51 protein-coding genes and 3 pseudogenes (2 of these 54 only partly in view) are annotated in these 57,671 nt (G+C 39.2%); 12 read left to right on the plus strand and 42 right to left on the minus strand.

The features are described from left to right. Both pgsA and IGL48_RS13070 read right to left on the minus strand, forming a co-directional pair. Nucleotides 1-254, minus strand: the 5' end (the start) of a protein-coding gene (pgsA, locus tag IGL48_RS13065; protein ID WP_002365382.1) for a CDP-diacylglycerol--glycerol-3-phosphate 3-phosphatidyltransferase. 325 nt of this gene lie to the left of the window's left edge; the window shows 254 of its 579 coding nt (coding positions 1-254); the start codon lies at nucleotides 252-254; the stop codon falls past the left edge of the window. Nucleotides 255-352: 98 nt separating this feature from the next. Continuing rightward, the gene (locus IGL48_RS13070) at nucleotides 353-565 is read right to left on the minus strand and encodes a hypothetical protein (RefSeq protein ID WP_002359021.1); all 213 of its coding nucleotides are present in this window, start codon (nucleotides 563-565) and stop codon (nucleotides 353-355) included. A 418-nt stretch (nucleotides 566-983) separates the two neighbouring features. Here IGL48_RS13070 and IGL48_RS13075 point away from each other — a divergent pair. The 4 genes and pseudogenes from IGL48_RS13075 to IGL48_RS13090 all read left to right on the plus strand — a co-directional run. Further along, nucleotides 984-1,696: pseudogene (locus IGL48_RS13075) on the plus strand (transposase); the annotation flags it as partial. A 508-nt stretch (nucleotides 1,697-2,204) separates the two neighbouring features. Further along, nucleotides 2,205-2,870, plus strand: a complete 666-nt coding sequence (locus IGL48_RS13080) for a hypothetical protein (RefSeq protein WP_010825560.1) — start codon at nucleotides 2,205-2,207, stop codon at nucleotides 2,868-2,870. A 211-nt stretch (nucleotides 2,871-3,081) separates the two neighbouring features. Continuing rightward, nucleotides 3,082-5,283, plus strand: coding sequence for a glycoside hydrolase domain-containing protein (locus IGL48_RS13085; protein WP_048949513.1), 2,202 nt, complete (start codon nucleotides 3,082-3,084; stop codon nucleotides 5,281-5,283). A gap of 147 nt (nucleotides 5,284-5,430) precedes the next feature. Then, entirely contained in the window at nucleotides 5,431-6,006 is a 576-nt protein-coding gene (locus IGL48_RS13090) for a YcxB family protein (RefSeq protein WP_016618603.1), read from the plus strand. A 712-nt stretch (nucleotides 6,007-6,718) separates the two neighbouring features. On the opposite strand, the gene IGL48_RS13095 is transcribed toward IGL48_RS13090, so the two are convergent. The 3 genes from IGL48_RS13095 to yfmF all read right to left on the minus strand — a co-directional run bounded on the left by IGL48_RS13095 (nucleotide 6,719) and on the right by yfmF (nucleotide 10,318). Beyond that, nucleotides 6,719-7,585 carry a RodZ domain-containing protein gene (locus IGL48_RS13095; RefSeq protein WP_002360992.1) on the minus strand — a complete coding sequence of 289 codons (867 nt, stop codon included), beginning with the start codon at nucleotides 7,583-7,585 and terminating at the stop codon, nucleotides 6,719-6,721. 167 nt (nucleotides 7,586-7,752) lie between these two features. Beyond that, a complete protein-coding gene (yfmH, locus tag IGL48_RS13100) occupies nucleotides 7,753-9,057 on the minus strand; it encodes an EF-P 5-aminopentanol modification-associated protein YfmH (protein WP_048949511.1) in 1,305 nt (434 codons plus the stop codon). Continuing rightward, entirely contained in the window at nucleotides 9,050-10,318 is a 1,269-nt protein-coding gene (gene yfmF, locus IGL48_RS13105; protein ID WP_048949510.1) for an EF-P 5-aminopentanol modification-associated protein YfmF, read from the minus strand. Before yfmF ends, yfmH begins: the two co-directional genes overlap by 8 nt. Before the next feature lie 208 nt (nucleotides 10,319-10,526). Between yfmF and mscL the strand changes: the two genes are divergently transcribed. Further along, entirely contained in the window at nucleotides 10,527-10,973 is a 447-nt protein-coding gene (mscL, locus tag IGL48_RS13110; protein ID WP_048949509.1) for a large conductance mechanosensitive channel protein MscL, read from the plus strand. Between the two features lie 40 nt (nucleotides 10,974-11,013). On the opposite strand, the gene IGL48_RS13115 is transcribed toward mscL, so the two are convergent. From IGL48_RS13115 to treR, 4 genes are all read right to left on the minus strand, one after another. Beyond that, nucleotides 11,014-11,730: a WxL domain-containing protein gene (locus tag IGL48_RS13115; RefSeq protein ID WP_048949508.1), complete on the minus strand. Its 717-nt coding sequence runs from the start codon at nucleotides 11,728-11,730 to the stop codon at nucleotides 11,014-11,016. A 97-nt stretch (nucleotides 11,731-11,827) separates the two neighbouring features. After that, nucleotides 11,828-12,544 (minus strand): WxL domain-containing protein, encoded by a 717-nt coding sequence (locus IGL48_RS13120; RefSeq protein ID WP_048949384.1) that lies wholly within the window; start codon nucleotides 12,542-12,544, stop codon nucleotides 11,828-11,830. 97 nt (nucleotides 12,545-12,641) lie between these two features. Continuing rightward, on the minus strand, nucleotides 12,642-13,337 hold the full coding sequence (locus tag IGL48_RS13125; RefSeq protein ID WP_048949559.1) for a WxL domain-containing protein: 696 nt from the start codon (nucleotides 13,335-13,337) through the stop codon (nucleotides 12,642-12,644). Nucleotides 13,338-13,738: 401 nt separating this feature from the next. Next, on the minus strand, nucleotides 13,739-14,452 hold the full coding sequence (treR, locus tag IGL48_RS13130; protein ID WP_002354877.1) for a trehalose operon repressor: 714 nt from the start codon (nucleotides 14,450-14,452) through the stop codon (nucleotides 13,739-13,741). A 261-nt stretch (nucleotides 14,453-14,713) separates the two neighbouring features. Between treR and IGL48_RS13135 the strand changes: the two genes are divergently transcribed. The 3 genes from IGL48_RS13135 (at nucleotide 14,714) to IGL48_RS13145 (ending at nucleotide 19,177) form a co-directional block, all read left to right on the plus strand. Beyond that, a complete protein-coding gene (locus tag IGL48_RS13135; protein ID WP_048949538.1) occupies nucleotides 14,714-17,458 on the plus strand; it encodes a glycoside hydrolase family 65 protein in 2,745 nt (914 codons plus the stop codon). A 14-nt stretch (nucleotides 17,459-17,472) separates the two neighbouring features. Continuing rightward, nucleotides 17,473-18,123, plus strand: a complete 651-nt coding sequence (pgmB, locus tag IGL48_RS13140; protein WP_002419627.1) for a beta-phosphoglucomutase — start codon at nucleotides 17,473-17,475, stop codon at nucleotides 18,121-18,123. A gap of 460 nt (nucleotides 18,124-18,583) precedes the next feature. After that, entirely contained in the window at nucleotides 18,584-19,177 is a 594-nt protein-coding gene (locus tag IGL48_RS13145) for a PBECR4 domain-containing protein (protein WP_048949539.1), read from the plus strand. A 240-nt stretch (nucleotides 19,178-19,417) separates the two neighbouring features. Here IGL48_RS13145 and pepG1 read toward each other — a convergent pair whose 3' ends face one another. Next, nucleotides 19,418-19,561 (minus strand): type I toxin-antitoxin system toxin PepG1, encoded by a 144-nt coding sequence (pepG1, locus tag IGL48_RS13150; RefSeq protein ID WP_002392696.1) that lies wholly within the window; start codon nucleotides 19,559-19,561, stop codon nucleotides 19,418-19,420. A 343-nt stretch (nucleotides 19,562-19,904) separates the two neighbouring features. Further along, entirely contained in the window at nucleotides 19,905-20,030 is a 126-nt protein-coding gene (locus IGL48_RS13155; protein WP_002383214.1) for a hypothetical protein, read from the minus strand. A 283-nt stretch (nucleotides 20,031-20,313) separates the two neighbouring features. Between IGL48_RS13155 and IGL48_RS13160 the strand changes: the two genes are divergently transcribed. Continuing rightward, nucleotides 20,314-20,847 carry a CPBP family intramembrane glutamic endopeptidase gene (locus tag IGL48_RS13160; protein WP_002385180.1) on the plus strand — a complete coding sequence of 178 codons (534 nt, stop codon included), beginning with the start codon at nucleotides 20,314-20,316 and terminating at the stop codon, nucleotides 20,845-20,847. A gap of 53 nt (nucleotides 20,848-20,900) precedes the next feature. Here IGL48_RS13160 and IGL48_RS13165 read toward each other — a convergent pair whose 3' ends face one another. From IGL48_RS13165 to IGL48_RS13210, 10 genes are all read right to left on the minus strand, one after another. Next, nucleotides 20,901-21,872 carry a ribose-phosphate diphosphokinase gene (locus IGL48_RS13165; RefSeq protein WP_002381060.1) on the minus strand — a complete coding sequence of 324 codons (972 nt, stop codon included), beginning with the start codon at nucleotides 21,870-21,872 and terminating at the stop codon, nucleotides 20,901-20,903. Between the two features lie 174 nt (nucleotides 21,873-22,046). Beyond that, on the minus strand, nucleotides 22,047-22,484 hold the full coding sequence (gene msrB, locus IGL48_RS13170; RefSeq protein ID WP_002354871.1) for a peptide-methionine (R)-S-oxide reductase MsrB: 438 nt from the start codon (nucleotides 22,482-22,484) through the stop codon (nucleotides 22,047-22,049). A 132-nt stretch (nucleotides 22,485-22,616) separates the two neighbouring features. After that, nucleotides 22,617-23,171 carry a Maf family protein gene (locus IGL48_RS13175; protein WP_002354869.1) on the minus strand — a complete coding sequence of 185 codons (555 nt, stop codon included), beginning with the start codon at nucleotides 23,169-23,171 and terminating at the stop codon, nucleotides 22,617-22,619. Between the two features lie 24 nt (nucleotides 23,172-23,195). Continuing rightward, nucleotides 23,196-25,328 carry a DNA mismatch repair endonuclease MutL gene (mutL, locus tag IGL48_RS13180; RefSeq protein ID WP_002368469.1) on the minus strand — a complete coding sequence of 711 codons (2,133 nt, stop codon included), beginning with the start codon at nucleotides 25,326-25,328 and terminating at the stop codon, nucleotides 23,196-23,198. A gap of 31 nt (nucleotides 25,329-25,359) precedes the next feature. After that, nucleotides 25,360-27,936, minus strand: coding sequence for a DNA mismatch repair protein MutS (mutS, locus tag IGL48_RS13185; RefSeq protein ID WP_002359009.1), 2,577 nt, complete (start codon nucleotides 27,934-27,936; stop codon nucleotides 25,360-25,362). Then, nucleotides 27,937-28,323: a RicAFT regulatory complex protein RicA family protein gene (locus IGL48_RS13190; RefSeq protein ID WP_002359008.1), complete on the minus strand. Its 387-nt coding sequence runs from the start codon at nucleotides 28,321-28,323 to the stop codon at nucleotides 27,937-27,939. A gap of 73 nt (nucleotides 28,324-28,396) precedes the next feature. Next, nucleotides 28,397-29,194 carry a TIGR00282 family metallophosphoesterase gene (locus tag IGL48_RS13195; protein ID WP_002354864.1) on the minus strand — a complete coding sequence of 266 codons (798 nt, stop codon included), beginning with the start codon at nucleotides 29,192-29,194 and terminating at the stop codon, nucleotides 28,397-28,399. A gap of 159 nt (nucleotides 29,195-29,353) precedes the next feature. Next, the gene (rny, locus tag IGL48_RS13200; protein WP_002354863.1) at nucleotides 29,354-30,910 is read right to left on the minus strand and encodes a ribonuclease Y; all 1,557 of its coding nucleotides are present in this window, start codon (nucleotides 30,908-30,910) and stop codon (nucleotides 29,354-29,356) included. 396 nt (nucleotides 30,911-31,306) lie between these two features. Further along, a complete protein-coding gene (gene recA / locus IGL48_RS13205) occupies nucleotides 31,307-32,353 on the minus strand; it encodes a recombinase RecA (protein ID WP_002354860.1) in 1,047 nt (348 codons plus the stop codon). Between the two features lie 113 nt (nucleotides 32,354-32,466). Then, on the minus strand, nucleotides 32,467-33,711 hold the full coding sequence (locus IGL48_RS13210) for a competence/damage-inducible protein A (RefSeq protein ID WP_010820333.1): 1,245 nt from the start codon (nucleotides 33,709-33,711) through the stop codon (nucleotides 32,467-32,469). A 191-nt stretch (nucleotides 33,712-33,902) separates the two neighbouring features. Between IGL48_RS13210 and IGL48_RS13215 the strand changes: the two genes are divergently transcribed. Further along, nucleotides 33,903-35,108 carry a hypothetical protein gene (locus tag IGL48_RS13215; protein ID WP_048949540.1) on the plus strand — a complete coding sequence of 402 codons (1,206 nt, stop codon included), beginning with the start codon at nucleotides 33,903-33,905 and terminating at the stop codon, nucleotides 35,106-35,108. 75 nt (nucleotides 35,109-35,183) lie between these two features. Here IGL48_RS13215 and IGL48_RS13220 read toward each other — a convergent pair whose 3' ends face one another. From IGL48_RS13220 to IGL48_RS13230, 3 genes are all read right to left on the minus strand, one after another. Beyond that, nucleotides 35,184-35,813: an NAD(P)-dependent oxidoreductase gene (locus IGL48_RS13220; RefSeq protein WP_161797706.1), complete on the minus strand. Its 630-nt coding sequence runs from the start codon at nucleotides 35,811-35,813 to the stop codon at nucleotides 35,184-35,186. A 58-nt stretch (nucleotides 35,814-35,871) separates the two neighbouring features. After that, nucleotides 35,872-36,297: an Rrf2 family transcriptional regulator gene (locus IGL48_RS13225; RefSeq protein ID WP_002383201.1), complete on the minus strand. Its 426-nt coding sequence runs from the start codon at nucleotides 36,295-36,297 to the stop codon at nucleotides 35,872-35,874. 88 nt (nucleotides 36,298-36,385) lie between these two features. After that, a complete protein-coding gene (locus IGL48_RS13230) occupies nucleotides 36,386-36,769 on the minus strand; it encodes a YccF domain-containing protein (RefSeq protein WP_002358999.1) in 384 nt (127 codons plus the stop codon). 163 nt (nucleotides 36,770-36,932) lie between these two features. On the opposite strand from IGL48_RS13230, the gene IGL48_RS13235 reads away from it, so the two are divergent. Beyond that, nucleotides 36,933-37,724 carry a hypothetical protein gene (locus IGL48_RS13235; RefSeq protein ID WP_048949542.1) on the plus strand — a complete coding sequence of 264 codons (792 nt, stop codon included), beginning with the start codon at nucleotides 36,933-36,935 and terminating at the stop codon, nucleotides 37,722-37,724. A gap of 52 nt (nucleotides 37,725-37,776) precedes the next feature. Here the strand turns inward: IGL48_RS13235 and IGL48_RS13240 are convergent, their stop codons facing one another. From IGL48_RS13240 to IGL48_RS13300, 13 genes and pseudogenes are all read right to left on the minus strand, one after another. Next, nucleotides 37,777-38,913, minus strand: coding sequence for an ArgE/DapE family deacylase (locus tag IGL48_RS13240; RefSeq protein ID WP_048949560.1), 1,137 nt, complete (start codon nucleotides 38,911-38,913; stop codon nucleotides 37,777-37,779). A gap of 129 nt (nucleotides 38,914-39,042) precedes the next feature. Further along, a complete protein-coding gene (locus IGL48_RS13245) occupies nucleotides 39,043-39,927 on the minus strand; it encodes an RsiV family protein (protein WP_002365402.1) in 885 nt (294 codons plus the stop codon). Nucleotides 39,928-39,951: 24 nt separating this feature from the next. After that, nucleotides 39,952-40,449 (minus strand): RNA polymerase sigma factor, encoded by a 498-nt coding sequence (locus tag IGL48_RS13250; protein ID WP_002360979.1) that lies wholly within the window; start codon nucleotides 40,447-40,449, stop codon nucleotides 39,952-39,954. Between the two features lie 236 nt (nucleotides 40,450-40,685). Further along, nucleotides 40,686-42,167 (minus strand): helix-turn-helix domain-containing protein, encoded by a 1,482-nt coding sequence (locus tag IGL48_RS13255; protein ID WP_002378832.1) that lies wholly within the window; start codon nucleotides 42,165-42,167, stop codon nucleotides 40,686-40,688. Continuing rightward, entirely contained in the window at nucleotides 42,142-42,627 is a 486-nt protein-coding gene (locus IGL48_RS13260) for a hypothetical protein (RefSeq protein WP_002354843.1), read from the minus strand. Before IGL48_RS13260 ends, IGL48_RS13255 begins: the two co-directional genes overlap by 26 nt. A 104-nt stretch (nucleotides 42,628-42,731) precedes the next feature. After that, nucleotides 42,732-43,811 (minus strand): DUF916 and DUF3324 domain-containing protein, encoded by a 1,080-nt coding sequence (locus IGL48_RS13265; RefSeq protein WP_002354842.1) that lies wholly within the window; start codon nucleotides 43,809-43,811, stop codon nucleotides 42,732-42,734. Between the two features lie 106 nt (nucleotides 43,812-43,917). After that, nucleotides 43,918-44,676 (minus strand): WxL domain-containing protein, encoded by a 759-nt coding sequence (locus IGL48_RS13270; protein ID WP_002385163.1) that lies wholly within the window; start codon nucleotides 44,674-44,676, stop codon nucleotides 43,918-43,920. Continuing rightward, the gene (locus IGL48_RS13275; protein WP_002385162.1) at nucleotides 44,677-45,477 is read right to left on the minus strand and encodes a WxL domain-containing protein; all 801 of its coding nucleotides are present in this window, start codon (nucleotides 45,475-45,477) and stop codon (nucleotides 44,677-44,679) included. A gap of 4 nt (nucleotides 45,478-45,481) precedes the next feature. Next, complete coding sequence (locus IGL48_RS13280) at nucleotides 45,482-46,216, minus strand: WxL domain-containing protein (RefSeq protein WP_002365407.1); 735 nt, start codon at nucleotides 46,214-46,216, stop codon at nucleotides 45,482-45,484. Next, nucleotides 46,173-46,562, minus strand: coding sequence for an LPXTG cell wall anchor domain-containing protein (locus IGL48_RS13285; protein WP_002354835.1), 390 nt, complete (start codon nucleotides 46,560-46,562; stop codon nucleotides 46,173-46,175). The genes IGL48_RS13280 and IGL48_RS13285 overlap by 44 nt, the downstream gene beginning before the upstream one ends. Nucleotides 46,563-46,581: 19 nt before the next feature. Beyond that, nucleotides 46,582-49,407 (minus strand): annotated as a pseudogene (locus IGL48_RS13290) (hypothetical protein); the annotation flags it as partial. 68 nt (nucleotides 49,408-49,475) lie between these two features. Continuing rightward, nucleotides 49,476-51,438 (minus strand): annotated as a pseudogene (locus tag IGL48_RS13295) (hypothetical protein); the annotation flags it as partial. Nucleotides 51,439-51,804: 366 nt separating this feature from the next. After that, the gene (locus IGL48_RS13300) at nucleotides 51,805-52,818 is read right to left on the minus strand and encodes an alpha/beta hydrolase (protein WP_002370135.1); all 1,014 of its coding nucleotides are present in this window, start codon (nucleotides 52,816-52,818) and stop codon (nucleotides 51,805-51,807) included. A gap of 165 nt (nucleotides 52,819-52,983) precedes the next feature. Here IGL48_RS13300 and IGL48_RS13305 point away from each other — a divergent pair, with 165 nt between their 5' ends. Continuing rightward, the gene (locus IGL48_RS13305) at nucleotides 52,984-53,529 is read left to right on the plus strand and encodes a cysteine hydrolase family protein (protein WP_010713695.1); all 546 of its coding nucleotides are present in this window, start codon (nucleotides 52,984-52,986) and stop codon (nucleotides 53,527-53,529) included. 185 nt (nucleotides 53,530-53,714) lie between these two features. Here IGL48_RS13305 and lrgB read toward each other — a convergent pair whose 3' ends face one another. From lrgB to IGL48_RS13330, 5 genes are all read right to left on the minus strand, one after another. Then, nucleotides 53,715-54,398 (minus strand): antiholin-like protein LrgB, encoded by a 684-nt coding sequence (lrgB, locus tag IGL48_RS13310; protein ID WP_002354830.1) that lies wholly within the window; start codon nucleotides 54,396-54,398, stop codon nucleotides 53,715-53,717. Then, a complete protein-coding gene (gene lrgA, locus IGL48_RS13315; protein WP_002354829.1) occupies nucleotides 54,395-54,814 on the minus strand; it encodes an antiholin-like murein hydrolase modulator LrgA in 420 nt (139 codons plus the stop codon). The genes lrgB and lrgA overlap by 4 nt, the downstream gene beginning before the upstream one ends. A 151-nt stretch (nucleotides 54,815-54,965) precedes the next feature. Next, complete coding sequence (locus IGL48_RS13320; protein ID WP_002367483.1) at nucleotides 54,966-55,694, minus strand: LytR/AlgR family response regulator transcription factor; 729 nt, start codon at nucleotides 55,692-55,694, stop codon at nucleotides 54,966-54,968. Beyond that, nucleotides 55,675-57,444 (minus strand): sensor histidine kinase, encoded by a 1,770-nt coding sequence (locus IGL48_RS13325; protein WP_002360969.1) that lies wholly within the window; start codon nucleotides 57,442-57,444, stop codon nucleotides 55,675-55,677. Before IGL48_RS13325 ends, IGL48_RS13320 begins: the two co-directional genes overlap by 20 nt. 91 nt (nucleotides 57,445-57,535) lie before the next feature. Beyond that, a protein-coding gene (locus tag IGL48_RS13330) for a MetQ/NlpA family ABC transporter substrate-binding protein (protein ID WP_430601653.1) crosses the window boundary here: on the minus strand, nucleotides 57,536-57,671 show its end. Its footprint extends 683 nt past the window's final position; the window shows 136 of its 819 coding nt (coding positions 684-819); the start codon falls outside the window, past its right edge; it ends in the stop codon at nucleotides 57,536-57,538.

Genomic DNA, 57,671 nt, shown 5'->3' on the forward strand with positions numbered 1-57,671 from the left:
ACTAGCATTTTGTCCGCTAATGGGTCCGCAAATTTTCCGAAGTTCGTCACCAAGCCTTGCGCACGGGCAATTTTGCCATCCAACCAGTCTGTAAAACTAGCAACTGCAAAAATAATCGCGCCCACTAATTGGGTAACGGCTAACGTTGTGTCGCCAAAACTAATCGTTCCCCAGTCCATCGGCACCGACACAATAATAATAAAAATCGGAATCATAAATATTCTTAAAACTGTTAATTTATTTGGTAAATTCACTTCAATTGCCCCTTCCTTCTCCTGTTCTATTTTACGTTATCTTGCTGGCAGTGTCACGAAAAAAAGAAAAGAATCTGGAATAATTGCCGTTTGACAGTTTATTCAGAAATATTCTTGCCTTTTTTTAGAAAGAGCTGGTAATAGCCTAAACCTAAATTAATCATTCCAATCAATGTGATACTGTCTAAAAATTTAGAACCATAGATAAAGTAGAAATACAGTTGTAAGCCAACAATCAAGAAGCCCATGACCAACAGAGCGATTGAAAATATGGTGATAAGATTAAATTTTTTATTAACTATTTTAAGCATTGATAACCCCTTCTCTCTTGAATTATTATTGTCGGCTTTTTCTAGCATGTAATCTTAACTTTTTCATAGCAAATAGAGAAACGATACCAGCCATTTTTAGCTCTAGAATGCATTGAACTAATGAATCAGAGTGGATCTTTCAATGCAATCTTCATTTTAACATATCATTCACTAGCATAATTAAATCACGACAAAATAAACTACTCAGAGGACGATATGCTATATGAATAACTCTATCAATAAAGGGTAAGATTAATAGACAAAAATTTAATGATTATGGAAGATCTGGGTAGAAATGTTCAGCTCCTAGAAACAAGAAGGAATTTCTGGAAAAGTTGCTTCTGTTCCCGACATTTATCAGGTTTTAAGCTCGGGAACGTTAATCATTGATACCGTACTCTCATCTACGCCATGCCCCTGTAAAAATTGTGGAAGTTATTGGACTATTCAAAATTATTTTATTCGTCCAAAACATTCGATTGCGAAAAGTTTCCAGGCAGCTTTGACAACCATTATTCGTACATTAAAAGATTTGAAAAGCTATTTTCTAAGCTCTAAAAATTCTGAAGAAGCAGAATTATTGACTACAGAAATGAGTGTCTCCTATTTTCATCTTACCAAACATGTTCTCCCAATGTGAAATTAATCATTAATCGCTGTCATATTGTCAAACATATGAATCATGCATTCATTGATTTACGTATCCGTGAAATGAACAAACTACATAAGGTGGGGTAAAACAAGGAACCTGAAAAACTTAAAAAGAACTGGCGTGTTCTGTAAAAAACGAGCAAACATTAATCATTATGAATACAAAAAATGACAAAATTTTTGAGCAGCCAAATACCCGTTTTTGACTGAAGCGTTTTGATACAAAGATCTCGACTTGCTTTTTACCTTATTGAAAGAACTTCCAGAAACGTTAGATGATGGTTTTAGGGAGAAGCTTCAAGACCTTCTAATCTATGAAGAAGTCATCACCAATGCGATACTCTATCCTTACTCTAATGGAAAAATAGATGCGAAGATTCCCCATATAAAGACAATGAAACGTATATCCTACGAATTTAAAACATTTGAGAACATGAGAATAGACTCTTTTTGATTAATAAATTCATCAAAGTAAAATAACAAAAAATTCGAGACAAAATAAAGTTTATTCTGTCCCAGATTTGATTTTTATAAGTCATCAGTCCTTACTGACAAAGATCCGTTTATTCATAGTAAGATTGACTGTTAGTGCTACTAATTTATTTGTTTATGAATAACTTAAAATAAATAGCAAAACTATTGTCAACATTACAATAATCAATAAGGTATACATTATATTTGGAAACTAGATATTTTTTCTTTAATAGATTCCCTTCTTCTGTTATTCGTAGTAACAATAACGAGTTATTTGGTGTTGAAAGTAATTTCTTGAAAAAATTGTATTATAGCATTAATTCGAAATACAATATTCCAAAAATATATTATTCCCCTCAAAAAAATAAATACATTAATATAAATATAAATATTACTTTATAGTTAATCGAAAAAATAATTTAAATCGTTTTTATTTATATAAAAACGATTGATATACAAATCAATATATGATTAAATATAACTTGTAATAACACTACTTTAAGGAGGGAATTTAATGAAAAAAGTGAATATTTTTTTGATTGGGGTATCTATTTTAGGTGGTTTAATGTTTTCTTTCAGTATGAAAAGCGAAGCAGCTACTTTAGAAGAAATGAAGGAAAACATCGAAGGTGGAGATGGGTTAGTCTATAATCCAATTTCAGAAGGGATTATGGACCATGAAGGGTCTGTTGAATTTGTTAAGTCTGTTGAATCTTTAATGGTAGAAGAAAATTCTACTGAAATTACTGATGCAATTACAGACCAAGCGTTTGAGGAAACAAGTTTAGAAACTACAATAAAAGCAGAAGTACCTTTAATAAAAGGAGTAACGCCATACGTAGCAACACCACCAGGACCTAATTCATATTATAATTTGACAGGAAAACAATATCGTTCAAACCCATTTACGGGATCTGGATGGCAGTACAGCGGCTATCGCTTTAAATTTGCTGACGGTTATTGGAACGCGAATCCATTTTATGGAGTAAGAGCCGAGGGAGATTCTTTCTATTTCGCCACTTCTCAAATTTATGGTACCTATGATATAGAGACAGTAATTGTTCCAGCTAACGGTTCATGGATATACGTTAAGTCTGGGAGTTCTATGGGATATGGTGGATACTACGGTGTCTTTTCTACGCTTAACCCTGCAAGAAACTCTCGCTATGCTATTCATTGATTTTTAAAATAAGACATTAACTAAGCGTGTAATAATAATCTCCTGGCAACCGGAGATTATTATTTTTTTTATATAAATATATTTTTAATTTAATATCGGCGATCCTAGGTGTTATCAATTATTATATTATTCAGTTGACAAAAGAATATATATAATATATATTTTAACTACAAAAACGAACGTTTGTTCGTATAAGAAAGTAGGTAATTTTATGGATGAAATGGTGTTAGGTACTCAAAAATGGTTAAATAAAACGTACAATGCTGTCCCTGGCTTTAACAAAGTTCCAGAGGACGGAAGAACGGGATGGCCGACAATTTTTGGATTAAGACGTGCATTACAAAAAGAAATGGGAATCCAAGAATTATCAGATAATTTTGGTCCTACCACGGAACGTTATTTTAAAGAAAAAGTAGAAAAACAGTTAAATGAACGTTTTGGGGCTGGAATTGGAAACATTGTGAAAATAATGCAAGGTGGTTTTTGGTGTAAAGGGATTAATCCTTATGTTTCTGGAACTGAAGCAGTCGACGGATTAATGACAGGGCTTACAACATTAGCGATTAAAAATTTTCAAGAAATGGCAGGATTAGCACCTAGTGGATACATGAATGCAATGCTAATGAAAGCCTTACTTGATATGAGTGCATTCGCGTTGGTACCAGGAGGAGACAAAAATATTCGGTCAATGCAACAATCTTTAAATGCTCAGTATAATCGTTATTTTGGTTTGTTACCATGTGATGGTGTGTATCAAAGAGACACGAATAGTGCTTTAATATATGCACTTCAAGCAGAGATGGGAATGGATGAAAATACAGCAAACGGATTTTATGGACCAGGAACAACAGCCAAGACACCCACATTATCGGTGGGAGCAACTGGTAATTTTGTAAAAATTTTACAATGGGCTTTGTATGTGAATGGATTTAATAAATCTGCGATATTTAGTGGGTCGTTTACTTCTTATATTGCTTCAGAAGTAGAAAGTTTCCGTCTATTTATGAAACTTCCCCCATATAATACAGTTGCAGATATGACTGTAATCAAGGGACTTTTATCAAGTTCGGGAAACACGAATCGCTCAGCCAGTGCTTGTGATATGGCTACTCAATTAACGAAACAACAAGCACAACTAATTAAAGACAATGGATATTCTATTGTTGGACGTTATTTAACAGGCAGCGTAGGAGTAGGAGCAAATAAAAAAGATAAAAATCTGACTCTTGAAGAAATTCAAACCATTACTAGCGTTGGGTTAAGCATTTTTCCTATTTATCAAGATGGTGGATGGGAAGAAAGCTACTTTAACGAAGGAAATGGGTTAAGAGATGGATCTTTAGCGCATAACGCAGCATTTAAACTAGGGTTTCCTTATGGAGCGACTATTTACTTTGCCGTTGATGTAGATATTTTAGATGGTAACATTCCAGGAACGGTCTTACCGTATATCAAGAAAGTAAAAGAATCTTTAGATGCAAATGGCATGTACAAAACCGGAATTTATGGTACACGAAATGTCTGTCAACAAGCAATTGATGCTGGATTTGTCGAACATTGTTTTGTATCTGATATGTCTACAGGATTCAGTGGAAATCTAGGTTTTCCAATGCCAAAAGAGTGGGCATTTGATCAATTCTATGAACATAGTGAATTAGGATTTCCTATTGATAAAGTGGCCGTATCTGGAAGAGACCACGGGACCAAGGCGTTTTCTACAACAATCGGTAATTTAATCCAGTTAGAAACAATTAAATTACTGAATGCTTTAGGGAAAAATTTTACAATCAAAGATGTTGGGATTAAACTTGATACACCTATGCAAATCATGAGTACTCCTACTTTAGATGTGTACACAACAGTAAGTGCTAGCTGGACAAAGCAGATGAATAAGTCTGGATTGTCTATAAAGGTATCAAAAGGTAAAATAGATAAACAAGTCTACATTGATCCGCTTGATAAATCTATTAACACATATGGAAAATACTTTGTAAATAATTCTAAACAAAGTATGGATAATATTCTTAATGATTTAGCCCCTGCAGTAAAAGAAGGGTTTATTGAAACAGGCTTTTGTGCTAGAAATGGACTTGTAGGAACTCAAATTGTTATCAAAACAAATGTTGGTGATGAGGAAAATAAAGGAGAAATGGAATTGAAAATCGAAGTATATCCTAAACCATTGTTACCTACGCGACCTCAAATTCCACAACAAAAGTATGTTGATGTGTATAATGATGTAGCAACGAATAATTACTCCCTACCAGAGTGGGATTATGGCCCAGGTATGGCCTTAGCAACTGCTGCTGGTATTATAGCGTTAGTTGCAGCTTATGGAACTGGTATCGGAGAAGTAGCTACTTTGGGCGCTGCATTATTTGTTTTCCTTTCAACTATGTTTTCCGAAAAATAGTTTATAAGATTCATATTTTTAACTTATGTATCGAGTTATCTGCTAATAAGACAGTTAACTCGATATTATTTTTGTTAATTATGATATAGTAATAGATATCAATAATCTATAGGTATTTTAAAAATTAAAATTCAATGGAGGTTATGCATGGTTTTTGACTATAAATTAGAAGAAGATGAATATTATAAAGCAATTAAGCTGTATACTAGAAAATTTACTAAAACCGGAAAGCGTAAAATAAGAATTACTTATTTTGCTGGACTAGTTTTATTGATTTCTTCTGCGTATATGTTTACATCGATATTTAAACAATACCTTTCTTTCAAACAATCACTTCCTGACTATGTAGTTAGAGAACTACTTAATAAATTATTTACGCAAGGTTTTGGGTATATACTAATACTCATTATATATCTGGTATTAGGAGTTTTTTTCCTTTACAGTGCATACAATTATCCAAGTACTAAGATTATTAACAAAAATACAGATCAGAAAACTTTAGAACCAAGAAAAGTTAAAATTAATGATTCTGGCATTGTTTACTGGCAAGCAAATAATGAAGAAGATAAAAAATCACACTTATGGAATGACATAGAAGGTGTTTTTGAGACTGAAGAATTTTATTTAATGAAAATCGATAAAAACAAAATTTTTATTTTACCTAAGAGAATGATTTCTACAAAAATTCAAAGTAATTTTATAGAGAAACATGTTACGAATTGAAATAAGCTTCTAGAATGATAGTTACTTTGTGGTGAAAAATATACAACGAAAGAAAATATAGGAATCCCCATATAGAATCCTTACATTGACTCTATAATTTATGAGACGGATGAATTATAATTGACCCATCCGTTCCATTTCATTTTAGCTAAAAAAACATATCATCTTCTCTAGTACGAGTAAATCACGTTCAAATAAACTATTGAGAGACGATATGCTATACTAATGATTCTATCAAAAACGTTAAGATTAATAGACAACATTTCAATGACTACAATGAAGTCGAAATAAAAGGGTTTAGTCCTAGAAATGAGAAGGCCCTTCCAAAAATTGTTCTTTAAATTCCGAAAATTTTCGGGTTATTTTCGAAGTAGTTATTTCTGTTCCTCCCCTATTTATCGTTTTTTAATCCTAGGATAAAAAGCGGTATTATATGTGAAATTTACCGTCAAATAAAAATAGGCGTTGAACCAGATTTTGGAAATCTGAAAGCCAATTTTGCGTTCAGTCAATTCTCTGTCAGAAGAAAAGATAAATTGATACAGAAATTAGGATTGGCATCCATGGAATTAACATTAAGGAAAAGGAAATGGAAAAAGAATAGAAAGAATATTAGCCAAAAAATAAGTGTTCAAAATGAGCCACCTCATTTTGAACACTTATTTTCTTTTAAAAAGACTTTTGAACCCGTCTTTGTTCTTTTTATCCTCTTCTAACGATACGTAATCCCTAATGTAACATCCTTACGAATTAAAACTGGCGTTTTTTCCAGTGTTAAATCGGCGCCATCTACTTGAATGGCGACGTTATTTGAGGCGCCTAGAATCAGTGTTGCATTGGCGGCATTCGCAGGTAAAGCTGTTGTTTCTGTTTCTCCTGCTTGCAGGGTGTGTTGGTAGGTGTAGTTGCCATCGACCATCACGCCAATCCAGCAAGAGCCTTCAGTCCCTTTAAAGGTAATGTTGATTGGACTATTCGCATCTTTAACCGTTGCAGTCACTTGATTGTTGGCATCGCTCACCACAGCCACAGCTGTTTTCTTCTCTGGTTCGCTTGAAGAAGACGGCGGTGTACTACTTTGTGTGCTACTTTCTGGGGCTTGACTTGATTCTTTGGGCTTTTCCACACTGGCACTAGTTGCCGGTGTTTGAATAATCGGTTCGGCTTTTTGATCTTGCCACATAATGTACAGCACTACGACCGCAATGGCTAAACCAATTAACGAAAAGGCAATGGCTGGTAAGTTCCGCAGTAACCAACTGGATTGCTTTTCTTCGTCATGCAATTGCTTACGTGACCCTTCAAGCTCTTCATACACTGGCTTGGGTTCTTCGACAATTGCTGGTTCTTTGCCATCATAGATATCTACCAATTGATTGCCATCTAAGCCGACCGCACTTGCATATTGGCGGATAAACGCCCGCACATAAAAGGTGCCTGGTAAGGACTCAAAATCGTTTTGTTCAATAATTTCTAAATATCTTTTTTGAATTTTTGTCATTTGTTGCAGTTCATCAATTGAGATGTTCTTCTGCAATCTTGCTTCTTTTAGTGTTTCTCCAATATTTACGCTGGCCACTCGTCCATCTTCTCCAGTCTATTTTGTTAATTTATCGATTGTCTCATCAGTCTTTTTCAATTGCCAAGGAAAACATTCCCGTCCTTTAAGAATACCACAAAAGAAGCCAACTGAGGATAACAAAATTGAAAGATTTCAAAGATTTTTCTTTTTCTTAAACAGTTGGTTTATTGCTCGGTTTCTCCTTTAGGATACATGTAGAAACGGCTCAATCCTTCTTCACGAATAAAGGTCTCTGCTACTTGGCGGACGTCGGCTAATTGAATGCTTTCAATGACTTCAATCTTATCAAACAGCGTGGTTTCCCCAAACAATGATTGTGAAAATTGGTTGGCGATATACTCTAAAGAGTTTAAGGATTGGAAATATTTACCAATCATTTTTTTCTTCAATAAGGACAAATTTTCTTCCGTTAATTCTGGACTTGTTGTGGCAGATAATAAAATAGCTTCAATTCGTTCTGCTAAGACTTCTGGTTGCTCACTATCGCCGCCAATATCCGCAAAATGGAAACTGCGATCTAAATTAAAGTCATAACTAAAACTATCATCTAACAAGCCTTCATCATAAAGAGCCAAATAGTTTTGAGAGGTATTACCAAACAATAATTGTAACAACAAGTTCACGGTGACTTGATATTTCATTAAGTCACGACCCGTTGTTGGCACTTCATCTAAGCCTTTCAAGCCAACAAGCACTTTTGCCCGTGTGACTGCCATTTCAATGGCGCTCTCTTTGACAATGTCAGCAGCTGTTTCTTCAGGAAAATGCCGACGAATAGGTTGGGCGGCAGGAAACTCTTTCGCCGCTTGGTTTTCACGAATGAACGCCATTAACGCTTCAGGGTCCATTTTCCCTACCACGAATAAGGTCATATTACTTGGATGATAAAACGTATTGTAGCATGTATACAAATCTTCTGCGGTAATCTCCGCAATACTTGCCACTGTGCCGGCAATATCAATATGCAATGGATGCTTCGGATAAAGGTTGCCTAAAACCCCAAAGAACAAGCGCCAGTTAGGATCATCTAAATACATTTGAATTTCTTGTCCAATGATGCCTTTTTCTTTTTCGACCGTTTCCTTCGTGAAATACGGCGATTGCACAAAATCAAGCAACGTTTCTAGATTTTGTGTCACTTGATCCGTCGTTGAAAACAAATAACTCGTTTTCGTAAAACTGGTAAAGGCATTCGCTGAAGCTCCTTGTTGTCCAAATTTTTGGAAGACATCGCCATCTTCTTTTTCAAACATTTTATGTTCTAAAAAGTGGGCGATTCCGTCAGGTACTTCAATCATTTCCTCTTGACCAATTGGCACGAACGTGTTGTCAATGGAACCATAATCGGTCGTAAACAAGCCATACGTTTTTTGGAAATCATTTTTCGGTAATAGGTAAACTTTTAAACCATTCGCCAGTGTTTCTGTATACAATGTTTCTTTAATTTGTGCATAGTCTTTTTTAATCATTTTCCGTTTCTCCTTCCAAAAAGAAGATCGCTTGAAGTTCCAAGCGTTTGGCTACTTCTTGGATTTCTGGAATAGTCACGGCATTAATCCGTGCAATCCATTCCTCCGCCGTCAGCATCGTCTGTGGCATTAATTCGTTCAAGTATTCTTTTTCCAGCCACGCGCCTGCATTATCTAACGCTAAGATATACTGATTTTTTAGCATTGCTTTCGTTTGTTCAATTTCTAATTCGCTAATCTTACCTAAGCGAATATTTTCCAATTCTGTCGAAATCAAACGCAAGACCTGATTCCGATTTTTGCCATCGATCCCTGTTTGAACCGTCATGAAGCCACGGAAAGTGTCGATACTACTAGAAGCATAATACGCTAAATGCTCTTTTTCACGGACATTCATAAATAATTTAGAATGCGGGAAACCGCCAAAAATCCCATTAAACACTTGCAACGCAAAATAATAGCTATCGCCATAATAAATATCTGTGTTATAAGCCAAGTTTAATTTCGATTGGGCTAACACCTCACGCTCGGTCCGCTCTTCAATCACGTTGCGAATTGGTTGATTGTAGAAAATCGCGGCTTTGCCTTCTTCACGAGGCGTAAACGGTAATTGCTTGAATAATGGCACTAACTCCGCCTCATTGACATCACCTAAAACAAAAATATCCACTTGATCTTCCGCCAGCATTTTTTGATAATATGCTGCTAATGACGCCGCTGTTTCCTCAGCTAACGCCGCAACGGTCCCGAAACTAGGAATTTTTTGATCCTCCGATTGATTAAAATAGACACTTTGAAGCGCCAAAGAAGCATAGGTTTGCTTATCCTCCACAATACTTTCCAAGTACGCTTTCAAGTTCTCTTTCTCCCGTTGGAAGGTTTCCCCCTCAAATTGGCCCGCTTGAATATTGGGGGCAAAAATAATTTCCTTCAAAAAGTCCACCGCTTCGGCGAGAACCTGACTATCCTGTAAATAATGATCATTGACAATGTTCATAGAAACATTAAACCAATGTTGATTGCCTTTTTTGGAAACGCCAATCCCAAAGCTGGCGCCGTAAAGCTCCGCCAAACGCTCACTTAACTTGACTTGATTCGGGTAATTCAAGCTGTTGGTTTCCATCAAACTGGACAACAGCGTTCTTTTTGTAATGGTTTCATGATTTAATCGTGTATTAAAGCGGACTAAAAGACGCACCGTTTTATATTTTTCTGTAGGAATGACGTGTAAATTCACGCCTTTAACTAATTGAACAGACATTGCCGCATCGCTCCTTCATTTGCTTCATCTTACCTAAAGAATGCTGTGAAATATATGTATCGCGTAAATTCTAAAGCATTTTTTAATGTTTTTTCCAATAGCTCCATTATAACACAGCTTCAGGTGCTTTCTGAATGATAAGAGTTTTTCAGTTCAAATTTTCAAGAAGATTCGGTATACTGTTTTTAAAGTGAGGAGGGAAAAAAGAATGATTAAAGAATTTAAAGAGTTTATCATGCGCGGAAGTGTCTTAGACCTAGCCGTCGGTGTTGTCATTGGTAGTGCGTTTACAGCGATTGTGACACAAGTGGTGGAAGGCTTGATTACCCCGTTAATTAGTCTGATTTTTGTCTTGACGACTGGGAAAAAGAGTGCCGACGATGCATTGGGTGCCCTTGTCTATAAAGTCGAAGGCGTTGAATTCAATATTGGTAGCGTGATTAGTGCACTTATTACATTTTTAATTACCGCCTTCGTCCTCTTCTTGATTGTCAAAGCGGCCAACAAAATGAAAAACCGCGGCAAAAAAGAAGAAGCGGCAGAAGAAGAAGTGGTACCAACGAGCGAAGATTACTTAAAAGAAATTCGCGACTTGCTAGCGGCACAAACGCCTGCTGAAACTGTCAAAACAGACAGCACTTTCACAGAGAAATAAGCAAAAAGTCATCCTGAAGGGATGACTTTTTTGTTTGGACTTACACAGATGGTCCTGCGACGAGGTTCCACGTGATACTGCCTGTGTAGGCCCCTGCTTTAATATTGTTGGCTGGTGTTGTGATGTTTAAAGCTGTATTAAACAGTGAAAATTGCCATAACCCTTGGCCTTGACCAGCTGCTGCGTTGGCCATTAATTGGGCTTCCCCGCCTAAATCAAGGGTCCAATTTTGCGGAGCAGCCAGTTGTGGTCTGACTTCTGGCGTAGAGACGGCTGTCGTCAGAGCTACATAGCTATTGCTTGTTGCCTCGTATTCCAAATCAAGTTGAGTAATCAGCGCCACTTTAATGTTGCCTTGTAAGCTTTCAGTGCCTAATTTTAGGCCATTAGATTGGGCCGTTAAATGCCAGCCTTCTTTGCCGCCGCGTACGTCACCGACACCAATCATTTCTGTATGGCCGTTGGTGGCTTCGGGGTCTCTTTGGTTAAGAATTGGTTTCGTTAAATCATCAGAAATTGATAATTTCCCAAAATTAAATTCGCGAGGAATAAACAGTAAATCAAAGTTACTATTTGAGCCACTCGGGTCTGGATCAACGGTATTGGCATCGCCGTTGCCATCTGGCAACGTGCCGCCTGCAAATTCTGCTGTAACTGGTGTATCTCCTGTTGTCACAGCCTGTGCCGAAAGAGGTGCTAAACTTGCGCCTACCACTGCGCTACCAACTAATAAACTTGTCATCATTTTCTTTTTCATTTGTGTTCTTCTCCTTTACGATTGAATGATTATTAGAGGGCAGACCAGCAGCAGTTACCAGCTGATGGTCCGTCCTCTGTTCTTTTGTTGCTTGTGCTTAGATAGATGGACCTGCGACAAGGTTCCACGTGATGTTACCTGTATAGGCCCCTGCTTTGATGTCATTAGCTGGGGTTGTGATGTTTAAATAGGTTTTGAACATTGAAAATTTCCATATACCTTGTCCTTTTCCTGCTGTGGCATTCGCAAGGAGCGTTGCATCCCCACCCAAATTCAGTGTCCACCCTTGCGAGATAGCAACCTCTGGACGTACTGCAGAAACTGCAGAATCATCCACACCGGAAGAAGTATAACTATTGGTAGTTTCATCGATTCTTAAAGCATACGTACTTATCAAACTAGTTGTGATATTTCCTTGTAGACTTTCACTCCCCAGCTTCAAGCCATTCGATTGAGCAGTAACATGCCAGCCCTCTTTCGTTCCCCGTACATCACCTACTCCTACTCCTTCTACATGTCCGTTAGAGCCTTCGTCGACTTTATTAGGAATTGGTTGGGTTAAATCATCGGAAATTGACAATTTCCAAAAATCAAATTCTCTGGGAATAAACAGTAAATCAAAATTACTATTCGTAGCACCTGGATCAGGTCTTACTGTATTCGGGTCACCACTAATATCAGGTAAACTTCCGCCTTCAAAGCCAACTGTGACTGGTGTATTCCCTGTCGTAGTCGCTTGTACCGAAAGTGGGGCTAAACTTGCGCCAACGACTGCGCTACTAACCAATAAACTTGCAATCAGTTTCTTTTTCATTTATGTACATCTCCTTTACGATTGAATGATTATTAGAGGGCAGACCAGCAGCAGTTACCAGCTGATGGTCCGTCCTCTGTTTTTTTGTTGCTTGTGCTTAGATTGATGGTCCTGCGACAAGGTTCCATGTGATGTTGCCTGTGTAGGCACCTGCTTTGATTTGTTGGTAAGGGGTAGTGACGTTTAATGTCAGATCTTTTAATTCAGTAGCCCACAGTCCTTGACCTTTGCCTGCCGTTGCATTAACTAATGTAACAGCACCACCCCCTAACTTTATATTTGTTCCAATAAAATCTGGAGTGCTAGGATCATCTTGACTATTGACTACTGAACTTGGCATGTAGAAGCCTTTACCATCTGTTCCCGTTGTAAATTCAGAATAATAAGATGGCATGGTAAAGTTAAGCTCTCCATCTAATTTGTCGGTCCCGTTAATCATCTGAGGAATTTCTGCGGTTAGATGCCACCCTTCCTTTGTACCGCGTACATCCCCAATATGAACAAAACTACGGAATCCATTTTTTTTAATAGCTGAGACATCTTCTCCAATTTTTGAAGAAACAAAACCTATAACTTTTGGAATAGCAAGTAGGTCAAAATCCGTGTTAGATGTTCCTGGGTCAGGAGCCGTTGTCTCACCATTATTACTACCTTGGTCTGGCAACACACCTCCACCAAACTCTACCTGCACTGGCGTATTCCCTGTCGTTACAGCCTGTGCCGAAAGTGGTGCTAAACTAGCGCCAACGACTGCGCTACCAACCAATAAACTTGCCATCATTTTCTTTTTCATCATAATATGTACGTCTCCTTTTATTGTATGAATTTTCAGAGCGCGTGGTGCCTTTCTTCTGCGCTTCCGAAGCTATGTTCTTATTATACAAAATTCTGCCTTGTTTGTGATTTCAAATATTTAACAGCGCTTCGTAAAATCTGACGGTTCCTTTAAAACCAAGCGTTTCTCGTGGTTTTAAGTCCCAATTTCAGCACTTTTTGATATTCACAAATGTTATTTAATGGTTTTTTCCTCCAATTGATTTAAAAAACAAGGAGAAAACGTCAAAAAGTAGAGGTCTAACTCTTACTTTTTGACGTTTTCTCCTAAAATCTTATACATTTACCGGCGGTTCTTGCGAAAAAACCGTCAATTTTCATTTAATGACAGCCGTTTTTGTATTTGTTCGTCACTAAGACTTACAATTTACGGCGACGGGCGAACTCCACAAACTTAAATTTGTTTAAGCGGTGACGGGATTCCGTATAGCCAAAACAGCGGGTATCTTCCAAGTTCATGATACTACGGACCACGACGACATGATTGCCTTCGACTTCACCAATCAGCTGTTTGTCCATCTCTGTGAGCGGTTCCACGGTAATCTCTTTCTGGGCATAACTAATCGCCAAGCCAAGGTCGTTTTCCAGATAATCGAAAATCGAATCTTCGGCACGGTGCTTCGGCAGTTCAGGGACAATCTCTTTAATCAAGTAATCAATATCTAAAATATCGACTTCCCCTTCAATCTCCCGTTGCCGAACTAAGCGCCACACAGGGGCCCCTTCCGTCCAACCAGTCAACTGAGCCAAGTTGCGCTCCACAGGAATTTCTTCTAAGGAAACCACATGAGTATGACTTTCAATATGTTGCGTTTGTTGTAACTCCTTGTAACTGGTCACCCCTGAAATAGGAAAATTAAACTTTTTAAAGTTGAGCACAATCGAGCCTTTGCCTTGTTTTTTCTGAATGTAGCCAGCGTTAATCAGTAAATTCAAGGCTTTCCGAATTGTTTCACGGGAAACATTGTAAGTTTCCACTAATTGATTTTCACTAGGTAATAAATCGCCTGGCTGATAGTCGCCTTGGACAATTTGTTGTTCTAATTCTAAAAATATGTCATGAAACTTGTTCATGCCGATCCTCCTCTACCAACAATTTCTTTTCTAAAAGCATAGCATATTCCCTCCGAAAAACCTAGAGCTGGTCAGAAAAATCCCCCGCACTTTCTGCCTTGCTTACGCCACTTACTCCCCCAGCCAAACCACTGCTTGACCGCCTTTTTTTCGGACCCAGCGCAGTCTGTTACAGGCCCCTTCTGGAAAACTTTTCCCAAGAATCTGGGGAAAATCCTTGTAATTCTGATTCGTTCATACTATACTGTAGTCAAATGAAACATGTCTATACAAGTTTACAAGGAGGCGCCAAACATGACCATTTTAGAATTAACATTCGCAACGAACCAACTAACGACGACTTTTTTTAACCATAAATTGGAACCGCTTCACCAAAAAACGTTCCCTTTTGAAGCTTTGACTATCGAAGAAACGGTTCCTGAACTGTGCCAATTGATTGTGGCAGAGGCTGCGCCGATTCTGGGAGGGATTGTGGCTGATTTCCCAGCGGACTTCTTTTCGCCAGAGGAAACGTTGGCGCTGGTTCCGCAAGCGGTGATTCAAGCGTTCGCAGAACAGTTGAACACGCCACTTTTAACGGCAGCCGAACAAGCGGCGGCACCGAATCTGCTGGCAGCATTTGAAGAAAAACGGCAGTATCTAGCTTGGCATTTGGACTATTATGGCTACGTGCCTGGGAAAAATGAATATGCGGTGGAGTCCCTGTTAACTGTCGGCAATGGCTTTTTAGGCTTGCGCGGCACGACACCTGAGATGACGATCTCTGATGATCATTATCCAGCGACCTACATTGCGGGGCTTTATAATACAGCGGCTTCGGAAGTTGCGGGTCAAGTAGTGGAAAATGAAGATTTCGTCAATGCTCCTGACAACCAACACATCGCTTTAAAAATTGGCGATGCCACCGACTGGTTAACGATTTCTCCAGACACGCTACAACAATTACATCGTCAATTGAACTTGAAAACGGGGTTGTTTGTCGCAGAAATGATTTTGAAAAATGCGGACAATCAGCAAATTAAATTAACGACGAAAAAAATCGCCAATATGGCACAGCCGAATGACTATCATCTGCAATATACGTTTGAGCCGTTAAACTTTTCAGCCCCGATTACTTTGAAAACCGTCACGGATGGCAGTGTCTACAACTATAACGTAGCGCGGTATCGCAACTTAACAGCGAAACATTTTCAGGTGACAGCATTAAGCGCGCAGGAAAATAAAACCGTGATTGAGGTTTGTACCAATCAATCCAACTTAAGCGTCCGAGAAACGGCCTTGATAACCGGTGATTTTTTTGAAAAAAAAGCCATTATGATTCAAGAAGAAGCGGAAAAAATCGCCCAAGTGGTGACCGTGATGGCGCACCAAGGAACGCGCTATACGCTAGAAAAACAAGTCTTTGTACAAGCCAGCCACGCCGAACAAAGTTGGCAGGTACCGTTTACGCCGAAGGACTCTTTTGCGGCCGCCGCTCAGGAAAGCGCCCGCGCTTGGCAAACTCTTTGGCAACAAGCCAACATTACCGTGACAGGCGATTTGATGTCTCAAAAACTTTTACGGATTCACAGTTATCACTTGCTGGCTTCGGCTTCGCCTTTTAGTAACCAAGTCCAAGCATTGGACGTCTCGATTACCGCCCGAGGCTTGCATGGTGAAGCGTATCGTGGACATATTTTCTGGGATGAAATTTTTATTTTACCTTTTTATATTCAACATTATCCTGACACGGCGAAACAATTGTTGCTGTATCGTTACCACCGATTAGAGAAAGCGAAGGAGAATGCGGCGGCCAGCCAGTATCGTGGCGCAATGTATCCGTGGCAATCAGGGCGTGATGGGCGTGAAACCACGCAAAAACTTCACTTAAATCCGTTGAATGGACATTGGGGCGAGGATCATAGTATTTTGCAACGGCATGTGTCCTTAGCGATTGCTTACAATGCTTGGTTGTATTGGCATAGTACACAGGATCATGAATTTATGAAACAATATGGCGGCGAAATGTTGTTAGAAATCGCTCAATTTTGGAACAGCGCTGCGACGTTAGATGACGCAACAGGACGGTTCTTTATTGATAAAGTGATGGGACCTGATGAGTTTCACGAGGGCTATCCAGACCAAGCGGAAAGCGGCTTGAAAAACAACGCCTATACGAATTTGATGGTGGTTTGGCTATTCGAAGAATTAACCAACATTTTGGCACTTTTCTCTGAGGAAGAACAGGCACAACTTTTTGCCAAAACGCAGACCACTTCGGATGATTTAGCCCGCATGCAGCAAATTCAAAATTCACTGGAAATTGAAGTTAATTCTGACGGCATTATTGCGCAATATGAAGGGTATTTCGGCTTAAAAGAGATTGACTGGGCAGCGATGAAAGAGAAATACGGCAATATTTACCGCATGGATCGAATTTTAAAAGCCGAAGGAGAATCTCCCGATGATTACAAAGTGGCGAAACAAGCCGACACGTTAATGTTGTTCTACAACTTAGACAAAACTCGGGTGGATCAAATTTTAGAAGATTTAGGGTATCAATTGCCTGCGGATTATTTGGAAAAAAATCTTTTGTATTATCTAAAACGGACGTCTCATGGTTCGACTTTGTCACGAATTGTTCATGCCCAATTGGCAGAAATGGCGCAATTCCATGAGCTATCTTGGCAACTTTATCAAGAAGCGTTGTATTCCGATTATCGTGACATTCAAGGTGGCACGACCGCTGAAGGGATTCATACAGGGGTCATGGCTGCGACGATTCACGTTACTTTAGCGACGTATGCAGGCGTTGACACGCGCCAGAAAGAGTTATCAATTTGTCCAAACTTACCTGAACATTGGCAAGCGCTGGCCTTCCAGTTTATTCATCAAGGCGTGACCTATCAATTTTCATTAACACAAACCAGTGTCACGATTACAGCAGATAAAGACACACAATTATTGGTTCAGGGCGCGTTGATTCCGTTAACCGCCGAACGACCAAAAGAAGTACATTATCAATAAAGGAGCGAACCACAATGACGATTGGATTTATTTTTGATTTGGATGGTGTCATTACAGACACCGCCAAATTTCATTATCAAGCTTGGAAAGCGTTGGCCGATTCGCTAGGTATCCCCATTGACGAAACCTTCAACGAAACATTAAAAGGCATTAGTCGGATGGATTCCTTGGACCGCATTTTAGCCCATGGCCACCGTGAAAATGCGTTTACTCCAGCAGAAAAAGAAGCCTTAGCTCAGCAAAAAAATGACCACTACGTTCAATTATTAGAACATTTAACAACAGAAGATGTTTTACCTGGTGTCGTGCCATTGCTACAGCAAGCCCAAGCACGTCACATTCCCTGTGCCGTGGCTTCGGCTTCAAAAAACGCACCTCTGATTTTGGAAAAATTAGGCGTGCGCGCGTACTTCGCCACAATTGTCGATCCCGACTCGTTAAGCAAAGGCAAACCTGATCCTGAAATCTTTTTAGCCGCCGCTGACAGTATTGGCGTGCTACCGCAAAACGCCATTGGCTTTGAAGATGCACAATCAGGCATTGACGGCTTGAAAGCCGCAGGCATCTATGCCGTCGGCTTGTCGGCAAACCAATCCTTACTCGGAGCCGACATACAAGTCTCTGAAATGACTGAACTAAGCGTTGATGCACTGCTCAATCGCTAAAGAAGGACAAGAACCTTTAGCAGCAGGCACCTCTTTTCATCTACATTGTATCTATGCTAGAATGTAGATGAAAAGAGAGAGATGCTTCAACATACCTCTCTAGTGTAGAGCCGTTTGAGACGGTGACCGATTTTGTTACAAAAAATAACCGTACTCGATCAAAGTTGACGGTTATTTTTTTTGTCATTACACTCCATTATTGGATTAAAAAGGATTGAGTTGAACGTGGTTCTGTGGTAGACTTTTATTAGAAACAAGTAGATGTTTCTTGATGATCAGGCATCATAATAACTCAATACTGAAATCGGAAGTAATAGCCGATAGTTGGCGAGCAACAGAAAAACTCGATATAGAATTGGACGTAGAGCCAATAGTTGGTGAGCAACAGAAAAACCTGAATTATATTTGAAGTTTAAAGAAGGCAAGCTAAGCTTGGCTTCTTTATTTATAGGAGAAACTAATGATTGAGAAAAAAGATTTTGACACAATTAGAAAGGCGTTCTTAATTTATGACACCAACTTCAATAATCATATGTTCACTTATACATATCAACATCGAAAAACAAAGAAATTGTTAAAAATGAACGTTCAATTTGAAGCTGGGAATTTTATGCATTTATGCGGAGTTGACTATTATCAAATAGATAAACAAGGGAGCTGTAAATTTCGTTTTAAGGCTACTCAATTTTACAGAGCTTTAAAAAATAATAAAGTTTCACTGCGCGGGATTAAACCTAAAGATGATGGAACCACAGGCCAAAAATTACAAGTAATTCCTCTATTAGAAATGCTTATTTCTCCAGGTGTACGAATATGCGATGGAGGAAAATTTTATAATTTACAGTATGAAAAAGCAATTCGTTCAGGCAAAATGATTGTGGCGTTAACATGTAAAGAGAATAACAAAAAGTACGTTCCACAATCTTTATTATCGTTAATAAATCAGCCACGAAAGAGCCAATCGAAATCTTTAACTGAATCCCATGAAGTAATTAAAATAAGTAAGTCTGAGCTGAATAGCACCTCAGTAATTGAAGTTTACGATAAATTTTAACAAAAAAGCGGGCTAAACAGACTATAGGCAAAGAGAAAAAGCCCAGAGGTTTTTCTCCTCTTTAACAGCTTTTAGGATTTCACGGATTAACGCTAAATTTATTCGTGCTTTTCGGGAAAATGTGCTATAATGAAAATGAAAAGAGAGATATGCTTCAACATACCTCTCTGATGTAGAGCCGTTTAAGACGGTGACTTTTTGAATTATTTAAAAATAACCGTACTCGGTCAAAGTTGACGGTTATTTTTTATTGTCATTTTTAAGCAATTTCACAATCAGCGCAATCAAAGCAATGGTAAACATACCAAACCCTAGGATCGTCTGAATTGTTTCATATGCTGACAACAGGCCTCTCCTTTCTGTAAATTTTGGAAGTACGCTCATACGCACCACCTCACTTTCAGATTAGATAGCCACCGTGTTAACTTCTCTACACTTATAGTATATCATGAATAACTAATAAATATTCAGGTTGCAATATATTTTTTTAGATAAATGTGCTATAATGAAAACGAAAAGAGAGATATGCTTCAACATACCTTTCTGATGTAGAGCCGTTTAAGACGGTGACCGATTTTGTTACAAAAAATAACCGTACTCGATCAAAGTAAACGGTTATTTTTTATTGTCATTTTTAACAGCTTTTTAGTTTCCAAGGACCAATACTTTACTATTAGCAACGAAGTTCATGGTACTTTGTGCTTGTCTCCACGTTCATTTCTTTTGCTTATTGTTTAAATCCTACTAACGGAAAAATGAAATCAACGAATTTTATCCCCGCATAAAAACATAGGGCAAACATCAAAATCTTAATTAAGATTTTGACAATTGGTCGTTCAGTTATCTTTTTCATTTGTATACTCCTTTCCAATATTTTTAAAGCTCCAACCTTTTTAATCTTTTTGACATCTATATTTTATCTAATTATAATAAAACTCACAATAGAGGAAGCATCATTTTTTCATTTCCTTTTTATTCCTTGATTAGTAGTTCAATTTGTAAACATATCATTCTGACAAAATAGAAAAGGAGGTTGTTATAGTATCGAAACAAAATTATCTACAAAGAAAAAAACACTTCTTTATCTCCTGTTCACTTTTTTGACAGCCTTACCCAGCATAGAAGCATTAACTGGAATGAGCTTAATAGCTATAAAAAATAACGAAAAAGCCTTGATTATCTTTGATAGTGTACTATCTTTAATTATTATTATCGTGCTGTCAGTTTTCTATAAAAAAATAGTAAAGAAAAAAAAGCAAGCTATCTTTAAAAGTCTATTACTAGCTATTGGCATGTTCTTATTTTCTATTATTCTAAATTTACTTTTCTCACGCATTCCTACTCCAGAAAATCAACATTATATTAATGAAGTCCGAAATGTAGCACCTGTTTTAATGGCCCTTCATACTAGACTCTTTTCACCTATAATAGAAGAACTCTTGACTCGTGGCATTTTTATGAACTTATTTTTTATAAAAAACACCTCTCGAAGTGTCTTATGTAAAATATTTTTTTCTGGTCTTTTTTTTGGTCTTAGCCATGGACTATTACCATCAATTTCCATGCTTTTTTATTGTGGAATGGGCTGGGTTTTAGCCTCTACCTATTATTTCTGTAATAACAATCTCACGTATCCTCTTGCGATTCATTTGCTATTAAATAATTTATAATACACTAAAAAAACCGCCCACATCAGAAAAATGATGTGGGCGGTTTTTTGTAATTATTTATTTTTTGTTTCAAATAACGGACTAACTGGTTTGTTTTCGTGGATACGTTTAATCGCATCTCCGATTAATTCACCAACGCTGACTTCGTCAATTTTTGCAATTTTACGATCATCAGATAGGTAAATAGAGTCTGTTACAACTAAGCGTTCAATTGCTGAATCTTCAATACGTTGTAAGGCTGGTCCTGATAAAACGGGATGTGTACAAGAAGCGTAAACGTCTTTTGCTCCGGCTTCTTTCAATGCGTTTGCAGCAAGAGAAATTGTCCCCGCTGTGTCAATCATGTCATCAATTAAGACACATGTTTTGCCTTCCACATGACCAATGATATTCATTACTTCTGCTACGTTCGCTTTTGGACGACGTTTGTCAATGATCGCAATTGGTGCTTTTAAGAATTCTGCCAATTTACGCGCACGCGTTACACCACCATGGTCAGGGGAAACAACAACGACGTCATCGCCTTGAATGCCGTGTTCGATGAAGTAATCGGCAATTAATGGTGCACCCATCAAATGATCCACTGGAATATCAAAGAATCCTTGAATTTGGACCGCATGTAAGTCCAATGTCAACATTCTTGTTGCACCAGCTTTTTCAATCATGTTTGCAACAAGTTTAGCAGTGATTGGTTCCCGGGCACGTGCTTTACGGTCTTGACGTGCATACCCATAATAAGGCATAACCACGTTAATTGTTTTAGCACTCGCACGTTTTAACGCATCAATCATGATTAATAGTTCCATTAAGTTATCGTTAACAGGGCTACTTGTTGATTGAATGACGTAAACATGTGCACCACGAATACTTTCTTCAATATTCACTTGAATTTCGCCATCACTAAATTGTGTTACAGAGCACTTTCCTAGCTCCACACCCACAGCATCCGCAATTTTTTCTGCTAAGGGACGATTAGAGTTCAAAGAAAAGATTTTCAATCTTGGATCAAAATAATGTTTCGACATTAGAACCTCCACTTTCTATTTCAGCCAATTCGTTAAAACTGAACAATACTTTCCTTCTAAAATAATAGTAGTCCTAGCCAAATAAATCAAGAGATTTTCTGTATTTCATACAAGATATTCATCAAAAGTCGCTTTCTTCTAACTATTTTATCGTATTTGTCTAAAAAATGAGGATTATTTGAATAAAGAAAGGTACTCGCCATAGCCTTCTTTTTCTAAATCTGCCACTGGCACAAATCTCAAAGCTGCCGCATTAATGCAATAACGTAAGCCGCCTTCTTGGAGTGGGCCATCAGTGAAAACATGCCCTAAATGTGAATCCGCTTCTTGACTGCGAACTTCTACTCGGTGCATGCCGTGACTAAAATCAGCTTTTTCTTTGACGCCACGTTTTTCAATTGGTTTGGTAAAGGATGGCCAGCCGCAACCAGCATCGTATTTGTCCAAGGAGCTAAACAACGGCTCGCCACTAACAATGTCTACATAGATTCCGTCTTGGTAAAAGTCATCATATTCTCCTGAAAAAGGGCGTTCTGTTGCGTTTTCTTGTGTGACGGCATATTGAAGATCCGTCAAGGTTTGTTTTAATTCTTCTTCTGTTGGTTTTGTCATTCTGTCCACTCCTTTTCTTCTGTTCAATTTATTGGGTTCAATGATACCACGTTTGCCAAACAGGCACCTAATAGTTTGCATAGTAAAAGACAGTCCTTTCTCTTTTTAACGAATGAAAAGGACTGTCTTTTATTAGTTGAATTCTTTTAGTAGTCGGGCTACTTTGGCAATTGGTAAGCCCATAATGGCGTAATAATCGCCGGCGATTGCTTCAATTAGTAATGCTCCTTGTCCTTGGATACCATAAGCGCCTGCTTTGTCGGCATATTCTGCGGTATCTAAGTAAGCATGGATTTCCGTGTCTGTCAGTGGATAAAACGTCACGGTTGAATGAACTGTCGCGGAGCGCTCTTTTTCCCCTTGTTTCAACGTCACACTTGTATACACGTCATGTGTTTTGCCACTTAGGAGGCGCAACATGCGATAACCGTCTTCCCGAGAAGTGGGTTTGCCGAGGATTTCTCCCGCCAATGCCACAATTGTATCGCAGCCAATGACTAGTGCTTCGGGGGATTGCTCTGCTATAGCCGCTGCTTTTTGGGCAGCCATTTGCGCCACATATTCTGCTGGTAAGCCGTCTTTACCAACAGTTTCATCGATATCGGCTGGTGCAATCGTAAAAGTTGGGACCACACGCTTTAATAACTCCTGACGGCGAGGAGATTGGGATGCTAAAATAATTTGCATAAAATGATGACGCCTCGTTTCTTTTTAATGGGGGTCTTGAATGCGTTTAAACATTCGTTCCATATCTGAATTCGTAAAATGAATCAGCACCGGACGTCCATGCGGACAATTAAACGGATTTTCGCACAAGGCTAAATCTTTTAATAGCACGCGTGCTTGTTGCTCATTGAGGTAATGATTGGCTTTGATGGATCGCTTACAGCTCATCATAATGGCAGTTGCTTCACGGAATTTTTTCACGCTGACCGAGCCAGTTGTTAGCAACATGTCAATCATCTCGCGAACAATGCTTTCCTCTTCGCCTGCAGGATACCAAGTTGGGTGCGCCCGCACAATGAAACTATTTTGTCCAAAGTCTTCCAAATGGATGCCGACTTCTGCAAGGGTTTCTTTCTGCTCTTTAATTTTCAAGGCATCACTATTTGGATAATCAATAACGATTGGTACCAATAATTCTTGTAAATCATCACTGACTTCGCCAATTTTTTCACGGAAGTACTCGTATTTAATTCGTTCTTGGGCAGCGTGTTGGTCGATAATAAACAGGCCATCTTTGCTTTGTGCGAATAAATAAGTTCCGTGCATTTGACCGAAGTATTCTAACTCAGGAAAACGTTCTGTCGGTCGTTCTTCTTCCAACTTATTCAGGGCTTGTTTCAGTTCTCTTTGACTCGCAGCGCTATTGGCATCGAATTCCGGGTGAAGTTTCATTTCTTCTTGGAAAACCTCGTCAGCAGCCTCTGATGAACGCAGAGAAGGTTCTGAATCAGATACTTTAGTTACTTTCGTTTCTTTGGCTATTATCTGTTGCTCATTACTAGATGTTTCCCAATGATTTGCGGAATCAACAGCTGCCGAAGAGGTTTCGTAAGCTGACGTTTCTTCCGCTACACTCGTTGATTCTGGCACTGGCGGCGCAAATGGGTCGTCCATTGGGTCCACTGCTCTTTCTGTCTGGTTGACAGTTTCAGGGGCGCTTGAGACTGGTGTTTCGTCTGTCGCATGTTCCGCATAGAAGCGACCCGTTGCGGGATTATAGCTTAAGCTGCCCGGTCGTTGTTTTACCGCAGGTTGTTCAGTCGATAAAGGAATTTCCATTTGTTCGGCTTTAGGTTCTGGCGGTAGTTTCTTTTTAAAACGCAAATTGTCTGCCGCATTGGGAATCAACTGTTCTTGGCTCAACACTTCTTGAATCGCCTGTTCAATTAATGCCATTAAATCTTTTTCTTTACTTAAACGAACTTCTTGCTTAGTAGGATGGACATTGACATCGACTAACAGCGGATCCATTTCAATTTCTAACACAGCAATTGGAAAACGCCCCACCATTAGTTTCGAACCATAGCCGGCTACAATTGCTTTATTTAACGCGAAATTTTTAATATAACGACCATTGATAATCGTTGATAAATAGTTACGGCTGGCCCGTGTGACTTCTGGCAATGAAACATACCCTGTCAAAGTAAAATCAAGGTCTTTTCCTTCAATTTTCAACATTTTCTTTGCGGTACTAATGCCATAAATCCCGGCAATCGTTTGTTTTAAATCACCATTGCCTGTTGTACTCATCATTTTGTGGCCGTCATGAACTAAGCGAAAAGCGACTTTAGGGTGACTTAATGCCAGACGATTGACAATGTCACCGATATTAGCCAATTCCGTTTGGATCGTTTTGACGTATTTCAAACGAGCGGGCGTATTATAAAATAAATTAGAAACGGTCATTTTTGTGCCTTTACGGAGGGCTGCTGGTCGGTTTTCTTCGACCTTGCCCCCTTTTAGAATCACATAGCTGCCTTCTTCTTCCTCAGCTGTGGCAGTTTCGACAATCATTTCAGAAACCGAGGCAATACTTGGTAAGGCTTCGCCTCGGAACCCCAAACTGCGAATTCGGAACAAATCATCTCTTGTATGAATTTTGCTTGTGGCATGGCGTTTGAAGGCATTCAGTACATCTTCTTTGGCAATTCCTTCACCATTATCAATAATTTGAATGGTTTTCAAGCCAGCTTCTTCAATAAAAATATCAATTTGGGTGCTTCCTGCATCCAGTGCATTTTCCACCAATTCTTTGACGACAGAAGCGGGACGTTCAACAACTTCACCAGCAGCAATCTGGTTGGCTAGTTGTTCAGATAGTTCTTGAATTTTCCCCATTTCACGACCTCCTAACCGGTTCGGTTCCTAATTAGATACGTTTTTGCAATTGATGAAGCATGTTTAACGCATCTAGTGGTGTCATTTCTAATAGATTCATTTTCTTCAATGTGTCAATGACACTTAATTCTTCTGTTGAAACTTCTTTAAATAATGAAAGTTGCTCGGTTTCTTCATGGACTTCTGAAACTTCTTCATGATGAACTGAACTTGGAATCGTTGTTTCTTCCGCTTCTAAAGCGGATAAAATGGTGGCTGCTCGTTCTAAAAGCGGGCTTGGTAAACCAGCGATTTTAGCAACATGTATCCCATAGCTCTTATCAGCAGGTCCTTCCATCATTTTATGAAGAAAGACCACTTCGCCATCTTTTTCGACAGCGCCCACGTGAATATTCTTCAAGCCTTTTAAGGTTTCATCTAGAACAGTTAGTTCATGATAATGTGTAGAGAATAGCGTTTTGGCTTGTACTTCACGATGGATATATTCAATGATGGCTTGCGCTAGCGCCATTCCATCATAGGTTGCCGTGCCGCGTCCTAATTCATCAAATAAAATTAGGCTGTTAGGCGTGGCGTGCCGCAGTGCTTGGTTGGCTTCCATCATTTCTACCATAAAGGTACTTTGCCCTGCAATTAGATCATCAGAGGCCCCAATCCGTGTAAAAATTTGATCGAAAATTGGCATTTCAGCACTTTCCGCTGGTACAAAACAGCCAATTTGCGCCATGACCACCGTCAAAGCCAATTGACGCATGTAGGTACTTTTCCCTGACATGTTTGGTCCAGTAATCAAGAGAATATCTGTTTCTGGGTTCATGCGGATACTGTTTGGAATGTATTCTTGGTGCCCTAAAACTTTTTCCACGACTGGGTGTCGTCCTTCGACAATCGCCAAATTTTTCGTGTTACTTCTTAACGTTGGTCGAACGTATTGATACCGTTCACTAATTGTTGCAAAAGATTGTAAAACATCAACCGCACTAATGGTTTTAGCCAGTGTTTGCAATCGATCAATATTCGTTTTCACTTGTTCTCTCACGGCCAAGAACAATTGATATTCTAGTTCAACTGATTTTTCTTCGGCTTCTAAGATTAAACGCTCTAGTTCTTTTAGTTCGGGCGTAATAAAGCGCTCCGCATTAGCTAATGTTTGCTTACGCTCGTATTTTCCTTCTTCTAAATTCGCTAAATTTGACTTAGTGATTTCAATGAAATAACCAAAGACACGATTGTAGCCAATCTTCAAGTTTTTAATGCCTGTTTCTTGGCGTTCTTTCGCTTCTAACTCCGCTAACCATTGCTTACCATTACGCATGGCATCACGGTATTCATCTAATTGGTCGTTATAGCCGTCTTTAATAACATTTCCTTCAGTAATTTGTAAAGGGGCTTCTTCATTAATCGCCGTCGCAATCAATGCCACTAAATCTTCAACAGGGTTTAAGTCGACTAACAAATCATCCCATTCCCCTTGATTGATCCCGACAATTAACTGTCGAATCGTTGGTACTTGTTCTAAAGAGGTCCGTAATTGAATTAAATCACGCCCATTCACACTGCCGAATGCCACGCGTCCTGCTAACCGCTCTAAATCATAAACGTTCGTCAATGCTGCTTGCAAATCCAAGCGTTCAAAATAGGCATTTAATAAGGATTGCACCATTTCTTGACGCGTCTTAATTTGACGTTCCTGAATTAGCGGACGATCCAACCATTGTTTCAACAAACGGCCGCCCATAGCTGTTTTCGTTTCATCTAATAGCCACAAAAGAGTCCCTTTTTTCTGTCCTGTTCGAATCGACTGACTCAATTCTAAATTGAATTTAGAATAATGATCCATTTTCAAGAAATGATCTGGCTGATATTCCACAGCTTTCTGAATATGGGACAAGCTCCGCTTTTGGGTAACAGATAAATAAGATAATAACTTGCCTGTAATTTCAATTTCTAATGGATTAATCAGTTCATTGGTTAAAAAACTAAACTCGGCATTTTCTTCCACCGTTTCTTGTGTCGAAAAGATAATATTTAAACGTAAACTTAAGTTCTCTTTTAACGATTCAGGGATCCCTGAACCTAGGACCATTTCTTTTGTTTGCAACGCAGAAGCTTCGTTTAAAACGCCCTCTTCATCAGCCAAGACTGCTGTTTTTAATTCGCCTGTACTCAAATCTACATAGGCAAAACCGAACTGATTACCATCTGTTAGCACAGCGGTTAAGTAATTATTGTCTTTGGCTTCCAAGCCTTTACTATTCATCACCGTTCCTGGCGTTACCAACTGGACCACTTCTCGTTTGACCATACCCTTGGTAGTCTTTGGATCTTCTACTTGCTCACAAATCGCTACTTTATAGCCTTGCTCAATCAACGTATCAATGTAGCCTTGCGCGGCATGATAAGGAACGCCACACATAGGAATCGGATCATCCGCATTGCGGTTGCGACTGGTTAACGTCAATTCTAAGATTTGCGCTGCATTGATAGCATCTTCATAAAATAATTCATAAAAATCACCTAAGCGATAAAATAAAAACGCATCCTTGTATTGGGCCTTAATGGATAAATATTGTTCCATCATGGGTGTATTTTTTGTCTTTTGTGGCATTTAATTCCCTTCCTTCTCTAGCTCTTCGTTCACGCGGTATTGAATGAGCGCCGTGACATGTTGGACTAAGTCATTGGCTTCGATCAGTTGTTCGCGGTAGGCTACAACGAGTGGGTGCTCATCAAATTCTTTTGTTTTCGCATCAGCTCGTTGAATGGCTTCTTTTTCAGCAGTTGGTTTGCCATAGTGAGCAAATTGAACCGCATCTTTTTGCGCAGCTTTAATTTCTTCCACTAATTCTGTCAGCTTTTTGTTTTTCTTTACCTTTTCTTCAATCGCTTGGTAGCGCTGAATGACTTCATCTTGTCCAATTAAATGTAACAATTTTTCTAATTCTTTATTACTTTGTGCATCTAAATTCAACGGCTCCATTTTTTTCACCTTCATCTTTCACCGGCACTTTTTCTATAAGAGCAGAAAAAGTTAACCTCTTAATGATCCGAGATTAACTTTTCTTCTATTATTCTTGAAACGGGCGATCTTCGCTAATCTGAATCGGCTCAATCATCTTCGCTTGGCCCGTTTGGTCATCAATCTCTAAAATACAGGCAGATAAAATCGTCCGCCCTGTTTCGACTACCTCAAAGCGCTTCGGCAATGCTGTCATAAACTTCTCAATAATCGGTTCACGCTTCATTCCTAGAATCCCATCATAAGGTCCGGTCATACCGACATCACTTAAGAAGGCTGTCCCTTTCGGTAAAATCCGAGCGTCATTTGTTTGAACATGCGTATGTGTTCCAACAACGGCTGAAACTTGGCCATCTAAAAACCAGCTCATGGCTTGTTTTTCGCTCGTCGTTTCGCCATGAAAATCCACAAAAATGAGCGGTGTCCGTTTGCGAGCGATAGCCACTAGCTCGGCGGCTTTCTTGAAAGGATCTTCCAATGGCACCATAAATGTGCGGGCCTGTAAATTAATCACCGCTAGTTCCAATTGATTGACTTTCACAAAAACCATTCCTTGACCAGGCACATCTTCTGGAAAGTTCGCTGGACGAACCATTTTCTTCGCATCATCAATGAATTCAAAGATATCCTTGTTGTCCCACGTATGGTTACCCATCGTAACAACATCGACACCATCTTGCAAAAATTTCTTATAAATCTTGCCAGTAATTCCTCGACCAGATGCCGCATTTTCACCATTGGCAATGGTCACTTGTGGACGATATTTCTTCTTTAATTTAGGGACATACGTTGCTAAGGCTTCTCTTCCTAAAGAACCGACAACATCTCCTATAAATAATATACGCAAAAAGGTTCCTCTTCTCTTTTTAACATCTCTTGTTTATTATAGTTGTTTTCGCTTTGAAAAGAAAGTTTTGGTTTTAAAAGATTAAAAAAAGTGTCTCAACGAACAATCCTTGCAATTGTTCGTTGAGACACTACACGCGATACTTATTCGCTTTTTATTTTATTTCGCATAGTCTACGGCACGTGTTTCACGGATAACCGTTACTTTGATATGTCCTGGATAATCCAAGTCATCTTCAATTTTCTTCCGAATGTCTCGAACTAAACGAACAGATTCTAAATCAGAAATTTCTTCTGGTTTCACCATGACACGAACTTCACGTCCTGCTTGAACAGCAAAACTTGAATCAACGCCTTCAAAACTATTAGAAATATTTTCTAAGTTTTCTAAGCGGCGAATGTAGTTTTCTAACGATTCACTACGTGCACCTGGACGGGCTGCAGATAACGCATCTGCGGCTGCCACTAAAACAGAAATAACTGAGGTTGCTTCCACATCACCATGATGCGAGGCAATGGCATTAATAACTACTGAATTTTCTTTATATTTCGCAGCTAATTCTGCGCCAATCTCAACGTGAGAACCTTCAATTTCATGATCTAATGCTTTCCCAATATCATGTAGTAAACCTGCACGTTTGGCTAATTGAACATCTTCGCCTAATTCGGCGGCTAAAACGCCAGCTAGTTTTGCTACTTCGATTGAATGGTTCAAGACATTTTGACCATAACTTGTTCTGAAACGTAAACGGCCTAAAATTTTAATTAAATCAGGATGTAACGTATGAGCACCTACTTCAAAGGCTGCTTGTTCTCCGTATTCACGAATCCGTTCATCCATTTCTTTACGTGATTTTTCTACCATTTCTTCGATACGAGCGGGATGAATCCGACCATCTTGGATTAATTTTTCCAAGGTCATTCGAGCGATTTCTCGTCTGATTGGATCAAATCCAGATAACACAACCGCTTCTGGCGTATCATCAATGATTAAGTCAATCCCTGTTAATGTTTCCAATGTACGAATATTACGTCCTTCACGACCAATAATGCGACCTTTCATCTCATCATTTGGTAAAGTGACCACGGAAACAGTTGTTTCAGAAACAGAATCGGCGGCGCAACGTTGAATTGCTAGGGAAAGCAAGTTCTTCGCTTTGCGATCAGATTCTTCTTTGGCACGTTGTTCTGACTCCTTGACCATCAAGGTTAGTTCATGATTCAACTCTTCTTCTGTTGACTTCATAATAATCGATTTTGCTTCTTCTTTTGAAAGGGAAGCAATTCGTTCTAATTCTTGATGTTGCTGATTAATTAAGTTTTCTACTTCTTTTTCTCGCTCATCAATTAATTGCTGTCTAGCACCAAGTTTCTCTTCTTTTTCTTCCAGTGAGCCTTCACGTTTTTCAAGAGAGTCATCTTTACGATCCAACGTTTGTTCCCGTTGAATTAAACGATTTTCTTGAGATTTAAGTTCTAATCTGCTTTCTTTCAACTCACTTTCAATTTCTGAACGATACTTCTGGTTCTCTTCCTTAGCTTCTAGCAATGCTTCTTTTTTCAGTGTTTCTGATTCTTTCCGAGCGTTCTCGAGAATACTCGACGCTGAAATTTTTGCACCATTTATTGCTTTATCATGACGTGACTTTGCAATAACAAATCCTAAACCAAGACCGACAATCAAACCGACGATAGCGAGGAGAATATTTAAAACCATATTTCCACCTCCATACTATCTTTTTGTTAATTCATATCTTGTAGTTTTTTGATAAACTAAAATCAATTATCAATATGCCTACTTGCATATTTGTGCATACACACAATTTTATTCTAATGTTTGTCGCGAAAGGTGTCAACTTAAAAAAGCCCTTTCTTTTGGAAAGGGCAGCAAATATTAGACAACGTCACATTTTTAGGTTTCCGCCGTCACGAATTGTTTAAATTTTAGAACAAACGCCGCATAGTCTGCTGTTTGACTAAGCTGCTTGATGTGGATGGGTTCGGACATGGACAACAGTCTATTTAACAATTTAGTTCTAAACAAAAAAAGACAACACCTGTCCTGTTCAGTAAGTGTTGTCCTTCTTCTTAACGAGTCGTATTCACTCGTTATCTATTCATCTAAGGGTAATTCTTCTTGACCTTCTGCTTCTTCTGTAATGGTTGAACCGTCACCGATGCCGTATGCATCACGGACCAATTTAGACACTTCTGCCATCATTTCAGGATGATCCGCCATGTATTGTTTGGCATTTTCACGGCCTTGGCCAATTCGTTCTTCTTTGTAGCCATACCAAGCACCACTTTTACTGATAAGGTCTTTTTCCACAGCCATATCTAGTAATTCGCCTTCTTGGGAAATCCCTTGGCCATACATGATATCAACTTCTGCCACTTTAAATGGTGGCGCCACTTTGTTTTTAACGACTTTAATTTTTGTGCGGTTACCGACGATGTCTGTTCCTTGTTTTAACTGTTCTGCACGACGGACTTCTAGACGAACCGTTGCGTAGAATTTCAATGCACGTCCACCAGGAGTTGTTTCAGGATTTCCGAACATCACGCCAACTTTTTCACGAATTTGGTTAATGAAAATAGCAATTGTTTTTGTCTTATTAATTGAGCCTGATAATTTACGTAGTGCTTGAGACATTAGTCGAGCTTGTAAGCCGACATGGCTCGCTCCCATCTCACCATCAATCTCTGCACGAGGAACTAACGCAGCAACCGAGTCGATAACAACGATGTCAATCGCACCACTTGAAACTAAGGCATCGGCAATCTCTAAGCCTTGCTCGCCCGTATCTGGTTGAGATAAAAGTAATTCATCGATGTTAACGCCTAGTTTCTCCGCATATTGAGGATCCAATGCATGCTCAGCATCGATAAAAGCGGCTGTTCCACCATTTCGTTGCACTTCTGCAATTGCGTGTAAAGAAACAGTTGTTTTACCTGAACTCTCAGGACCATATACTTCAATAATTCGGCCACGTGGATACCCACCTACGCCCAATGCAACATCTAACGCTAAAGAACCACTAGGGATAGTTGAAATTTTTTGATCAGCTTTTTCGCCTAATTTCATAATAGAACCTTTCCCAAAGTTCTTTTCAATTTTTTTCAGTGCGGCATCTAAAGCCACTTTACGATCATCTGCCAATGGATAATCCTCCTTTAATTTATATAAACTTATTTTTCATTTCCTGTTAGTAGGTCTATCATATCTCTTTTGTACCAAAAAAGCAAGAAAAAACCGAACAAACATTCGCATATTTATTTTTTATTAATGATTCGTCGCCGCAAAAGATCTAACCCTCGCATAACCGCACTCTGTCTAATATAATTTCGATCACGGTTAAAATGGAAACATTCTACAACAGTTGGTTGGCCTTCTTCCGCCAGCCCAATCCAAACAGTGCCTGTCGGTTGACCTTCGATTGGGTCACCAGCGACCCCAGTAAATGATAAACCATAGTTAGATTTAGCTAACTGACGCGCTTTCTCTGCCATTTCTTTGGCACACGCTTCACTTACCGTGCCATGTTCTTCTAAAAGTTCATGAGAAATTCCTAAAAAGTTCTCTTTTGTTTCTTGCGAATACGTCACGAAGCCTCCCTTAAAAATCTTCGAAGCACCCGCAATTTCCCCCAGTGTACTTTGGAATAGGCCAGCAGTGAGGCTCTCAGCAGCCGTGACGGTTTGTCCGTTTTGTAATAACAAATCCACTGTTACCTTGGCTAAACTATTGTCATCCCCATACCCATAAAAATAGTCTCCCACTTTAGCTAAAACCTTTTCTTCCGTCGCTGTTAATAATTCTTCGCCAGCTACTAAGTCTTTTGTTTTAACTGTTAAACGAAGTGTCACTTCATTAGGCTTAGCATAAGGCGCAATGGTTGGATTCGTTTGGTGCGCAATCAACGATTGAATCTCGGTCACCAGCTGTGATTCACCAATCCCATAAAAACGCAAGACTCTTGAAATCAATTGTTCTTCTTGTGGAAACGCATCAATCAATAAAGGTCGTGCCGCTTGTTGGAACATCGGAATTAATTCATTGGGTGGTCCTGGTAAGAGCAAATAGCTTGTTGTGCCTTCTGTTACGAAAGAACCAACCGCTAATCCTGTCGGGTTTTGAAGAACTTGTCCACCTTCAATAGCTAACACTTGTCGTAGATTATTTTCCGTCATTGGCCGCTTAGACTGTTGGAAAAACTGGTGCAAGCGGTTCAATCCTTCTTGATCTTCTACTAATGATTTATGGAGATGTTGTGCGACAACTTGCTTGGTTAAATCGTCTTCTGTAGGTCCTAGCCCTCCACAAAGGACAATTAAATCACTTCTTTGTTCTGCTTCTGTTAGTAGCGTTTCTAAGCGGCCGCCGTTATCACCAACAACGGTCTGATAGTAAACATCGATGCCTAGCGCAGCTAACTCTTCTGATAAAAAGGTGGCGTTGGTATTCACTACTTGTCCCAGTAATAACTCTGTTCCGACTGCAATGATTTCTGCTTTCATTGATTTCCCCTTCTCTAATAACATACGTAGTTAAACTCACTTTCCATTTTAGCACAACAAAATTTTTACAAAAGAATTTGAGCTTCAGGAAATAATTTTTTTATCAGGAAATTTATTAATTATTACGAAAAAAATGTTCATTTTCTCACAATACATTGTATAATAACGTTATATCGAAAGGAGAGAAATGAATGAGTGTAGTAGTAGGACTTTTGGGTCTATTAGGGTTACTTGTCAGCGGGGGACTGACTATCAAAGCATTAATCAAGAAACAACCGAAAAAACAATATGGCTATGCCGCATTAGCAAGTGCCGCTCTATTTATTGGTGGGGTTGCCACGACAGATTCTTCCCCAACGCTTTCACTTGATGCAGAGAGTGTTGAAACCGATGCCAATGGCTCAGCCACCATCAAAGGCGAATACGACGGCAACAGCAAACTAACGGCCAATGGCAAGGAAGTAAAAACGAAAGACAAAACGTTTGCTTACAAAGTAAAACTGTCCGATGAAAAAACGCAAAAAATCACCTTTGTGGCTGAGAAGAAAGATACCAAAGTTGAAAAATCAGTCGAAGTCACACCGTCAAAAGAATTTATTGCGAGCATCACAGATTCTGAGCAAGAATTGGCCAAAACAGAAAACGCCTTAGCTTACGCTGAAAAACAACCTTCTCAGAAAAACTATGATGAAGCCGCAACCTTAGTATCTTCATTAAGTCAAGAATACGAGGAATACAATGATCGCCTTGAAAAAATCAAAGAAGCAGTACCTGTTGATGAAGCAGTTACAACTGCTGAAAAATCCAAAAGTAAAAGCGATTATCAAGCAGCTGAAAAATTAGTAGCTGCTGCCCCAGTTGGCAAAGAAGGATTTCAACAACGTTTAGCGACTGTTCAAACCGCTATCGCTGAAAAAGAAAAAAATGAACAATTAGTCGCCAGTGCGACAGCCGCTGTTGAAAAAGCTGAACAAGAACCAACCAATGAAGCTTACTATAATGAAGCGATCAAACAAATTGACGCTTTAAACTCCCCAAATCAAGCTTTAACAAAACGGGTAGCCGTTGTTAAAACTCAATTAGATGCCCACAAAGAAAAACAACGAAAAGAAGCAGAAGCTCAGAAACTAGCCGCTGAAAAAGCGCAAAAAGAACAAGCCGAAGCGGCAGCAAAAGCGCAAGCTGAAGCAGAGGCGCAACAAGCCGCACAGGCGCCGGCGGAAGTCGAGACGGCTGCTGCGGAAACACCAAGCGGTAACGCCTTAATTAAAGGGTCACGTGGTAAAATTTATCATGTACCAGGGAGCAGGTATTATGATCAGACTACTAATCCAGTAGCTTGGTTCTCTACTGTTGAAGAAGCAGAGGCAGCAGGATACCGAGCACCCAAACAGTAAATACATTAGCAATAATTAATCAAACAAGAAAATGGGGCCTCCGTTAAAACAACGGAGGCCCCATTTTCTTGTTTTTTATTGATACACACTAATTCGTTGATTTGGGTGTGCATTACTTTCCACTTCATCTAACATGGCAACGGCGTAGTCTGCGTAACTAATGTAGCTGTCACCTTGACTATTGGTTGTTAATTCTTCGCCAGCGACTTCATAATGGCCTGTCGCAGGACCATCAGCATCAAACATGGCTGCAGGACTAATATAGGTCCAGTGGATGTTTTGAGCTTCTTTCAATAAGTTTAAAGCTTCACCCATCGCCGAAGCTAATGGCTGAATTTCTGCTGGGAATGATGGTGTATCTTTTAATTGAGTTGTGTGTTCTGGGTCCACATACAAGGTTCCAGCGCCCCCAACGACAAACAAGCGCGTTTTTTGATTGGTTAAAATCTCAATCAAATGCTGGGTAGATTTTGGGAAATCTTGCACATCAGGGAATCCTAAGGCACTAATTAATACATCAAACGCTTGAATATCTTCTATTGTTAATTGATAAACATCTTTTTCAATGGTCGGTGTGCCATCTGTTATTTTTGAGGCATTACGAATGATGGCTGTCACGTCCATCCCGCGACGTTTAGCTTCTGCTAAAAGTAATTGTCCTTCTTTTCCTGTTGCTCCTAATACTGCTACTTTCATGTAAATCATCCTTTCATTTTTAAATAGAACTAAAATAGTTACATTTAATGCTTTAAAAGTAGAGAGATTACTTATCTCTCTTAACTTCTATTTCATGAATCACATCTGCTAAGGTAATGCTTTTTAATTCTTCTTCCATTTTTTGTTGCACTTTAGTAAATTCAGTTTCTAGTACCGATTGGATATTTGCCCCAACGGAACAGTTTGGATTAGGATTTTGATGAATATTGAAAATCTCTCGTTCCAATTCAACCGCTGTATAAATTTCATACAGTGAGATCTCTTCTGGTTTCTTTAATAAGGTATTTTTATTGGCTCCACGCATGGAATGAATCAAGCCGGCTTTTTTTAACTGACTCATTAGTCGTCGAACAACGACTGGATTCGTATTCACGCTCGAAGCAATGTATTCAGAAGTCACTTGTTCTTGAGGACCTGTTTCAATCAAACTTAAAATATGAATCGCAACACTTAATTTCGTTGACATGGCCATGTCTAATCACTCCAAACTAAATGTAACGTTATTTGTTACATTTAAAGAATACGCTGTTTCGTTTTATTTGTCAATGAGAAACCTCTGACTATTCAAAATAAAAATCATTTGTTGAAACAACACGGGCCCCAAACGGCATTAACGCTAATTTCGCCAATTTAAAGGATTGTTGCCCAAACGGAATACCGATGATTGTCAGACAAAGCAATAAGCCACTAATACAATGTCCAATTGCTAATGGTAGTCCACTGATAATCAGCCAAATAATATTTACCACCAAAGATACGCCGCTATCACTATACACGACTCGCTTTTTAAACGGCCAAAAGCTCAACCCCGCTAATTTAAAACATTGTAAACCAATCGGAATACCGATAATTGTAATACACCAAATCACGCCTGCGAATAGCCAAGATAAGCCACCAAAAAAGCCGCCAAAGATGAACCATAAAATATTGCCAAGTGTTTTCATTCTTGTTCCTCTACTTTCCTCATTAAAAATTATGTATGTGAGTAAGTATACCACGAAAGCTTCTTTTTGTTTCAAACAATATTGTAAGGTCGCTGACTCGTTAAAAGACGAAGACGCTATTTCATGATACAATGAAGAGACTAACGATAAAGGAGCAGACTTCATGGACTTACATTTAACCGTTGATCTAAAAAAAACAAAGACACTCATTGATTTAGCCGATCAGGCCCACTTAATCATTGAACAAACAACTAAATTACCGAAAAAAGAGGCAGCGATTCTTTTCTTGCTAAGAGATAACCAACTAGTTGCTTTAGGACTTGCTGAAGAAAAAGCTACATATAAAGAAGTTTCTTTTGATCACTCGATTTTATTGAAATCGACTTGGGACACAGAACTTGCCTATTTAGCGCAAGCTTTCCTAGATGATGCGAAAGAAAGTGGTTTAACATTGGAAGCGACCCCAACGACAGTCAAAATTCCGAAAAGTGCGGTAGCGACAGTGACTAACTATAAAGAAACAGTCATCTTTATCTTGGAACGTTTTGGCTACTCTCTGTTTAAAAAAACGGCGCCGAAGAAAGCCAGACCAGCCAAAGCACGCCACAAATGGACAAAAGAAGTCAGCCAAATTCCTTTTTATATTGATACTCGACAAAGCAAAGCAACTGTTTTTTGGCAAAAGCGCAATGAAATGCTTATTAAAGCTGGCGCGACAATGATGCCCGAAGCCCCTTTAAATAAAGACGGGTCTGTCGGTTTCTCCGCTAGATTTGGTGAAAAACTTCGTGATGAACGCAAGAGCCAATTTAAAGACTTTGTCACAACGGAAGATATCGTCTTAAAAAGCGTTAATGAAGTCGGCTTGTTTCTCTATTTTGCTGGAACAAACAGCTGGTTAGAGCTAGTTGATGAGAACGGCAAAACCTTAAATGAATGGACTGTGGTGGAATAAACCTTATAAAAAATGTCGCACCTGATTTTTATGATTCAGGCGCGACATTTTTTTAATTTAAATAACTTTTTGCTATCGCTTGATACTTATCAATCATATCTAAATAATTATCAATTTCGACATATTCGTCGACTTGGTGTGCAGTAGTGGTCACACCTGGTCCAAAGACAACGCAATCAAATGTATTGTCTGATTTAGTAAATTCAGCTAAGTCTGTGGTCCCAGCGCTTGTCACTAATGGTAATGGTTGATCAAATTGGGCTTGAATGGCTTGAATTAACGCAGAATCTTTCTCAGCTTTTACAGGAATTTTATTGTAATCAATCGTTAATTCTAACTGATGTTTTTCTTTTTTGTTCAATTCATCGACAATTTTTTGTAATAATGCAATGACTTGGTCGTTGCTGAATTCTGGAATTGAACGGATATTCCCTTGCAAGGCTGCTTGACCTGGAATACTGTTCACTTGTGTGCCACCTTTAATGACGGTTACATTGTGAATCGTTCGACCTAATTCAGGATTTTCATAGTTTGCTGTGACTTCCGCCATTTGTTGGTTTGCTTCTGTAATAAATTCGTTCAAATTATTAATCGCGTTAATGCCTTCTTCTGGCATCGAACTGTGGGCTTCTTTTCCGTGTGACACAACAGAATAGTTAATTGAACCCATGTGCGCATACATCAAGTTATAATTGGTTGGTTCTCCAATGACTAAGGCACTTAAATCATCCGCATAGCCTTTTTCAGTTAATTGGCCAGCACCTAGCTCACCGACTTCTTCACCAACTGTACCTAAAAATTTAACCGCTCCATTTAATGGAACTTCCTTTTCTTTTAATTCAATCATTGCTAAAACCATTGCGACTAAGCCGCTTTTCATGTCCGTTGCGCCACGGCCATACAATTTATTTCCTTCAATATGGGCCGCAAATGGCGGGAAAGTCCATTGACTTTCGTCCCCTTCAGAAACCACGTCCATGTGGCCACTAAACCCTAAGATTTTTTCTCGGTTTTCACCTAAATAAGCAACCAAACTACTACGATTTGGTGCATAAGAAACAAGTTCAGAAGGAATCTCATATTTCTTCAAAAGATTTTGTAAATAGATTGCCACTTCTTCTTCGTTTCCATTTACAGATTTAATTTTAACCACATCTTGTAAAATACTAATTTTTTCTGATTTTTCCATTGCCATTCGCCCTTTCTTGTTATGCTTAATTCTAGTGTACGCTTCTCTCAGTAAAACCGCAACTGACTTGGTTAGGTCAGTAAAAAACACGCGACATTTCTTAAAACTGTCGCGTGTTTTTTGCTGAGTTTATTTTAAATAATTAGGCGCTGCCAATTCATTCTCAATGACTTGATTAGGAATCACAAATTCAGGGGTGCCCATATAGTAAGGCGCAATCTCTCCTTGAGGAAACACAATCACTAATTGGTGTTTTTCATTGATATAGAAAGGTTGGTCCTTTTTAATTTTTTTGAAGGGTTGAACATCACTGGGGGCATCCTCTTTTTCGGACCAGTATATTTTATTGCTATCGTTCTTCATTTGGTCTGCTATTTGTTGTTTAATTTCACTACTAATGACATCAATGTAAAAATCATTTTTAAAAATTAAGGGGAGTGAAACGACAACATTGGCTCGTTTGTCGATGGTGTCATATTTCGTTGTCGTCGCAGAACTGCCTTTAATTTCTGTGAAGGTTCGTTTGACCACTAGGAAGCGACGGTCGTCCACGACTTTTTCATAATCTCCAGTGACTGAAACACGAGAACCATCAAACAATTGCCCTTTGACTTGTTGAAATTCTGTTTGGGCTTCTTTCAAGTATTTTTTGTTGAGCGTGTCGGCTACTGAAGATTCTTGGGATGTTTGGATTTTAGGGACATCGATGTTTACTTCACTTTCCTGTTTTTTCGCTGTCAACGTTTTGATGGTGACTAATTGAACAATTTTATCTAACACAGGAATGTTGCGGGCTGCTTCACTAAAACCTGGAAACAAATTGACTGATAAGACAAAGCCACAAGCCACTACTAGACTACTTTGCAGTGAGCGGTTTCTAAAACGAAGCCAGGTGTACCGCTTTTTCTCTTTATGAAAACGCGCTTTGACTTCCGCTTGTAGATCCGTTGGCAACGGTTGTTGGCGGTATTCTTTTGAAAAGTTTTTAACAACACTTTTTACAAAATCTTCCATTATTTTTTCGCTTCCTTTCTTTTACTAATTCAATAGACTTCGGAGTTCATTCAAACTGCGGTACATCTTCGTTTTAATCGTGTTTTCGTTAATATCCAGGATCAAGGCGATTTCTTTTAGCGTAAATCCTTCAAAAAATTTTAATAGAATAATTTCACGATTGGGACTATCTAATTGATTAATAATTTCTTCAATTTCTAAAAAACTGCGTTGGGGATTATTTAAAAGGGCTAACACATGTTCATCTTTTTCAATATGAACAGCTTCTCGTTTCTTTTTACGCCAATAATCTGTCGCTACAGAAAGCAGAATTCGAAAGAACCACGCGTCAAAATCCTTAATATCGGGTCCTTTTTGGATGGCCTTCAGTGCCTTTTCAAAGCTTTCTTGAATCACATCCAAGGCATCTTCTTTCGAATGTGTATAGTTAAAGGCAATGCGATACATTTTTTCATATTTGGTATCCACAAGCGTTTCTAACGCGCGAATTTGTTTTTTTCTTTTCCAACCATCGAAAACCATCGATTTCTGGAACCTCCTTTCCTGTACACTTATATAGACGAATCACAAGCATAAAAAGTTTCAACTTTTTTATTATTTTTAATTTTTATATTCTAAAAGAAAAAGCGTGGTACAAAAATCACTTTGGATTTTTGCTTCACGCTCAAAATCTGATAAACGGCGGGAACAGAACCAGCTCCTTCGGAAATAAGCCGAAATTATCCAAAAATTAAAGAACAATTTCCGGAAATTTCTTCTTATTTCTCGGAGCTAAGCGGTGCTGTCCCGACCTTGTTTTCTTCTCCCGAGTGCGGTCTTAGTGCACTCAGCGTTTTAATAAAATGCGACCAATCAACAGGACGTGGTGGCGCTAGCCAAATAATTTGAGTAATCTCAGGCCAATCGACAAAATGAATATCCGATAAAATTAATTGTACACTTTCATCTACATGTGCTTTGAAAATGATATTCCATTCCGTAATTTTTTCAATATTTTTTTGTATCATACGATTATAGGCTTCACCAAAGGAAAAGTCGACACACAATGTAATCGGAGCCAAAACTTTTTTCAATGGTAACGCATCCACCATTAACAACAGATACCGATAAAATAAAAACTGTCTGGCATCCCAAACAGCGGGATTCGTTTTTTGTTCTTGAATAAATTGTCGACTAGCAGAAAAATACTCTGTATACGTTTCTGCAAAGTAGGTTATATCCATTTTGCGATAACTATAGTTTGCTTCTATTGGAAAATGGAACAATTTAAAATGTACGATTGTTACTTTTTGTTCAAAACCTTGCAGGACTTCCTCGGAAAGCTGAAATTGTATTTTTAAATAGCTTAACAAGTCACGATTCAATTGTTGAATTTCTGCAAATCTTTGGCAAAGTGCTGCTGAAGCTACTTGAAGCCACTCTTCAGCAATTAAAAATAAGAGTAAATAATTGCCTTCGTTTGTTCGTTGTGGTTCTGGGATTTGAAGACTCTCTAACCAATTGAAAACATTCTGCTGATTGTCACCGGCTAATTGTTTTAACACTTGCGAATCTACTTTTTTCTCTACATAAAACTGTTGCTGCGTTCGTACTAAAGAAACCGCCAAAAAATGAAAACATTTAGCTTGTGCATAGCCCGCACGCTGATTAAGATGAACCTTCTCAGAAAAAAATAGCTCAAAGTTCCGAATCTGCTCTAAAACTTTTTTACCGTACAATGAAAAATCACGTTGGTATAATTGTAAAAAAACCAGTGTTGTTACTTCGCGTAAATTGGTTTCATTTCCCACCAAGTGAAATTCTTTATTAATTGTAATTTGATAATTTTCCAGCATTTTCTTTAATTCCTTGAACTCCTTATAAGCCAATGTGTGACTAACAAAGTGTTCTAACGCAAACTCATTCACAGAATCAAAACGCTGAAAAAAGAAATCTTGAAACATAGCAAAACGTAACGACTCTTTAATATAGCAATCAATCAAGGTAGCGGAAGTTTCCGTTCCTGATTCATTAAGCGTTAAGAAAATACCATCGCTCACAATTTGAAAATCCTCTGATAAACCAAATTCAATAAAATCGGCATTTAATTCAGCGACCGTTTTGTTCACGATAAATTCAGATAATTCTAACTCCTGCATTACGGTTTCTTTTGACTCTGTTAACATCGGTGCATTTTCCAGTAACTGAAATAAGGCGATTTTTCTTTTATCCACTTTATTTAAAAACATCATCAATATCATAGACTTCTCTCACATCCATTTTTTTCCCATACAATCCATTTCCTGAAAGAAAGTACCCAACCGCTGCTAAATAGCTTTCAGATTCTTCATCGCCGCCTGCACCAAGTCCGTTAGGAAAGACAAAATCTTTATTCACTTGTAGGGGATGAGCCGTTGTTTCTTTTGTTTGTTTCTTTTTTTCTTTTGACATTGCCGGTTTCTCCACAGGTTTGTCTTTTTTCTTGGGTGAAGGCTTTTTTTCTTCAGAAGGAACCGTAGTTTTTTGATCTTCCGGAGGGGTTGGCGCAGGTTGTTCCGGTTCTGACTTTTCCTGAGGGGTGATTGATTCTGGTTTTGGTTGAATTTCTTCCGTTGGTTCTAAGGGATTATAAATAGGTGTCGCCAATGTTTGAATTGGTTCTATTTCGACAGCCGTAAAAATTAGCAAAGAACTAAATAAAAAAAGATACTTTTTTCTCATGGCTTCTCACTCTCTCTACCTCTACTTTATGGGAAGCAATTCCTTGTAAAAGTACCTTTACTTTTACAAGGAAAACCCTTTTTGTCAATAGATAGCCCTTTTTATTACTCAGATTGTTGTTCTTCCTCTTTTTTCTTTTTACGATACAAGAAGAAAATCAATAAGAGCAGCGCTAGAATGATTAATGCAATCAGTAGATACAACCACCAATTGGTTCCTTTAATGGTTACGTCTTTTTCATTTAATTCTTTAGCAACGTCCCCAGAAATAGTAAATTCTTTTGTAAATTCCCATTTGTACAGGTACCGTTCTTCACCATTGGCACCTTTGACTTGATAGGTGCCCTTTTCATCTTTTACACCATAGGCCGTTGATTTCAAGACATATTTTCCTGGCGTTAATCGTTCCCCTTTTAAAGAAATTGGGTAACTAAAGTTAGAGTTTGGCGCCACTTGCATATCCTCAGTATCGGATTGGTAAAGCGTTTCGCCTCCTTTTGAAACAGTGTTGATTAAATGTAATTGGTTTAAATAGGCCGCTTGTGGGTTTTGTAAAGAAACATTGATGACGTTTCGCGCGTTGACTTGGCCTGGTTTAACCCCCAGTAATTTTAAATCTGGTTGAACCTTTGTCTCATTTTGCTGAAGAATAATAGCCACAACATAGGAGTATTCATTATTAATAGCTAACCCTTTTGATTGATCCGCAGAAGTCGTTGTTTCTTTCTTTTTCTCTTTGAGTGTTATACCGCCAGCCATCACGCCATCAAAAGAATCTTTAGGCATCGTAATGGTTAAAGGTAAGGTCTTTTGGGAATGCTTCGGCAAGATGATTTCTTTCGGTGCTTCCACATAATCTTTTAAGTTAAAACGTAAGGTTTTGTCAGGTTTGATCCCGTTTTGGCCATATTCTACTACGCCATTTAAATTTGTTGTCGCTGAGTTCACCGTATTTTCAATGGTAATGTCTTCATCTGTATCATTGCGTAACTGAATTTCTACGGTTTGTTTGGCACCAGGCGCCATTTTTAAGTCAAAGTAGGTTTTTGATTTATCCACTTGATTTTCGGGAATTGTTGGTGTGACCGCAAAATTAAATTCAGAAGCGTGCGCCTCCACGCCAATCCAGCCAAATAACATACAAGCGATTACCGTTGCATATACTTTCCATCTGTTCATATTCATTCTCCTATGTCTGTCATTCTTTGTTGTATTATAAGCACCAAAAGACCGAAAGATAAGCCAAAAAATTTTTGACCTATATCCCGATCTTGCGTGTATGCTGTCGTTCTTAGTTTCCTGTGTTAGCAGGTGTATCTGTCAAAGTCCAAGTAAAAGTTGTCGTGTATTTTTTCGCATATTTTGTGGTTGAACCAGGTACTTCTAATGAAATACTTGTTTTAGCGGTATCTACACTATCGCCCCAGCTCATTAAGTACGTACCCGCACCTTCTTTATCGCCAGCAGCCATGACCACTGATTCAGCCCCAGTTGGGTTTAATTCAATCGTAGCTGGCGCTGTCGTTGGCTTTGCAGATTGTGAAGCTGAAACCACGCGTCCGTTGCTTAAAGTTACTTTGGCCGCTGTTAGTTCTTGGTTGGCTTCAGTTTTGAATTGACCATTTTGTTTTACTTTTAGCGTCCAACCTGTCTCAGTCCCACGATTATCTGAGACTTGAACAAAGTTTGGGCCTTCTTGGTCGGCACCAGCGTTATCTTTGTATTTTTGTGTTTCTGCATAGTAGGTCATATTTTTTGAGGTAATCGTTTGTTCCCCAAAAGATAAGCTAGATGCATAGTCAATGGATAACGGACCTGCTGTCCCTGGCTTAGGCCCTGTCGGATCAGTTGGATCAACTGGTGTAATTGGTTTATCTGGGTCTGGATTCGTCGGATCAACTGGATTCGTTGGGTTCGTATTTGGTGCAAATTGAATCGCTCCGTTTGTTTGGTATTCACCACCGTCGACTGCTAATGCACTCATTGGTACAAGTGCCAGTGCGCCTAAAGTTGTGGTTGCCATCAATGTCATTACTTTTGTCTTTTTCATTTATTTCCCTCCATTATTTACTGGTACATCTGAAAGTAGCCAAGTCAATGTTGTTTTATATTGTACTGCATCCTTAGGGGTTTTCCCAGGAACAGTTAGTGAGATTGCCCGTGTGATTGTGGCATTTACTTGCTGTCCTTGTTGATTTTTTTCGGTCACTTTTTCTGCTTGCCCCCACAGCGTGATCCACGTTCCGGCGCCGGTCTTTTCTGGGGCTTGCATGACAACAGTTTCTGCGCCCGCAGCATCTAATTGAATGTTTGCGGTAGCAGTTGGCGGCAATACGTCCGTCGCATTTGAGCGAACACTGGGCTCAGTAAAGGCGACGGTGGCGCCTGTTAATTCTTTGTGTAATGTTTCTGCATTACGAAATTGACCATTTTGTTTCACTTTTAAAACCCAGCCAGCATTGGTTCCCCGTAAATCACTTACTTGTACATAATTAGCAGTTGCCAATTCACTTGCTGAACCATCTGGATTTTTATAGGTTTGCGCTCTGGCAAAATACGTTTGATCCTTATTCGATATCTCATTACTCCCAAAATCCAAACTTGAGGCATAATCGATGGAAAGTGGCCCAGGTGTGCCTGGATTAGGTCCATCAGGATTCGTTGGATCGACTGGTCGAACTGGTTTTTCTGGATCGGGATTTTCTGGATTTACTGGATCCGTCCCATCTGTGCTTGGGGTAAAAACAATCGACTGTTCGCTATCAAAAACGACCGTCGCCGCTTCAGCAGGAACAGTGGCGCCAAGCAACATTGTTCCGAATAACAAGGAGTAGACGACTGTTTTTTTCATTTACTTAGCCTCCAACATTCGTTGGTACAGATTTCAATGTCCATGTTAAGGTCGTACGATATTCTTTTGCTAATTTAATCGCTTTACCTGGGACATTTAATTTCACGGCAGTAGCACCTTCTGTCGCATCTTTCCCAAAACGATAGACCCAAGTCCCCATTCCTTTGCCATCTTCTGCTTTGACTAATTCTACTTCTGTTCCAGGAACAAAGGTATGTGCTGCTGTTGGTGTTGGCGCGTATGCAGCATCAACAATCGATGTCACACCTGCATTGGCAATCGATAAAGCGGCCCCAACTAATTCTTCATTTTGGGCTGTTTTGAATTGCCCATTTTGTACAGCGCTTAACGTCCAGCCTTCTTGTGTCCCACGTTTATCCGTTACCTGAACATAGTTGGGACCTGTTGTTCCATCTTTAAATGTTTGAATTTGTGCGTAATAATCTTTCGTATCGGAAGTGATTTTTTGGGCGCCAAATTGAAAGCTTGAAGCATAGTCAATTGATAAGGGGCCTGCAGTCCCTGGTTTTGGTCCAGTTGGGTCAGTTGGATCTTCTGGTTCAACTTTTTCATCTGGATTGGTTGGGTTAACTGGCTTCGTTGGATCTGTATCTGGTTCAAATGTAATGGCGCCATTACTTGTATAGTTCACGTTAATGTCTTCCGCAAATGCTTGTTGTGTCGCTAGGACACCGCTAAATCCTACAATCCCTACTACTGCTAATACTGTTTTTTTCATCTTCTCTTCTCCTTTTAATAAATAATATGCCTATAGTGATAAGGCTGATTCCCAAATAAATAAATGGTGCTTGATTGGTGGTACCTGTCGCTGGTAATCTTCCTTGTCGCGACCCATATACGCCAGAAGAAAGGACGGATGAAGCGCCTCCGTCAGCTGGCTTGGTGGGTTCGGTCGTTGTGGAAGAATTACTAGTCGCTGTTGTCGACTCTTCTGTGGGATATTCATACGTTCCATAAAAGGAGACAACACCACTATTTTCATAAGCTGCTTCCCCAAACGCAGTGTCTGAATGACAGAAGCTGAAAAGACCTAAAAAACAACTAAGCAAAAGGTATTTTTTCATCTCACTTCTCTCCTCCTTGTTATGGTGCCATGACTAATGACCATGACAATGTCCCTTTAAATTCACCGACTTTTTGTTTCTCGACTGGCACAGATAGTTTAAGTCCCCGTTGGTTTGCCGCACCCCAACCTTGGTTAATTGTATAACTACCTGAACCGGAGCCTTCATTTTCTGTAACAACCGTATCTCCTTTATTGAGTAAAAATTCTCCTTTGTCTGTAACCAATGACAAATCTTCCAATTGATCTGTGCCGTTCGTTAAGGGATTCGTTACCTGAACATTCAGTTTCCAAGGCGTACTTTCTGTCCCGCGTGTGTCTTGAACGACTAAATCATCTGAAAGAGTTGGCCAGTAAACTTCTGGCTTGGCAGAAATTTTTTGTTTGCCAAAATCAATTGTTTTAGGTACTTTTTCTAACGTTAATTCACCTGAAATAGACACATTGACTTTTTTATTTAACGTTTCACCAGCTTCTGTAAATTGATAATTGGCTGGCACCGTTTTGGCTAATTCTTCTGGTTTCGCTTGTTGAATGGCTTGGAAGGTTGCGGCATCAAGACTTGGTGGTTGATTGGCCCGACCATCTGCGAAAATCACCGTTGCTTGTGTCCATTGTGCCAACTCGTCTGAATTCGTTAAGCCATTTGCTTCTTTTAACTTCAAATGCGCACTTGTCGCATACAAGGCAAACGAACGATCTTTGGCAAGGACACTTTCATTTTTCACAACAACTAAATGAACCGTTTTGTTTTGCAAATTATCCCCTGACGTCCCTGCTTCTAATTGAATATCATGTGTCCGCGATACAGTTTTTTCTGCTAACGGCGCTTGAATTTGTGGTAAATCCGTCTCTTTTAATGAGGTTTTGAAAAACGGCCGACCTTTTGCGCCAAGCATTTCTATTACTTTATCGACAGTCGTTAGTTGCGCTGCCTCATCTTCTGTGACAATCACCGATTGCCCTGAAAGTTCCACTTTATTTGAAAATTGAACTTTCACCTGATAACTGTAGTTCATATTCGTCGCTTTCCATGAAAGCGGGGTGGTATCTTTCTGCTCTGGAATTTGCTCTATCGCGCTCCCAACTTCACTAGATTTAACCGTTCCTTGGTGCAACCAAGAACCTGTTACTTCGTCAGGAAGGAAGCTTAGGGTTGGTGTTAAAGCACTTGAGGTCGGAATCATCAAACGTCCTTTTTGAACTTTTTGTCCAGCTACTTCGGTGCCCCACGCTTGTAAGGTTAACGGCGCATTGCCGGCTTTGACCTCTTTTACATCATGAGAAATAGTACCTGCACCTGCCACAATTCCAGGCGTTTCCACTTCGTAATCGATGATGGAGCCAGGAATTGCTATTCCATAGCCATTGGCGCCCTTGGTCACATCGTTATCGCCAATAAATGTTTTTCCAGTCGCTTTTTCAATCCCATGAAACGTTGTTGGCGTAAGTTTTGTAGCATTATTGACCGTTGGATTAATCGTCAAGACCTGATAGGCTTTGACATTTCCAAACCAAGTCCCTGTGCTATCCACCAAAGCAGTTGTATCTGTCGTTGGTTTAATCCATAAAAGTTCATCTTTTGTTGGATCGACAGCTTCAAAATCCGCAATGTTTACCTTACCTGTACCAGGAATTGTTTCTAATGTTGCATGATCCTGAACCGTTAGTTTGCTAGCTGAAATTAAATTGGCCGTGTTGGTAATCCCAATTCCTGCATTTTTAGATAGATGAATTGATCCGAATTCATTGTAAGTCGTACTATGATTCGCGGCAGTAGCAGAAACGCCATTTTTGATGTTCCCACCATTAGCCATTAATTTAATGCCATTGGTGACATTTAATTCCGTAAAGTTGACAACGCCTAAGCCTGTCGCATTTAGTGGTTCTGTTTGATAGTTATTGGTGCCGTCAACGTTCTCGCCAATGTTAATGACAACTTTCTGAGCATTTTTAGAAACAATGGTATTGGTGAAACTATCTGTTGCATTTCCACCAGATAATCCATTGATTGTTTTGGCACCTTGTAAATTTATCTCGACATCACGTAACAGCCCTGTCGTAGGGGCATTACCATAATTTGTTGCATATAAGTTACCAATACTTGAACCTGTTGCTTGAATATTCATAATAATTTTGCCACTTTTTGTATATGAGGACGTCCGCGCGCCATCTCCGTATATCGCTGCACCATTCAAAACATCTGAACCTGGTTTTGTATAGATATTTAGCGTAATTGTATTAGAAGCATCTGTTCCTAAATTAGTTGTTCCGTTATAAGGAACACCTCCTGAAATAAACGTTCCCGAAGGCAATTTAAACTCGCGATTGTAGTTTCTTAAATCAATGGTCAAATTTGCGTTTCCTAACAAAGAACCAACATTTGTTATTCCGCCAGAAAAACCATTGGTTCCTTCACGAGGAGTACCAGAAAAGTCACCACCGTAAACAATGTTATTAGAATTTCCAGTAACAGTATGATCACTTGAAGCACCATAAGATGCTCCCATTGAGGCATTAATGACACCATCATAAACGGTTACTCCAACATTCCCGACAATTTTTTTATCATTCCAGCCACCACCAGATAAGAACCAGTCCACTTGACCATTCCTCACAGTTGCTTGAGCATTTCCATAAACTCGACCGCCTTCATAGCCACTTCCTTCTAAGGTATCGACAATACCTCCATTCAATGTATTAGAGGTGTTCCCTTCAACAACGCCAGAAAATAAACCACCGTATGTTCGTCGAGCTACAGCATTATTAATTACTGTATTTGACTCGCCGCGAATGTAGATAGTCCAAGCATCTCGGCCAATGACAAGACCACCGCCAGCAATATCAAAATCTTTCGCATTCGCTAAATTATTTCTACTAGAAGAATAATTCGTGTCAGTTGGACGACTTCCTTTATAAACCAAGCCATCGCCGCCAGCTGTGCCATCGCCTGTTTGTGTTCCAACTTCTATAGTTGCCTTACCTTCTACGTAACCACCTACACCAGCTGCGGTTGTTCGCCATAGATCCGCATTACCAAATGAACCTTTAACAAGATGTGAGTGAATATTTCCTAAAATTTTATAAGTTGCACTATCAAAAGCTAATTTTGCTCGTTGCTCTGATGTATAAGCATCATAGGTGCCTTCATTGGAAGCTCCTAGTGCTGCTTTTGATAATCGATCAGCTTCCGTTCCACTACCACCATCAAAATTACCTATACCGCCTTGAGCATCTGTTGTTCCACCAATAACCGTATTTTCAATATTTCCTGTTATTGTGCCGTTATAACGATTGGCTCCAATAATACTTGGTCCATAGGTTGTATAATTACTTGCATCGAGGGTTGTGGAAATTGCATTTGTTCCACGATTTGTTCCAATATTCCCACGACCTGAACCACCAACATACGGCCCTCTTGAACTCCAACCGCCATATCCAGATAATGAATTTTTAATAGTACCATTAATGTTTCCATAAAGTGCGCCACCATAGTAAGTGGACATCCTAAAAGAACTATTTGCTTCTACTGCAATGTCTAACTCATTGGAAACACTCCCGGTCACAGAAATTGGGTTTGCTGCTGTACCAATTCCTGCACCATAATAATTAGAAAGAGCACCATTGATTCGTTTAACAGAAACGGTTACATTCCCATCGACTGTACCTAGATTTGCACCGCCTGATAGCGTATTGATTCCGGAGACCGTGTTATTAATGAGCAACGTTGGGTTTCCTTTTAAAGTTCCACCATTATTATTTCCGCCATAAAAATACCACGTACCTGAACCAGTACTATTTACTGTAATCACAGGATTTCCTGTAACATCGCCTGAATCCGTTCCGCCAAACACAGAGAAACCATTCCCGATAGAACCACCATTCAATGACAAACTATGACCGTTTAAATACATTTGTGATCCTGTATAAGAAATATTTCTTAAAGTAATATCTGTACCGAAGTGAACAATTCCTAGTGCCAATGTTTTGGAACCTGTAGGTAAAGTTGTATCCATACTAATCGGATCCGCGCTGTTTCCAGTAATCACTAAATGATTGACCTTGCCTTGCAAGGCGTAAAAGGTCATATTACTTGCCGTAACGGTGTCAGGAATCACTTTAGCGGTGGTCGCCGCACTCGTCGTAATATTGTTTCCTATATAAAGAGTGAAATCGCCATTGTTCCCCTGTTGATACAAATCAAACAAGGCTTCTTTCAAGCCAGCCTCTGTCGATGCATATTCTTTGTACGCTGCTCCATCTCCTGCAGGACTTGGCACAACAATCACTTTTGTTTTATCCGCAGGGGCAATTGTGTCCGCAATGGACTGATCAACTGAAACAGCTCTGGCCATGCGTGTCAGTTTCTGTTTAAAGACAGCCGTAAGTTGTGTATCTTCTGAAAACTCTAATTGAAGAAGTTCTTCATTTGTATATGTTTTTCCTTGGTAAGACCAGCCAACGAAAGTCGCATTTTCCTCACTATTCGCCCATTTTGGTAATTCTTCTGTCCGAAGTGGCTGATTTTTTTCTTTTACCACTTGATAACTTTTTGCATCATTTAGAAACAAAGCTTGATCCGTTGTTTCAAAGGTCAAGGTGATTTGCTTCTGCTCTTCGCTTGGTTTTGTTTCTGTGGAAGAGGTGGTTACTTTTTCTGTGATAGCACTAGATTCCGTCATTGATGACTGTTCTATAGAATGTGCGCTGCTTTCTTTTGTTGCTTCACTTGTACTGGTTTCTGCTGTTTTTGGCTGTGTCTGCGTACGTTCTGTTTGTTGCTCCCCTTCAATCGCCCACGCTGAAACAGATAAAAATGGTTGTACAAGTAAACAAGTTGCCAATAAAACAGCGATTTTCTTTTTCATTAACTTCATCACTCCTCCCTCGAAGTAAACTTTCCACAACCAACCTATGGCTCAAGTATACGAAGTTTTCTTCTGATTTTTTTAAAGATATTTTCTTAATTTCAAAAAAAAAATTTATTTTTTAATTTTCTTTTTGTTAACTAAACGAATTTTTTGCTGTTTTTTGTAAGATAAAATGTTAATTTGTTCACAAAAATAACAAAAACGTTGTTTTTAACATTAAAATTAACAAACGAGTTCGTAGTATAGCACGGATTTTTTCTCATGTAAACATCATTAAATAAACATTTTTGTTTAATTTATACATATTTCTCAGCTAAAAAAATGACAAAAATAAATAAACAGAGGCCTTAGAAATATTTCTAAGGCCTCTGTTTATTTATACGTATTCACAAACTGGACTGTTTCTTGGTAACATTGTTTAGCTTCTTTTGTTTGATAGTCGAATTGATATTCGTGGGTGATCGTTGCTTTCTTATCTTTGAAAAAGAGAGCTGAAACTGGAACATTTAAAGTTTTTAACCGCTGAACCAAGGCTAGTCCTTGCTCTTGGAATGAAAAACTATTGCCATCTGTTAGATACGTCGGGGGAAATTCTTTGGTGACTTTATCCACTAAACTCACTTCTTGCAGTTCTGCACTCGTCTGCCAGTCTTTAGTGCCGAGCAAGGACCAAGCCACTGTTTTAACGAAAAATTTCATAAAACGATTATCACTTTGTTGGTTGGCCATTTGTTTCAAATCCACCGGACCACAATACGAGAGTGTGCCTTTTAAATGGCTAGCCGGCAACGCTGCAGTCATCCCTAATTCTTTGGCATAGTTGGCATTGGTTTGAACTGTTGCATATTGTAGAGCAATCTGTGCACCCGCACTGTCCCCGCCAATAAAAAGCTTAGATAAATCTAACATGGGATACGCTTGTTTCTTTTCTAATAAAAATTGAACAAGTTCATTGACCTGCTGGAGCTGGCTTGGATAAGGTGCGTCTGGTGCTAATTCATAATTCATTGAAATAAAGGCAACTGAGGAATCAGCCACTAAACGTGTCGCAAACTCTTTCATCCCAGACTTATCTCCTCCCACATAGCCACCACCATGGACCCATAAAACGACTGGTACCGCTTGTTTTGACGTTTGGGGATAATACAAATCAAAGGTATTCTTTTTTCTTGAAGAAGGGTATGTTTGATTTTCTTGCAATTGGACATTGGGTAATGCTTTATCATAGGAAGCTGAATCTTTTATTTCAACTTCGCCTGCGAATAACTGGTTGATGACCCAAGCGCCTGGCTTAGGAGATAATTGAAAGGCGAGAAACACGCCTAAGCAAATAACCACAAGGATTCCTAACAACCAAAGGATAAAACGTACGATTTTTCTTTTCACTCTATTCACCTGCTTTAATTTGTAGCAAAATTATAGCATGTTTTTTAGCCAAAGCGTTTATTTTGAAACAGCTTTTTTAGAATTTGATGTACTTTTATCATTTGAAATGCTTTCTTAAAAGCTGTAAAATGAACAAAATGACTTTAACCTTTAGGAGGTTGCCAAATGAAAGCTCTGATTTCCATTGATTATACGAATGATTTTGTCGCCACAGACGGAAAACTAACCACTGGTGCCGCTGGACAAGCCATTGAAACGGCCCTTGTTCAACAAACAAAGCACTATTTTGACAATGGCGATTTTGTGGTTTTTGCCATTGATGGGCATGACCCCCTAGATCGCTATCATCCTGAAAATAAACTTTTCCCACCCCATAATGTCTTAGGAACTGACGGGCGTAATCTGTTTGGCTCGCTAGCTGATTTTTATCAAGCTCACAAAAATGAGGCAACCGTTTATTGGCTGGACAAACGGCACTATTCTGCTTTTAGTGGCACGGATTTGGACATTCGGTTACGAGAACGAGGAATTACAGAGCTTTGTTTAACTGGTGTTTGTACAGATATTTGCGTGTTGCATACGGCTGTTGATGCCTATAATTTAGGCTATCAATTAATGATTCCTGAACGCGCCGTTGCTAGTTTTGATGAACAAGGACACGAATGGGCGTTACGCCACTTTAAACAAACTTTAGGAGCAACCATTCTATAAAAAGACTGGTCAATCCTTCCATACGCCCTATCTATACTCAAAAATTCGTGTAAACAACACAAAAGAGCCTGGGACAAAAATCCAAAGTGATTTTTGTCCCAGGCTTAAAAATTGATAAACGGCGGGAACAGAATAAGCAGAGACTGCTAGCTGATAGAAATTAGCTACTCATAAAGCCCACTTTTTTATAGACCAATGACCGTTGCAAAGAAAGGAACTACTAAAACAGTAACTACGCCAACCACTACGACAGAAATACTAGCCATAGCAGCCTCTGTTTCGCCCATTTCCATGCCTACTGCCACACCTAGGGCATGTCCGGCCGCACCTAAAGCTAAACCTTTGGCGATTGGATTGTTAATTTTAAACCATTTCAATGCAATTCGGCCCAAGGCATAGGTTAGTACACCATTGAAGATTACAGTAAACGCCGTAATGGAAGCAATGCCGCCAACAGTTTGAGAAATAGGTACGGCAATCGCTGTTGTAGCTGCTTGTGGTAAGATTGAGGCCACTAAATGATTATCCATGCCAATCACTTTTCCTGCAAAATAAACAGCCACTAGCGAACCAAAAGAACCAATTGTTAACGCCGTTAAAATTTCTAACCAATATTTTTTCAACACGTCTCTCTTTTTATATAACGGAATCGCAAACGCTACTGTCGCAGGCTCTAGAAAGAAGCTGATATATTTGCCACCTTCATTGTATTGCTCGTAACTAATTCCTGTTACTTTTAAAACGACAACGCCTAAAATCATCGCAACGAATAATGGTGTAAATAAGAAGAAACCTTTGCTTTTTTTAAACAACCAAGTACCTATGCCAAATACAGCTAATGAAATAATAATGCCAACATACGGATTCATGCGCGAACCTCTCCTTTCGCTTTCTTCGTTGCTGCGGGTTCTTTTTCTTTTCGAGCATCTTTCATATGCAATAAAAAGGCGCCCGTCCAACCAGTCGTTGCTAGTAACGCTAGTGTCGCTACTAAAATAACAAAAACAATTTGAACGCCAAATTGTTGCATAATCCCTAAAGAATTAACTAAGGAAATCCCTGAAGGAACAAATAAAAATGTAATAACCGTTGATAAGCTATTACCTAGCCCTTCCACTTGCTCCAATTTAACAACTTTTGTACATAAACCAATGAACAATAACACCATGCCAATTACTGAAGCAGGCATTGGTATTGGGGAAATGAACGCCAAGCCGTTGGCGATTAACATAATAATGGCAAAAACTGCTGCTTGTTGTAAAAATGAATATACTTTCTTTTCCATTCTTCTTCGCTCCCTTTTGTCTGTTTTCTATGGGTTAAGTATATAAAGAAAACGTTTTTTTAAGGGCTTTTTTTCATGAAATGCCAGAATTTCTTCACCAAATGCAAAAATCACCACTTGAAATGCATTCGACATTTCAAGTGGTGATTTTTTAACTTAAGCCAAGTTTTTCTTTAAATTCTTTGACGTATGAACGGCTAACAGGTACTTTTGAGCCGTTGGTTAAAATTACTTGCAACGTGTTATTAAACCACGGCTGAATTTCTTGAATTTTTGTTCGATTCAAGATGAAACTTCGATGCGTTTTAATAAAGAGCGTGGCAGGTAATTTTTGTTCGATACTGTTGAGGGTCCCTGTCATCTTATAGACCTGTTGATCCACAAAAATGCTCAGTTGCCGTTCTTCGACAGAAACAAGGTAAATATCTTCTGGCGCCACAAGATAAATGCGGTCTTCCCCTTGAATAGGTATTGCTTCAGATTTTGGTCCTTTTTCAGCAGTGTTTTCTGGGACAGCTTGACCCATTTCTTTCGATGCTTTTTCAATGACTTGTGTTATTTTTTCTTCTTCAAAAGGTTTCAAAATATAATCTTTTGCATTCACTTGAAAGGCCTTTAACGCATATTGATCATAGGCGGTTGCAAAGACCAAGTAGGGCGCTTTTTTAAGATGGGTTAATTTTTCCGCTAAATCAAACCCGCTTTCATCGGTCAAATGAATATCTAAAAATAACAAATCTGGCTTTTGATCCATCATCTCTTCCATTGCCTCCGCCACAGAATCCGCTTCTGCAACGCTCGTCACTTGCGGATGTTGGGAAACAAGATAGCTCAATTCTTCTCGTGCTAAGGGCTCATCATCAACGATTAATACGTGCATCTAATTCCTCCTGTTCCATCGGGATTTCTAAATGAACATGGCTCCCGCCTGTCTCTAAATTTTCAATTAAAAAACAACCTTCTGATCCATAAAGGTTCGCCATTCTGCGGGACAAGTTTTCCAGTGCCGTGCCGGTGCCTTTTTCCGAAGTCACTGTCGTCTTTCCTAATAGCAAGCGGCGTTCTTCGGGAATCCCTTGCCCATTGTCATACACATCCACATGTAATTTGTGTTGTTTTGCTTTGACCACTACCCGAACTTGATTGTTCTCCTTCCGGCTGCCAAATGCATGCTTGATGGTATTTTCCACTAACACCTGAATCGCATACGGCGGTACTTTTTCTGAAGCAACCGCTTCTTCCACGTCAAAGGTTACTTGATAACGATTCGGAAACCGTGCTTGTTCTAATGACAAATAGGCTTTTACTTGTTCTAGTTCTTGTGAAACTGGGATCGTCGTTTGCACGGCTCCCTGCAAGTTACCTCGAAAGTATTTACTTAATTGGAGCAATAGTTTCCGCGCTTTTTCACTGTCTTTCCGCATTAATGCGGAAATAGTATTGATGGCATTAAAGAAGAAATGCGGGTTCACTTGCGCTTGCAAGGATTTAATTTCAGCTTCTTTAAGTAATTTTGATTGTACTTCCGCTTCACCTAATTCAATTTGTGAAGAAAAAATTGTCCCAAGACCTTCTGCTAGCTGTTCCTCGACATGCGTTAACTGCGCTGGATCCGTAAAGTACATTTTTAAGGTGCCAACAATTTGCTGATGGGAAAATAACGGAATCACAATCGCCGCTTGCAACGGACAATTTGGGTCCGAACAACCGACTTCTTCTTTGGCATGCGCGATGGTCATTCGGCCCGTCCGTAACACTTCCCGAGAAAGCTCCGTGATGACTTCTAGCTCTGGAATATGATGGTCGCTTCCTGCGCCAACATGAGCTAAAATTTGATGACTGTTTGTCATGCTAATCGCACTGACTTTTGTATAATGCTTAATAATCTCCGCAACTTTTTTGCTGGAATTTTTATTGAGTCCTTCTCGAAAATATGGCAGTGTTTCCGCTGCTAATTCCAAAACATCGTGCGTCTGAACCGCTTTGGCCTGCTCTTCTTGTTTCAATGTCGTTGTTAGAATCGACATAAAAATGAACGTTCCTACGCTATTTAACAAAATCATCGGCAGCGCAATAAAACGAACCAACGTGGCCCCATCCGCTAGATCACCGCTGAAAAAGAAAATAAAAATCATCTGAATCATTTCCATGCACGCTCCGACAATGGCAGAAAAGCCGGCAGACGGAAAAACGGTTTGCTTTGCCATGCGGCTCCCTAAAAAACCGGCAATTAAGCCAACAATTAAAGAAGCAGGCACATAAAAGAAACTATGCCCCCCGCCTTGAATAACCCGATGAAAGCCAGCAATTAAACCAACCGTACTGCCGACAATCGGACCACCCACTAATCCAGAAACGCCAATTACTAACGTACGCGTATTCGCAATGGAAGCATTGCTGCTTAAATAGGTTAGTAAATTATTGGGAACAATCTGATTCTTAGCGATTTCGATACCTGTAAAATTAGAAATAATAGCAAATAAACCAAAAATCAAAATCAATTGAACTTTTGAAGACATTTTTTCACGACTTAATAAAACACGCTTAAAATAAGGCACATTCACTAAAAGAAAGGCCAGTAAAATAATTAAGCCCACCCGTTCCATCATTAAAATAAATAATTCGACCACACCGGCACCTCCTTCCTATTAACTATACTATAAATCAAGGAAAAGAAAAAAATGAAGCTTCTCAAAAAAGAGGCTTCATTTTTTCTATTCATTAAAACGCAGGAATATTGGCACCTTTAGAATTTTTCTTGATGTATTCAGCAACTTCTTTTGTTGTCATCGCTTCTTTTAAAACCTTGATTTTTTCGCTATCTTTTTCGCCTTTACGTGTCACAACTTGCAATGTG

This window comes from Enterococcus sp. DIV1090 (genome assembly GCF_050537975.1).
In the GTDB taxonomy this organism is placed as follows: domain Bacteria; phylum Bacillota; class Bacilli; order Lactobacillales; family Enterococcaceae; genus Enterococcus; species Enterococcus faecalis.

Coding starts and splice junctions, on each gene's coding strand:
- IGL48_RS13070 (WP_002359021.1), bottom strand. CDS start 565: ATGCTTAAAATAGTTAATAAAAAATTTAATCTTATCACCATATTTTCA.
- pgmB (WP_002419627.1), top strand. CDS start 17,473: ATGACGATTGGATTTATTTTTGATTTGGATGGTGTCATTACAGACACC.
- treR (WP_002354877.1), bottom strand. CDS start 14,452: ATGAACAAGTTTCATGACATATTTTTAGAATTAGAACAACAAATTGTC.
- IGL48_RS13250 (WP_002360979.1), bottom strand. CDS start 40,449: ATGGTTTTCGATGGTTGGAAAAGAAAAAAACAAATTCGCGCGTTAGAA.
- IGL48_RS13090 (WP_016618603.1), top strand. CDS start 5,431: ATGGTTTTTGACTATAAATTAGAAGAAGATGAATATTATAAAGCAATT.
- IGL48_RS13155 (WP_002383214.1), bottom strand. CDS start 20,030: ATGAAAAAGATAACTGAACGACCAATTGTCAAAATCTTAATTAAGATT.
- IGL48_RS13135 (WP_048949538.1), top strand. CDS start 14,714: ATGTCTATACAAGTTTACAAGGAGGCGCCAAACATGACCATTTTAGAA.
- rny (WP_002354863.1), bottom strand. CDS start 30,910: ATGGTTTTAAATATTCTCCTCGCTATCGTCGGTTTGATTGTCGGTCTT.
- IGL48_RS13255 (WP_002378832.1), bottom strand. CDS start 42,167: ATGATATTGATGATGTTTTTAAATAAAGTGGATAAAAGAAAAATCGCC.
- IGL48_RS13220 (WP_161797706.1), bottom strand. CDS start 35,813: ATGATTTACATGAAAGTAGCAGTATTAGGAGCAACAGGAAAAGAAGGA.
- IGL48_RS13165 (WP_002381060.1), bottom strand. CDS start 21,872: ATGTCGAAACATTATTTTGATCCAAGATTGAAAATCTTTTCTTTGAAC.
- IGL48_RS13215 (WP_048949540.1), top strand. CDS start 33,903: ATGAGTGTAGTAGTAGGACTTTTGGGTCTATTAGGGTTACTTGTCAGC.
- IGL48_RS13175 (WP_002354869.1), bottom strand. CDS start 23,171: ATGCAAATTATTTTAGCATCCCAATCTCCTCGCCGTCAGGAGTTATTA.
- IGL48_RS13085 (WP_048949513.1), top strand. CDS start 3,082: ATGGATGAAATGGTGTTAGGTACTCAAAAATGGTTAAATAAAACGTAC.
- IGL48_RS13240 (WP_048949560.1), bottom strand. CDS start 38,913: ATGGAAAAATCAGAAAAAATTAGTATTTTACAAGATGTGGTTAAAATT.
- IGL48_RS13210 (WP_010820333.1), bottom strand. CDS start 33,711: ATGAAAGCAGAAATCATTGCAGTCGGAACAGAGTTATTACTGGGACAA.
- IGL48_RS13120 (WP_048949384.1), bottom strand. CDS start 12,544: ATGAAAAAGAAACTGATTGCAAGTTTATTGGTTAGTAGCGCAGTCGTT.
- IGL48_RS13245 (WP_002365402.1), bottom strand. CDS start 39,927: ATGGAAGATTTTGTAAAAAGTGTTGTTAAAAACTTTTCAAAAGAATAC.
- yfmF (WP_048949510.1), bottom strand. CDS start 10,318: ATGTCTGTTCAATTAGTTAAAGGCGTGAATTTACACGTCATTCCTACA.
- IGL48_RS13190 (WP_002359008.1), bottom strand. CDS start 28,323: ATGAAGGTGAAAAAAATGGAGCCGTTGAATTTAGATGCACAAAGTAAT.
- IGL48_RS13145 (WP_048949539.1), top strand. CDS start 18,584: ATGATTGAGAAAAAAGATTTTGACACAATTAGAAAGGCGTTCTTAATT.
- IGL48_RS13115 (WP_048949508.1), bottom strand. CDS start 11,730: ATGAAAAAGAAAATGATGACAAGTTTATTAGTTGGTAGCGCAGTGGTA.
- IGL48_RS13125 (WP_048949559.1), bottom strand. CDS start 13,337: ATGAAAAAGAAAATGATGGCAAGTTTATTGGTTGGTAGCGCAGTCGTT.
- IGL48_RS13275 (WP_002385162.1), bottom strand. CDS start 45,477: ATGAAAAAAACAGTCGTCTACTCCTTGTTATTCGGAACAATGTTGCTT.
- IGL48_RS13270 (WP_002385163.1), bottom strand. CDS start 44,676: ATGAAAAAGACAAAAGTAATGACATTGATGGCAACCACAACTTTAGGC.
- IGL48_RS13260 (WP_002354843.1), bottom strand. CDS start 42,627: ATGAGAAAAAAGTATCTTTTTTTATTTAGTTCTTTGCTAATTTTTACG.
- IGL48_RS13280 (WP_002365407.1), bottom strand. CDS start 46,216: ATGAAAAAAACAGTATTAGCAGTAGTAGGGATTGTAGGATTTAGCGGT.
- IGL48_RS13320 (WP_002367483.1), bottom strand. CDS start 55,694: ATGCACGTATTAATCGTTGATGATGAGCCCTTAGCACGAGAAGAATTG.
- IGL48_RS13225 (WP_002383201.1), bottom strand. CDS start 36,297: ATGGCCATGTCAACGAAATTAAGTGTTGCGATTCATATTTTAAGTTTG.
- pepG1 (WP_002392696.1), bottom strand. CDS start 19,561: ATGAGCGTACTTCCAAAATTTACAGAAAGGAGAGGCCTGTTGTCAGCA.
- msrB (WP_002354871.1), bottom strand. CDS start 22,484: ATGACAAAACCAACAGAAGAAGAATTAAAACAAACCTTGACGGATCTT.
- IGL48_RS13305 (WP_010713695.1), top strand. CDS start 52,984: ATGAAAGCTCTGATTTCCATTGATTATACGAATGATTTTGTCGCCACA.
- IGL48_RS13235 (WP_048949542.1), top strand. CDS start 36,933: ATGGACTTACATTTAACCGTTGATCTAAAAAAAACAAAGACACTCATT.
- mscL (WP_048949509.1), top strand. CDS start 10,527: ATGATTAAAGAATTTAAAGAGTTTATCATGCGCGGAAGTGTCTTAGAC.
- lrgB (WP_002354830.1), bottom strand. CDS start 54,398: ATGAATCCGTATGTTGGCATTATTATTTCATTAGCTGTATTTGGCATA.
- IGL48_RS13285 (WP_002354835.1), bottom strand. CDS start 46,562: ATGAAAAAATACCTTTTGCTTAGTTGTTTTTTAGGTCTTTTCAGCTTC.
- IGL48_RS13265 (WP_002354842.1), bottom strand. CDS start 43,811: ATGAATATGAACAGATGGAAAGTATATGCAACGGTAATCGCTTGTATG.
- lrgA (WP_002354829.1), bottom strand. CDS start 54,814: ATGGAAAAGAAAGTATATTCATTTTTACAACAAGCAGCAGTTTTTGCC.
- IGL48_RS13080 (WP_010825560.1), top strand. CDS start 2,205: ATGAAAAAAGTGAATATTTTTTTGATTGGGGTATCTATTTTAGGTGGT.
- IGL48_RS13160 (WP_002385180.1), top strand. CDS start 20,314: ATGAGCTTAATAGCTATAAAAAATAACGAAAAAGCCTTGATTATCTTT.
- yfmH (WP_048949511.1), bottom strand. CDS start 9,057: ATGATTAAAAAAGACTATGCACAAATTAAAGAAACATTGTATACAGAA.
- IGL48_RS13230 (WP_002358999.1), bottom strand. CDS start 36,769: ATGAAAACACTTGGCAATATTTTATGGTTCATCTTTGGCGGCTTTTTT.
- mutS (WP_002359009.1), bottom strand. CDS start 27,936: ATGCCACAAAAGACAAAAAATACACCCATGATGGAACAATATTTATCC.
- mutL (WP_002368469.1), bottom strand. CDS start 25,328: ATGGGGAAAATTCAAGAACTATCTGAACAACTAGCCAACCAGATTGCT.